A 57671-nucleotide genomic window follows, 5' to 3' on the forward strand; every position below is an offset into this window, starting at 1 on the left:
GAAAAATGAATAGACTTAAAATTGAATTAATTTAATAATGCACTACGAGTTATATTTTCTTAGAAGACCTTGTCATTAATTTAAATTTTTAGCAGGGTCTTTTTTCTAAAAAATAAGATTCTTGTCAATCTTAAAACCAATAAAAATTAAAAATGAAAGACAGAATTCCTAACGATATTTTCTCCGATTCTTTTCTGTTAAAAAATTTAAAAGCGGAGAATCTCTACTTTGGTTTTGTGAAAGATCTTCCGATTATAGATTATCATAATCATTTGGAACCGGATGTAATTTCAAACAACCATAATTTCCATTCTCCAACAGCAATTTGGTTGGATGGTGATCATTATAAATGGCGTGCAATGCGAAATTTTGGGATTGATGAAAAATTCATTTCAGGTAATACTTCGGATGAAGAAAAATTCCGAAAATGGGCAGAAACAGTTCCTTATACTTTGCGGAATCCATTATTCCATTGGACGCATCTTGAACTTAAAAATCCTTTCGGAATTAAAGAATATCTAACACCAAACAATGCCAATTCTGTTTATTCTAAAATGAATGATTGTCTGCAAAGCTCCGACTTTTTACCACAATCTATTATTGAAAAATTCAAAGTGGAAACGCTTTGCACAACAGATGACCCAGCGGACGACCTTGGTTTTCATAAAGCTTTGAAAGGAAGTTTATTCAAAACCAATGTTTTGCCTGCTTTTCGTCCGGATGTTTACATTAATATTATCAATCCGCAAGAATATCTCAACAAAATAAAAACGCTTGAAAGTGTCGTAGGATTTTCAATTCATTCGACTTTTGATTTACTGAATGCACTTCAATCCAGAATCAATTATTTTGATGAGGTTGGCTCCAAAATTTCAGATCACGGCTTCGAATATTTTCCTGATACAACGAAATGGAATTCAGATTTAGAAAAAGAATTCACTGAGTTTTTGAAAGGAAATAAAACTTCATTTTCCAATCCAGAAGCTTTGTGTGGTTATCTCTTGAAAGAGCTTTGTAAGATGTATGCTGAGAAAAATTGGGTTCAGCAATTCCACGTTGGTGCGACTCGAAATAATAATTCTCTGATGTTGAAAAATGTTGGAATTAATGCGGGTTATGATGCAATTTCTGAACAATATTTTGCACAAAGAATGAGCGTGATGCTTGACGAACTCAATTCTGAAGGACAATTAGCCAAAACAATTATTTATAATCTGAATCCAATTTACAACGAAGTTTTAGCAACACTTGCTGGCAATTTCAACGAATCTGGAATCAAATCAAAAATACAATTCGGCGCAGCTTGGTGGTTTCTAGACCAACTCGACGGAATGCAAAAACAATTGAACACACTTTCCAACATCGGATTGATAAGCACTTTTGTAGGAATGTTAACAGATTCTAGAAGTCTGCTGTCGTTCTCAAGACACGATTATTTCAGAAGATTGCTTTGTAATATGTTCGGAACCGAGATGGAAAACGGAATGCTTCCTAACGATGAAGAATGGGTCGGGAAAATCGTGCAGGATATCTGTTTTAATAATACTAAAAACTACTTTGGATTCTAATGACAGATTCAAATTCAAATAAAATCTTGTGTTTTGGAGAATTGCTTTTGCATTTCGCACCAGATTCTGACGGCGATTGGGTGAACAATCAATCGATGAAAATTTATGTTGGCGGAGCAGAGTATAATGTCGCTTCAGCACTTTCGAAATGGGGAAATTCTGTGAAATTTTATACTGCATTGCCAGAAAATTATCTCGGAAATCAGTTAGAATCAAAATTGAAAAATGAAAATGTCGAAGTTTTTGCTGAAAAAAACTCAGGAAGAATGGGAACGTTTTATCTGGCTTCTGATGGCGATATGCAAAACGCAAAAGTCATTTATGACCGTTTTCCGTCAGTTTTCACAGATTCTGATTTTTCAAAATTAAATTTAGAGGAAATTTTTTCTAATGTCAAATGGCTTCACATCAGTACGATTACACCAGCTTTGAGCGAGAATGCTTTTAGAAAATGTTTGGAATTGATGAAGGAAGCTAACGCTCGAAATATCAAAATTTCTTTAGATCTCAATTATCGTGCATCGCTTTGGCAGAATCAAAATCCTTATGAGAAAATTTCTCAATTGATGCCGTTTGTTAATGTTCTAATGGGAAATATCTGGTCGATTCAGGAATTTTTGAATATTCCAATCGAATATGAATTGAATGGGACTTTCGATGATGAAAATCTATTGAAACAAGCTGAAAAATCGGCGTCTGAAATTCAAAAACAATATCCAGATGTAGAATTGATTGCCAACACTTTTCGCTTTACAAAAGGTGATGAAGTTAATTATTCTGCGACTATTTATGCTGATAACCAACTTTATATTTCTCAAAAATATTATTCGGATAAAATTGAAGAAAGAGTAGGAAGCGGTGATTCTTTTATGGCGTCGCTGATTCACGGAAAAATTAATGAAAATCCGATTCAGAAAATATTAGAAGATGCAGCCAAAGTGGCTTTCAAAAAGCTTTTTGTGAAAGGCGATACGATTAATGAAACCATTAATATTAACGAATTATGAGTTTATCAATTATAGAAAAAATCAAATCTCAGAAAATCATTCCATTGTTTTACAATGAGTCTTTTGAGGTTTCAAAAAATATCATCAAAGCGCTTTATGATGCAGGAATCCGAGTGATTGAATATACGAATCGTGGACATCAGGCTTTTGAAAATTTTAAAAAATTGAAAGAGATTACCGAATCAGAATTTCCGGAACTTTTATTAGGAATTGGAACGGTGAAAAATGTAGATGAGTTGGATGATTTCTACAATATTGCAAAAGCAGATTTCATCATCACGCCAATAATTAATGTAGAATTAATCAAACATTCTGTTCAAAACAATATTCCTCTGATTCCGGGTTGTTTTACGCCTTCGGATGTCAATATTGCTTATCAAAATGGATTAAGATTAGTCAAAATATTCCCTGCAGATGCGCTTGGGAAAAATTATATCAAATCCATCCAAGCCGTTTTCCCAGAAATGAATTTTATGCCAACTGGCGGAATCGATGCGGAAATTAATGACATCAATGATTGGCTGAAAGGTGGTGCAATTGCTGTAGGATTGGGAAGTTCTTTAATTAAAAAAGATGTTTCTGCAGAAGAATTGAAAACCAACGTTGAGAATCTTTTAACCCAATTAAATCAATAAAATGCAAGCACCACAAAAAAAGAATCTGAGATGGTTTATGTTGTTTTTGGTTTTCTTGGCAACAACAATCAATTACCTCGACCGACAAGTGATGGGACTTCTTAAACCCACTTTGGAAGCCGAATTTGGCTGGACAGAAAAGGATTACAGTTACATTGTGATGGCTTTCACAGCGTCTTATGCTCTGGGAAATCTTCTGATGGGAAGATTTGTAGATAGAGTAGGTTCCAAAATTGGATACGCGGTTTCTTTGGTCGTGTGGAGTTTGGCTTCTATTGGCCACGGTTTTGTGAAAAGTACAATGGGATTTTTGTTTGCAAGAACAGCTTTAGGTGTTTCAGAAGCGGGTAATTTTCCTGCAGCGATAAAGTCTGTGGCAGAATGGTTTCCGAAAAAAGAAAGAGCTTTAGCAACTGGAATTTTTAATTCTGGAGCGACAGTAGGAGCGATATTAGCGCCTATTTTGGTGCCTTTTATTTTGGGACATTACGGTTGGCAGGAAACATTTGTCTGGATTGGCGCAGCCGGATTGTTGTGGTTGATTCTTTGGTGGTGTTTTTATAATAAACCGGAAGAAAATAAAAATCTTTCTGCAGAAGAACTGGCTTACATCAAAAGTGACCAAGAGGAAAATCAAAATAATCTGCCAAGTGCACCTCTGAAAGATATTTTAAAATTAAAAGCAACTTGGTCTTTCGCCATTGGGAAAATGATGACCGACCCGATTTGGTATTTCTTTATGTTTTGGTTACCTGCATATTTTGCAGATGTTTTCAAAATGGATTTGACAAAACCTTCATTACCATTGATTTTAATCTACGGAGGAACAACCATTGGAAGTATTGGAGGCGGTTATTTGTCTTCAACATTAATCAAAAAAGGCTGGGAAATCAACAAAGCTCGAAATTTCACAATGTTACTTTTCGCTCTGTTTGTAGTTCCAGTGATGTTTTCAAAATATCTGGATAATATGTGGATGATAACGATTGTAATTGCTTTTGCAACCGCAGCACATCAAGGCTGGAGTGCTAATCTAATGACTTCAGTTGGTGATAGACTACCTAATAATTATGTAAGTTCTGTCATTGGTTTTGGTGGAATGATGGGATCTGTTGCCGGAATTATTTTTCCTCTTTTCATAGGAATTGTCTTAGACATTTTCAAAAATGCAGGGAATATAAATGGTGCTTACAATATCATTTTCTTCATTGCTGGAATTGCTTACGTCTCTGCTTGGCTGGTTATTAAATTAATTAACAGAAAAGAAAATATTCAAAATAATAAAATGTAACTATGAAAAATAATCTTAAAAAATATCTTTATACAGCTTCGGTTTTATTTTTATTTCAAAATAATTCGGCTCAGGTGTTTTCTGATTTTTCTTACAAAGGAAATGACAAAATTTACACAGAAAATCCTTTGAAAGAAGACGAGTTCTATTCTCCGATTCTTCAAGGTTGTTATCCGGATCCGAGTATCACGAGAAAAGGAAACGATTATTATTTGGTGAATTCTTCTTTTGCAATGTTTCCAGGCGTTCCTATTTTTCATTCTAATGATTTGGTGAATTGGAAACAAATTGGTCACGTTCTCGACAGACCTTCACAATTAAAAGTTGGCAAAGCCGGATTTTCAGAAGGAATTTACGCTCCTGATATTAAATATAATAAGTTCAACGACACTTTTTATATGATTACCACGCAGATTGCGAGCGGAATCGGAAATATGGTCGTGAAAACAAAAGACCCAAAACAAGGCTGGAGCGAAGTTCAAAAACTCAACTTCGACGGAATCGACCCTTCCATTTTCTTTGATGATGACGGAAAAGCCTACATTGTTCACAACGATGCACCACCAAAAGGGACGGAACAATACAGCGGACACAGAGTTATCAAAATCTGGGAATATGATTTGGAAAAAGACCAAGTTGTTGCCGGTTCAGATAAAATTATTGTGAATGGTGGCGTTGATATTTCGCAAAAACCGATTTGGATAGAAGGTCCACATTTGTACAAAAAAGACGGAAAATATTTCCTGATGTGTGCAGAAGGCGGAACTGGAGGCAATCACAGCGAAGTGATTTTTATGGCAGATTCACCGAAAGGTCCATTTGTTCCGGCCGGAAATAATCCGATTTTAACCCAAAGAAATTTCCCGAAAGACAGAAAAGACAAAGTGGATTGGGCTGGTCACGCCGATTTGGTGGAAACACCTGATGGGAAGTATTACGGCGTATTTTTAGCCATTCGTCCTAATGAGAAAAATAGAGTGACGACAGGTCGTGAAACTTTTATTTTGCCTGTAGATTGGAGCGGAACTTATCCTGTTTTTCAAAATGGTTTGGTGCCAATGAAACCCAAATTGAAAATGCCAAACGGTGTAAAAAATCAAACTAATAATAAAGAGTTTTTTCCGAATGGGAATTTCACTTTCAATGATGATTTGAAAAAATCTCGATTGGATTACCGATGGATTGCAATGCGTGGACCTCGTGAAAGTTTCATTTCATCAACAAAAAATGGAATTAAAATCAATCCTTTTTCAACGAATATCAAAGCAAAAGCGCCAGTTTCTGCATTGTTTCACAGACAACAGCACGCTACATCAGAAACTACGGTTTCTTTAGATTTTAAACCAAAATCTGAAAAAGACTTGGCTGGAATCACTTGTTATCAAAGTGAAAATTTCAATTATGTTTTTGGAATTACTAAGAAAGATAAAGATTTCTACATTGTTTTGGAACGTACAGAAAAAGGAAATTCAACTATAATTTCTAGTGAGAAGATTTCGCTTTCGAAAAATATACAGCTCCAGGTTTCTGTAGTGGCGGATGATTATCAGTTCAATTATTCTTTGGATGGAAAAAACTTTAAGAATCTTGGAGGAAAAGTGTCTGGCGATATTTTGTCAACAGATGTTGCAGGCGGATTTACAGGAAGTTTGATTGGATTGTATGCAACGTCTGATAATGACATCAAGTTGTAAAATTAATATTTAAAATTATTGATAATGAATCCATTTTTGAAATCAATTTTAATCATAATTTTTAGTTTCGGTTTTGGATTGAAGTTAAAATCGGCTCAACCTTTCATCACAACTGAAAAAAGTTCTGATGTTATTGTTCTAAATGAAAAATCAACAAATATTTCATTATTCGTAAACCAATCCATCGATAAAGGAATTCTGAGAGCAGTCAATAATCTTCAGACAGATTTTCAAAAAGTCACAGGTGAAACTCCGAATATCATTAATCAAATTTCAAATTCAAATTCGCCTTTAATCATCATCGGAACGATTGCAACGAATTCGATTATTGATGAATTAATCAAACAGAAAAAACTCAACGAAAAAGATTTAAAAGGAAAACGAGAAAAATATCTGATTCAAAATATTAAAGATTTTAATGGAATCTCAGATATCATTGTGATTGCAGGAAGTGACAAACGCGGAACCATCTATGGAATCTACGAATTTTCTAAGCAAATAGGTGTTTCACCGTGGAATTATTGGGCAGATGTTCCGGTCAAAAAATCGGAAAATCTATGTTTCAAAAAAGGAATCTATACAGACAACGAACCAGCCGTAGAATACCGTGGAATTTTCCTTAATGATGAAGAACCTTCGCTTGGAGGTTGGGCGAGAGCGACTTTTGGCGGTTTCAATTCCAAGTTTTATGAAAAAGTTTTTGAATTGGTTTTGAGACTCAAAGGCAATTACGTTTGGCCGGCAATGTGGGGAAGTGCTTTCTACGATGATGACCCACAAAACGGAGTTTTAGCCAACGAAATGGGAATCGTAATGGGAACATCGCATCACGAGCCAATGGCTTTGGCACAGCAGGATTGGAGACGATACATCAAGAAAAATAATCTTCCCAATGTTTGGGATTATTCTAAAAACCAAAAAGTTTTGGACGAGTTCTGGAAAACCGGAATCGAACGTTCCAAAAATTGGGAAAAGATTGTAACAGTTGGGATGCGTGGCGACGGCGACGAAGCGATGGGAGAGGGAACCAATATTTCACTTCTTGAAAATATCGTTAAAAATCAAAGACAAATTATAGAAAAAACGTCTGATAAAAAAGCGAGCCAAACACCGCAACTTTGGGCTTTGTACAAAGAAGTTCAGGATTATTATGACGCAGGAATGCGCGTTCCGGATGATGTGACTTTGCTGTTTTGTGATGACAATTGGGGCAATGTCCGCAAGCTCCCGGATTTGTCAAAACCTTTGCACAAAGGCGGTTACGGAATGTATTATCATTTTGATTATGTTGGCGGACCGAGAAATTCCAAATGGATTAACATCAGTCCAATCCAAAGAGTTTGGGAACAGATGAATCTGACTTATGAACATAAGGTTGATAAAATCTGGATTGTGAATGTCGGCGATTTGAAACCAATGGAATTCCCAATCAGTTTTTTCCTGGATATGGCTTGGAATCCAAAACAATTCAATGCTCAGAATCTTCTGGAATACACCGAGAAATGGGCTTCGGAACAGTTTGGAGAACGTTATTCAAAAGACATTGCAAAAATTCTGAATACTTATCCAAAATTCAACAGAAGAGTGACTGCTGAAATGCTGAACAGCAAAACTTACAGTCTCGAAAATTATAATGAATTTGAAACCGTAAAAAACGAATACAAAAATCTTTCTTTGGACGCTTACAGGATTTACAACCAACTTCCGAAAGCTTATCAAGATGCTTATTTTCAGTTAATTTTATATCCTGTAGATGCGATGAGCAATTTGTACGATATGTATTTTTCGGTCGCTAAAAATCAAGAATTATTTTCCAAAAAAGACATCAGAGCTAATGATTTTGCTGACCAAGTGAAAAAGGATTTTGAATATGACGCATTTCTTTCCAACCGATATAACAACGAAATTTCTGGCGGGAAATGGAAGCATATGATGGATCAAACGCATATTGGTTACACCTATTGGCAACAGCCGGACAAAAATGTGATGCCAATAGTAGATTATGTTTCGAAGGATGAAGTTTTAAAAAACAGAGTTTTCAAAGAGAAAGACGGTTATATTTCTATCGAAGCAGAACATTTCGCAAAAAAGAATAATTCGGATAAAATCGAGTGGCAAATCATTCCGGATTTTGGCAAAACCTTGTCTGGTGTTACCACTTTTCCACAAAATATTTCTCCCAAACAAAATGAAAATATTTCGTTGGAATATGAAGTCGATTTCACTTCAACTGGAGAATTTGAAGTTCAATTGTTATTAGCACCAACCCTTAATTTTAATTCAAACAAAGGTTTGCGTTATGAGATTTCTTTTGATAATGAAAAGCCACAGATTGTCAATTTCAATGGGCATTACAGAGGAGAATTAGAAGGTTGGCAAGCTGAACATATTATCAAATCCAAAACAAAACATAAGATTTCGAAAACAGGCAAACATACTTTACGTTTCCGAGTTTTAGATGCTGGAATTGTTTTAGAAAAAATACTGATTAATACAGGTGGTTTGAAAGATTCTTATCTCGGTGCTCCGGAAAGTGAATTTTAACCGATTATGAATCAAATATTAGATTAATTTCTTTAAAGATTTTAGAAATGATCTTTTGGAATGAGATTTTGGTAATTATTTGTCCTTCAAAAAACAGAATTTCACTAATATTTAGATTAATCAAAAGTGAATTTAATGTTAAAATTATGTTAAAATAATTAAGCAAAAATTCTGATTATAAAAAATATAAAACCTTATAGGATATTGTAAAAAATACGATAAGCAAATTGTCGCAAAATTCTGAATCAATTTAGGAAGCTTGTTATTGTATTAATTGATAAGTTGTTTGAGCCTATTATCTTGATTTAATAGTGTTTTAAATATCTTATTTTTTATGATAAGTTAACCTTGTTTTTAACAAAAAATTGAATTGTAAAATAAAGGTTTTTAGATTGGAAATATTTAGGTTGAGTAAAAATATTTGGTAGATAAATTCTTTCTTTTATTTTTATAAATGTTCAATTAACATTTGCAAATAGAGTGGAGGATAGTGTTAATAATTCTAAAACTCTAATTAAAATATATAATATAAAAAACTTTATTATGAATCTCAGAAAAAGCTTTATTCTTCTTGGAACTGCGGTGGCATTTTTTACTCAGGCGCAAGATATTCCTCATCTTCAGAAAAAGGGGACAGCCACACAATTAATGGTTGATAACAAACCGTTTTTGATTTTGGGAGGAGAATTAGGAAATTCTTCTGCATCCTCTTTTCAGGATATCGAAAGAGATTTTCCGAAGCTTCAAAATATGGGATTGAACACGGTTCTGGTTCCTGCTTATTGGGATTTGATAGAACAACAAGAAGGTAAATTTGATTTCAGTTTAATTGATAAAACCATTAATCAAGCTCGTACAAACAATTTGAAAGTTGTTTTCTTATGGTTTGGTTCTTGGAAAAATTCGATGAGTTGTTATGCGCCACTTTGGTTCAAACAAGATTATAAAAAATATCCAAGAGCTTATTCCAAAGCTGGAAAACCATTGGAAATTGCAAGTTCCTTTTCCAAGAATGTTTTAGAAGCTGATAAAAAAGCTTATCTGGAATTAATAAAACATATTTCTGACTTTGATAAGGATAAAGGAACTGTAGTAATGGTTCAGGTAGAAAATGAGATCGGAATGTTGGAAGGTGCGCGTGATTATTCTAAGGAAGCTAATGCCGCTTTCAATGCACAAGTTCCGGAACAACTGATTAACTTTTTGACTAAAAATAAAAAAGAGCTTCATCCATCTTTATCAGAAAAATGGGGAAAACAAGGTTTCAAAACCAAAGGGAATTGGCAAGAGATTTTCGGAGCTGATCTTTATACAGATGAGTTGTTCACAGCTTATTCTTATGCAAAATATGTAGAAGAATTAGCCAAAGAATCTAGAAAAATCTACAATCTTCCTTTGTACGTGAATGCGGCGATGAACAGTAGAAACCGCCAACCCGGGGAATATCCTGCAGGCGGACCATTGGCACATCTTGTGGACATTTGGCACGCTGGAGCGCCTAGTATAGACATTCTGGCTCCTGATTTTTACGATGGTGATTTTGCGGAATGGTCTTCAAAGTATAAACTTCACAACAATCCATTATTTGTTCCGGAAATCAAAATGACCCAGAATAATGGTGTCCAAGCTTTCTACGCTTTTGGTGAGCACGATGCGATTGGTTACAGTCCATTTTCTATCGAAAACAATTCTGAAACCGGAAGCAAAAGATTAGCAGAAGCTTATTCTAAATTAAAAGAATTAATGCCTTTACTGGCGAAATATCAAGGACAAGGTCAATCCAAAGGTTTGCTTTTTGACCAAAAAAACTCGGAGCGAATCATTAATTATGATGATCTCAAAATCACAGCAAGACATTATTTCTCTCTTCCTTGGGATCCACGTGCAAAAAATGGAAACGTTTGGCCAGAAGGCGGTGGATTAATTTTAAGATTAGCAAAAGACGAATACATCATTGCCGGAAGCGGAATCGTAGTTGAGTTCGAAAAAGAGAGTGAGAAAAAAGTGATTCAGGCAAAGGATTTGGGCGAAGATGGATTTGCTGCACAAGGTGGAAAATCTCAAACTCAAACCGTTTGGAATGGCGGGAAAAGAGCAGGAATTGGTTCTGTGGATGAAGTCAGTATTGATGAGAATGGAAAATTCAAATACATCAGACGACTGAATGGCGACCAAACGCATCAAGGGAGACACGTAAGAATCGGTGTAGATGATTTCCAGATTCTGCAAGTCAGATTATATGAATATCAATAAAACTTAACCATGAAATATCTATATCAATTTTTATCGCTCATTATCATTTCAAGATTTTCTCTTGTCAATGCAAAAATCAAGCTTCCTGCATTAGTTTCTGATGGAATGATTCTTCAGCGTAATACCAATATTAAAATTTGGGGACAAGCCGATTCTGAAGAAAAAGTGATTGTCAAATTTCAAAACAAAAGCTATTCTACAGTTGCAGACATCAATGGAAATTGGAAAATTACTCTTCCGAAACTTCCTGCTGGTGGTCCTTATACAATGATCATTAATGAAGTTACTCTTAATGATATTTTGCTAGGCGATGTTTGGTTAGCTTCCGGACAGTCTAATATGGAATTGCCAATGAGAAGATTGACTCCGCTTTATGGAGACGAAATCAAAAATGCGAATAATTCTAACATCAGATTTTTCACAGTTCCTCAAAAGTATAATTTCAAAACAGCAGAAACTGATTTTTCTGATGGAAAATGGGAATCAACCAATCCAGAGACGATTCTCAATTTTTCTGGTGTAGCCTATTTTTTTGCTAAAGAATTGAATGAAAAAAATAAAGTTCCGGTTGGGATCATCAATTCTAGTTTAGGAGGTTCGCCGGTTCAGGCTTGGATGGATGCAGGAGCGCTCAAGAATTATCCAGAATATATCACCGAAGCCGAAAAATGGAAAAATGATAATCTTATCAAATCCACAGAAGAAACCGAGCAAGCTCATAGCAAAGCTTGGTACGGAGAGCTTAATCTTCTGGATCTTGGTTTGCAAAAAGGGTGGGAGAAATTGGATTTCAATGATTCTGATTGGAAAACCATTACAATGCCCGGTTCTTGGGAAGATCAAGAAGGTGATTTTGAAGGTTCGGTTTGGCTCAGAAAAGAAATTAATCTAACCAAAACTCAAGCTGAGAAATCTGCTTTTTTAAATTTAGGAAGAATAAAAGATGCTGATGAAACTTACATTAATGGAAAAAAAGTAGGCAATGTAACTTACGAATACCCACCAAGATGGTACAATATCGAAGCCGGAGTTTTGAAAGAAGGTAAAAATATCATTGCGGTAAGAGTGACAAACGTAAGCGGAAAAGGACAATTCATAATGGATAAACCTTATTTTCTGGAAATCGATGGTCAAAAATTGGATTTGAAAGGAGAATGGAAATATAAAATAGGTGCTAAAATGGATCGTGTTGCGCCAGGACAAACTTTCATCCGATGGAAACCAACAGGACTTTACAATGCGATGATTAATCCAATCACAAATTACGCAATCAAAGGTTTTATCTGGTATCAAGGGGAAAGTAATGCTTCGAAACCGAAAGAATACAGAGATCTTTTGTCAACAATGATCGTGGATTGGAGAAACAAATGGGGAAATCCTACTTTGCCTTTTTACATTGTGCAGTTAGCTAACTTTATGGATCCTAAAAATGAACCTGTAGAAAGCAATTGGGCAGAGTTGAGAAATCAGCAACTTTTGGTTTCTCAAAAAGTTCCCAATTCTGGATTGGCTGTTACGATTGATATTGGAGAATGGAATGACATCCATCCGTTAAATAAAAAAACTGTGGGAGAAAGATTGGCACTTCAGGCTTTGAAGAAAACTTATCTTAAAAATGTTGTTGCAGACGGACCAATCTATCAATCAATGAAAATTGAAGGAAGAAAAATCATTCTGTCCTTCAAACCCAATACCAATCAATTGAAACCTGAAACAGAACTGAAAGGTTTTGCGATCAAGTCTAAAGAGGGAAATTATCAATGGGCAAAAGCAAAAATAGTGGGAAACAAAGTTGTTGTTTGGAATGATGATGTCAAAAAACCAGTTGCCGTAAGATACGATTGGGCAGATAATCCGAATGGAAATTTGAGCAACAAATCTGGACTTCCAGCTTCTCCATTCACTACAGAATCAAGCTTAAAATAAACTCAAATCACAATCAATCATAATGAATAATCAATCACAAAAAATATCAGTAATCGAAAAAGTAGGTTATAGTTTAGGAGATTTGGCAGCGAATCTCGTGTTCCAAACTTTGGTGACTTATTTAGCTTATTTTTATACAGATATCTATGGTTTAAAAGCAGAAGACGCATCTCTAATTACTTTGGTTGTTGGATTAATTGCCGGTTTTGGATTTAATCCAATGATTGGTGCGTTAGCTGACAGAACACGAACCAAATGGGGAAAATTCCGTCCTTGGATTCTGTTTACGGCTATTCCATTGGGTGTTGCAGCCTTGTTTGCATTCAGTACACCAGATTTTTCATACAAAGGTAAAATCATTTATGCGGCGATAACTTATACTTTACTGTTGCTTTTGTATGCAGGAAACAACTTGCCTTATGCTGCGCTTAGTGGCGTGATTACAGGCGATATGGGAGAAAGAAATAGCATTTCGTCTTATCGATTTGTTGCGGTAATGTTTTCCCAGTTTTTTGTGCAGGTTTTTATGTTACCAATTATTTTATCGGCTGGTAATGGCGATAAAGCTGTCGGAATCGAGATTGTGATGACTTGGTTGGCTATTATAGGATCAATTATGTTATTGATTACATTTTTTACCACCAAAGAAAGAGTTATTCCAAAACCAGAACAAGAATCCAGTTTAAAAGATGATCTTAAAGATCTTTTCAAAAACAAACCTTGGGTGATTATGTTGGTTGTGACAACAATGATCTTCATTACACTAGCTATGAAAGGCGGTTCTTATGTTTATTATTTTAATAATTATGTAGATGAAGCGTCGCTTAAAAATTTCATTTCTCCAATTACAGGATTCTTCAGTTCTATTGGGATGAATTTCTTTGGCGAAGATCCTAGATCTGCTGGTTTCGGATTATTCAATGCAGGTGGAATTATTATGATGATTATTGGTATTACATTTTCAAAAAAATTCGCAGACAAATATGGAAAGCGTGACGTCTTTATTGCGTCTTTATTTATCTCTACAATTTTTGTTTTTCTCTTTCTATTCTATCCATCAAAATCCGTTGGATTAATGTTTACATCTCAGATTTTGCACGGATTTTTCTACGGAATCAGTACACCGCTTTTGTGGGCGATGATTGCCGATGTAGCAGATTACTCGGAATGGAAAAACAACAGAAGAGCTACCGCTATTATTTTTTCTGCAATGATGGTTGGATTGAAAGTCGGTTTGAGTATCGGAAGTTCTTTAGTAGCATTAATAATAGGAAAATACGGATACATCTCTGCAGGAGAAACTCAAAATGTCATTCAGCCAGAAACTGTTGCTACAGGCGCAAAGATGTTGGTAAGTATATTCCCATCTATACCGTTTTTCTTAGCTTGTGGATTACTTTTCTTTTATAAAATTGATAAAAAAATGGAAGTCCAGTTGGAACAAGATTTAGCAGAAAGAAGAAAAAATAATTAATTATGAATAAGATACTATTTTCATTAAGTATTGTTGCTGCGATGATTCCAAGCGCAATATTTTCTCAGCAAGCCAATACTTTGAAAGAAGCTTACAAAGATGATTTTTTCATTGGAGCAGCATTAGATTTATCCCAAATTTATGAAGCCGATAAGCAAGCTGCAGATATTGTTAAAAATCAATTCAGTTCTATTGTTGCGGAAAACTGTATGAAATCTATGTTTTTGCAACCGAAAGAAGGTCAGTTTTTCTTTGATGATGCAGACAAATTTGTGGCACTAGGAGAAAAATATAATATGTTTACCATTGGTCATACACTCATTTGGCATTCTCAATTACCGGATTGGTTTTTTGTAGATAAAAATGGGAAAGATGTTTCTGCAGAAGTTCTTAAACAAAGAATGAAATCTCATATCAGTACCGTTGTCACAAGATACAAAGGCCGAGTGAAAGGTTGGGATGTTGTCAATGAGGTAATTATGGAAAACGGATCTTATCGTAAGAGTAAATTCTATGAAATCCTTGGCGAAGAATTCATTCCATTAGCTTTCAAATATGCTCAGGAAGCTGACCCAGATGCAGAACTTTATTACAACGATTATAATGAATGGCATCCGGGAAAAATAGAAACGGTTGTCAAAATGGTGAAAAATCTGAAATCCAGAGGAATCCGAATTGATGGTGTAGGAATGCAAGCGCATATCGATATGACAAGTCCAACTCTTGCAGAATATGAAAATGCAATTGTAAAATATACAGCTGCTGGCGTTAAAGTTAATATCACAGAGTTAGACCTGAGTGTTCTTCCGTCACCTTGGGGAACTTCGGCTAATATTTCTGATAAAGTAGAATACAACGAAAAAATGAATCCTTACAAAACAGGACTTCCAAAAGATGCCGAAGAAAAATGGGAAAACAGATATGCAGATTTTTTCCGATTGTTTCTGAAGCATAAAAGCAAAGTCAGAAGAGTCACTTTGTGGGGTGTAACCGATGCGCAATCTTGGAAAAATGATTTCCCAGTGAAAGGAAGAACAGATTATCCTTTGTTTTTCGATCGCAATTGCAACACAAAACCAATTGTTGAAAAAATTATCAAACTAGCAAAATAAAATCTATATATCTATTATCTATCAGTCTATTATCTAAATATCTAAAATATAATGAACAAATCAAAATACCTTTTCCCGAAAGATTATATGGCAGATCCATCTGTTCACGTTTTCGAAGGCAAACTTTACATCTATCCATCTCACGACCGCGAAAGTGGAATAGAGGAGAACGACAACGGTGACCATTTCGATATGAATGATTATCACGTTTTCTCTTTGGATGATGTTGAAAATGGCGAAGTGACAGATCACGGCGTTGTTCTTTCAGTAAAGGATATCAATTGGTCAGGAAGACAACTTTGGGATTGCGATGTGGCACACAAAAATGGTAAATATTATATGTATTTTCCTTTGAAAGATAAAAATGATATTTTCAGAATAGGAGTTGCTGTAAGCGACAAACCTTATGGATCTTTCATTCCGGAACCGCATCCGATGTTAGGAAGTTACAGCATCGATCCGTGTATTTTTGAAGAAAATGGAAAACATTATATGTATTTTGGAGGAATCTGGGGCGGACAATTACAGCGTTACAGAAACAACAAAGCTTTGGAATCTGCAATTTTACCAAATGACGATGAACCAGCAATTCCGTCAAAAGTGGCTCTTTTGAGTGATGATATGTTAGAGTTTGCTGAAGAACCAAAAGATTTATTGATTTTGGATAAAAACGGAGACGAATTACTTCACGGCAATCCTCACAGGTTCTTCGAAGCGTCTTGGATGCATAAGTATAATGATAATTATTACTTCTCTTATTCAACTGGAGATTCTCATCTTTTGTGTTATGCGATTGGCGATAATCCTTATGGTCCGTTCACTTTTCAAGGCGAGATTTTAACGCCTGTTGTTGGCTGGACAACACATCACAGTATTGTTGAATTTAAAGGAAAATGGTATCTCTTCTTCCACGATTCTGTTCCTAGTGAAGGCAAAACCTGGCTCAGAAGTATGAAAGTCGTAGAATTAGAATATGACGAAAACGGAAAAATCAAAACCATCGAAGGTTTAGATTAAATAAACCGTTTCCAAAGAACCGAATGGTTCAATCTGAATAGCCGTAGGTGCAACCTATGGGAGAATATACATCCCGATTTCTGAACCCGATAGGGTTCAATATTAACGGACAAAACCATTTCAAATGCAAAATTTCAAAGCTTATATTTTAATATTTTTATTAATTCCATTCTCGATTTTCGCCGAAGATGGAAGTCAATTATGGCTCAGATTTCCGAATGTCAAAAACGGAATTTCTGCTGACAAGATCATTTCAAAAGGAAACAATCCAACCATTGAATTGGCTAAAAATGAATTAACCAATTTCTGGCAAGGACAAACTGTGGAATTAAGAACAGATAAAGCTTTGAATAACCTGAAAGATGGTTATACAATCAAATCATCATCAGACAAAATCACCATTTCTTCCAGCAAAGAAATTGGTTTGTTGTATGGAGTTTATAATATTCTCAGACTTCAGCAAACGAAACAAAATCTGGACAATCTAAATATTACAGAAAAACCTTCTTATGATGTCAGAATCCTCAATCATTGGGATAATCTGGATGGAACTATTGAGCGTGGTTATGCAGGACATTCGCTTTGGAAATGGGAAGATTTACCAAACAAAATTTCGCCTCGTTACAAAGAATATGCAAGAGCTAATGCATCAATCGGAATTAATTCTGTAGTTCTCAATAACGTCAACGCTTCGCCAAATATCCTTAGAAAAGATTACCTCGAAAAAGTGAAAATCTTGGCTGATATTTTCAGACCTTATGGAATTAAGGTTTATTTATCCGTCAATTTCTCTTCGCCAAAAGTTTTGGATGGATTAGAAAATTCGGATCCATTGAATAAAAATGTTCAAAATTGGTGGAAAAGAAAAGCGTCTGAAATTTATAAATTGATTCCAGATTTTGGAGGTTTTTTGGTTAAAGCCAATTCCGAAGGTCAGCCAGGTCCACAAGATTATGGAAGAACCCACGCAGACGGCGCGAATATGATGGCGGATGCATTAAAACCTTTTGGCGGAATCATTATGTGGCGTGCTTTTGTTTATAGTCCGAGCAAGGAAGATAGAGCAAAACAAGCCTATTTGGAATTTGTTCCGTTGGATGGAAAGTTCAAGGATAATGTAATTATTCAAATCAAAAATGGACCGATAGATTTCCAACCGAGAGAAGCTTTCAATCCGTTATTTGGAGCTTTGAAGAAAACACCCGAAATGGTGGAATTTCAAATCACTCAGGAATATCTTGGGTTTTCAAATCACTTGGTTTATTTAGCGCCATTATTCAAGGAAAATTTGGACAGCGATACTTATTCTTTTGGCAAAGGTTCTACAATTGCAAAATTGACAGATGGAACTTTAATGAAAAATAAAATCACTGCGATTTCTGCTGTGGCTAATATTGGAGAAGACACAAATTGGACAGGTCATCACTTTGCGCAAGCCAATTGGTATGCTTTCGGACGTTTGGCTTGGAATCACGAGTTGTCTTCCGAACAGATTGTCAATGAATGGATTAAAATGACTTTCACAGATAATCAGGATTTTGTAAAACCTGTAAAGGAAATAATGCTTACGTCAAGAGAAACTGCTGTGGATTATATGATGCCTTTGGGACTTCATCATATTTTTGCTTCGGGACATCATTATGGACCAGAACCTTGGGGCGATTACAAAGGCGGAAGACCAGATTGGTCGCCGGTTTATTACCATAAAGCGGATGCAAATGGAGTAGGATTTGATAGGACAAAAACAGGAAGTAATGCAGTTTCATTATACTTTCCACCACTTAATGAAACTTATGAAAATATAAAAACTACGCCAGAAAATCTAATTCTTTGGTTTCATCACATTCCATGGAATTACAAAATGAAGGATGGGAAAACGCTTTGGGAAGAACTTTGTTTCAAATATGATACAGGTGTGAAAAATGTCCGTGATTATCAAAAAACTTGGGATAAGCTACAAACTTATGTCGATGAAGAGAGATTCAAATCTGTTCAATCAAGACTTAAAATTCAGGCAAAAGATGCGGTTTGGTGGAAGGATGCTTGTCTGCTTTATTTCCAGACTTTCTCAAAACAGCCAATTCCTTATGATATAGAACGCCCAGTTCACGAATTGGAAGACCTGAAGAAGATTAAACTTAATATGGGGCATCATAATTAGTATTAATAAAAATTTAATTCCGGACTTGGGTTCGGAATTTCTTTTTTCGGAATCTTTTACGGTTATTTGTACTGTAGATTTTGGAAATTGAATAAAAAATAATCCTTTATGAAAGAGATAAAATTAATAGTAACTGATATGGATGGGACTTTTCTTAATTCTAATTATGAAGTGAGTCCAGATTTTCCCAAAGTTTATCAGAAACTTAAAGACAGAGGGATTTTGTTTGTGCCAGCCAGCGGAAGACAAATGCCAGGAATTACAAAATATTTTGGAGATATAGAGAATGAGATAGGTTTCATTGCAGAAAACGGAGGTTATATTGTTTACAAAAATCAAGAACTATTTGCTGATGAAATGGATCACAATCTTGTGGTGAAAATTATCAAAGCTGTTCGTGAGATCCCTGGTGCAAGAGCTGTTCTTTCTGCAAAGAAACAAGCTTATTACGAAACGGAAGATCAGGGATTTATCGATTTTTTCACACAATATTATACCAAGAATCAGAAAGTTGAGGATTTGACAGAGGTGATTGATGACACTGCGTTTAAAATTGCTGTTTATCATCCAGATGGATCGGAGAAGAATTTGTATCCGATTTTGAAACAGTTTGAAGAATTTAATTTGAAAGCAGTAGTTTCTGGTAAATATTGGCTAGATGTCATGAATCAAAATATCAACAAAGGTATTGCTCTTGAAAAATTACAAAAATCTTTGAACATCTTACCAGAGGAAACAATGGCTTTTGGTGATTATATGAATGATATAGAAATGCTGAGTAAAGCGAGTTATTCTTATGCTATGGAAAATGCGCATCCGTTTGTAAAAGAGACGGCTAGTTTTGAGGCAGCTTCTAATGATAGTTTTGGAGTTCTTGAAATTGTAAAGGATTATCTTGGGAATAATTAAAAATGTCCTGCAGAACACCATAAAATTAATTTCATAATTCAATTGAAAAATGATATAAACTACTATATTTGCAACCCAGTTTAATACTTTATACTTTAAAAATTATGAAAGAACTTATTGAAAAAATCAATGCAGAATTCGAAGCGTTTTCTAACGAAGCAAACCAACAAGCTGAGAAAGGAAACAAAGCTGCTGGAACAAGAGCAAGAAAATCTGCTTTGGAGTTAAGCAAATTATTCAAAGATTTCAGAAAAGTTTCTGTTGAAGAATCTAAGAAATAAAAGCTTTTAAAAGTGAAAAACCCTGCATCTAACAGGGTTTTTTATTTGTGTAACTTTATTCCTTAATGAATTTTTCTACTATTTCCTGATCTCCAGTTTTTATTTTGATGAGGTAATTACCTTTGGCAAGTTGGGATACATTAATTTTGTTCGTGTTCTCGGTTTTAATTAATCTACCTAGGTAATCATAAATTTCAACTGAGGTTACCAGTTTTTCTGCCAAAATATTAATCATATCCTTTGCCGGATTAGGATAGATTTTAACATCTATTTTTTTTATATCGTTTGTAGCCAGTGTCTGATAATTTTTATAAAAATTAAGAATTCCGTATCCCATCTGGTCTGTATAGTTAGGATAAAGAGATGAACTTTGTCTTAGACTTTGCTTTATGATCTCTCTAGGTTTTGTGTTAGGGACAGATTGTAATAGACACGCAACGCCACCAGCAGCTAAAGGTGTAGCGAAAGAAGTTCCGTTCCCATAATCAGAAGAGTTGTTGTAAGCGTAATAGGTGGAAGTGCCTCTTGCACTTGCATCAGGTTTTATAACACCTGCAGAATTGGGACCAAAAGAAGAAAATCCGGATGAGCTTCCAGCAGAGTTAACTGCACCAATGGTAAAAATACTAGCATTGTCTGCAGGAGCAGAGATATAGTGCCATGCCTTTTGCCCCTCATTTCCAGCAGCAATTAATACAAGAATCCCTTTTTCGCTAGCAATCTGAGCTCCTCTGGAGATAAAAGTGGTTGTACCATTCATATCATCATATGTATAATCATAACGACTGTCATCAAACTCAGAATAACCTAAAGACGTAGAAATAACATCTACACCTTGTCTATCAGCTTCTTCTGCAGCCTCTATCCAGTAGAGTTGTTCTTCTGGGATTTCATTAGCAGCATCTTCACTTGCGTACAAATAGAAGTCTGCATCTGGTGCAGCTCCTACAAATGTCCCGTCTATATATCCACCAATAATACCCAGACACATAGCACCATGAGAATTGAGTGAGGTTGTATAGACAGAAGATGTTTTATTCACAAAGTTATAAGTTGCTTTGATGTGTCCGTTATCTCGCATTCTTTTAAAGGCACTGCCTGTATTGACATAAGGAAACCCTGTATCAATCACAGCAATAGAAACTCCCGTGCCGGTGTAGCCAGCAACATGCAATGGACGAAGGTTGATTTGATTGATCTGAGACAAGCTGTTCCCATAATTAAAAGTTGTCAAAGCATCTCTGTTTGTATTTTCAGAATCAAACGCATCGAATTTATTCATTTTTTCATTACGTTTTCCTCCGTTGGGATTTTTTACAAAACTTTCTACATGATCTACATAACTCTGCTGGGATAATGTCTGGATCTGTTCTGTAGTAGCATTGACTGCAACACCATTCAACCATTTTGAATAATCTGTTACTGTAAAACCTAAATCTTTAACATTCTGGATATAACTAGGTTCTATAGGTGCGTCCTGATCAACAAGAGGGATTCCGAGGTTGGTTCTCCTGTCCAGAGATTTTTGGGTTAATTCTGATAAAGGGTTTGCATAAAAAGATGCTTTGTTAGGTTTATCTTTGAAGAAAACAAAAACTAATTCGGTTTGAGCATTAATTACTACAGAAAAGCCAAATGATAAAATTGTAAAGATTTTTCTCACGTTTAGGAGGATTTGATTTTTTAAACAAATAAATAAATGTAAATTTACAAAATAATGTTTTTGCTCAAGAAAGCCTTTGAAAAAATAAAATGATAACTTCTTGAGCAACAAAATTTAAATATTAGATTATGAAGAAAATCCAAATGGTTGATTTACAAAGCCAGTATTATAAGATAAAAAGTGAAGTTGATAATGCCGTTCTTAATGTAATGGATTCGGCAGCTTTTATAAATGGTCCAGAAGTCAAATCCTTTCAATCAGACCTTGAAAATTATTTGGATGTAAAACACGTGATTCCATGTGCTAATGGGACAGATGCTCTTCAGATTGCCCTTATGGCTCTTGACTTGAAAGATGGTGACGAAGTGATAACAGCAGATTTTACATTTGCAGCAACTGTGGAAGTGATTCATTTATTAAAGCTAAAATCTGTTTTAGTAGATGTGGATTATGATACATTTACGATTGACACAGAAGCTATTAAAAAAGCAATTACTCCAAGAACAAAAGCAATTATTCCTGTTCATCTTTTCGGACAATGTGGAAATATGGAAGAAATCCTGAAAATTGCCAAGGAACATAACCTTTATGTGGTTGAAGATAATGCACAAGCCATTGGCGCAGATTTTATTTTCTCTGATGGAACTGAAAAAAAATCTGGAACAATGGGAACAATTGGAACCACATCTTTCTTTCCTTCCAAAAACTTAGGTTGTTATGGAGATGGAGGTGCAATTTTTACTAATGATGATGAATTGGCTCACAGACTAAGAGGAATCGTGAACCACGGGATGTATGAACGTTATTATCACGATGAGGTTGGTGTTAATTCCAGATTAGACAGTATTCAAGCTGCAATTTTGAGAAAAAAATTGCCACATCTAGATTCTTATAACGATGCTAGAAGAAAAGCAGCTGATTATTATGATGAAGTTTTTGCTGGAAATGAAAATATCTTAACGCCAAAAAGAGCAGAAAATTCAACGCACGTTTTTCATCAATACACTCTAAGAATACTAAACGGAAAGCGTAATGAATTGCAAAAATTCTTATCAGAGAAAGAAATCCCTGCGATGATCTATTATCCGGTTGCTCTTAGAAAGCAAAAAGCGTATTTTCAAGATAGTAATCCTGCAGATTTTGTGAATACGGATAAATTATTGGATCAAGTAATTTCTCTTCCAATGCATACAGAGTTGGATGAAGAACAATTAAAGTACATTACAGATTCCGTTTTAGAGTTTTTCAATAACTAATCTCCAACATTTATAAAAACTATGTCCATACTCGTAACAGGTGGTCTCGGCTACATTGGTTCACACACAGTTGTAGAGCTCATTAATCACAATTTTGATGTCATCATTGTTGATGATTTATCCAATTCGGAAAAATTCATTCTTGATAATATTGAGGTAATAACCGGAAAACGTCCAATTTTTTATCCTTTTGATCTTAGAAGAAAGGAGTTGCTGAAACAAGTTTTTGATGCACACGATATCGAAGGTTGTATCAATTTTGCGGCTTCAAAAGCAGTAGGAGAGAGTATGATAAAACCTTTGGATTATTATGAGAACAATCTGTTTTCATTGATTAATGTTCTTCAGGAATTTAAAGAAAGAAATATTTCCAACTTTATTTTCAGCTCGTCTTGTACGGTTTATGGTCAAGCGGACGAAATGCCAATTGATGAAAATACACCACTCAAAGAACCAGAATCCACTTATGGTAAAACCAAAAGTTTTGGTGAAGATATATTGAAAGATTTTTCCAAAGCTTACAATAAAAGAGTTTCTTTATTGAGATATTTCAATCCCATTGGAGCGCATCCTTCTGCCTTGTTAGGAGAATTACCAATAGGAATTCCTAATAATTTGGTTCCTTATGTAATGCAAACTGCGGCTGGAATCAGAGAAAAACTGAGTGTTTGGGGGGATGATTATCCTACGGAAGATGGGACAGCCGTTCGCGATTATATCTATGTTGTAGATTTGGCAAGAGCACACGTGGCTGCATTGCAAAAATTGATTCATTCAGATGAAGAAACAGTTCTGGATATTTATAATCTAGGAACAGGAAAAGGTTCTTCAGTTTTGGAAGTGGTGAAAGCTTTTGAATTGGCAAATGAAGTGGCAGTTCCTTACCAGATTTGCCCAAGAAGAGAAGGTGATATTACCATTGCTTATGCAAATCCAAGTAAAGCTGAAAAAGAACTCAACTGGAAATCTGAAACATCTCTGGAAGAAGCGCTCAAAACCACTTGGGAATGGCAAAAATATCTTAAAGACAGAAATAACTAAAACATAAAATCCAATCAACTCTGATTGGATTTTTTTATTGCGTTCTCTTCTCAGCAAAACTGAAAATACTATGGAGTTTAACTTCAGAAAAACTATTAGATTTTATCTTCGATGCGACAATCATTGCTTTTGCAAGAACTTCAGTTGGCAATGGTTGTTGATTTTTGAAAAGTCCTAGTTTATTGAGGAATTTAATCGTTTTCAAACCATAGACTTCACCACTTCTATCTGTGTTTTTTCGTTCTAGCATTCCTGGTTTGAAGATGGTTGTTTTGGGGAAATGCAAGTTTTTCACGGCTTCCTCCAATTCGCCTTTCATTCGGGAATAGAAGATTTTCGAATCAGGAGTTGCGCCATAAGAAGACACTAAAATATAATCATCCACTTCGTTTTCTCTCGCAGCTTTAGCAAACTGATATTGATAATCATAATCTATTTTCCACTGATTGTCTTTGCTTCCTGCCGATTTCAAAGTCGTTCCGAGGCAAGAGAAAACAACATCACCTTTCACAAGATGTTTCCATTCGTCAGGCTGGTCAAAATCTACGATGTGCGCTTTGACTTTTTCATTATGAAAATCAGACCGTCTTCTCACGAAAATATTAATCTCATCAAAATCCGAATCCTGACAAAGTTGACTTACAAGGTCATTTCCTGTAGCGCCAGTTGCACCAATTACCAAAGCTTTCATACACGTAAGATTTGATAATAAAGTTAAGGAATATTTCTTGGATTAATTCAACTGATTACGATATTCCGCCCAAATGATTTTAAACCATTCCGTAAAGTTGTCCGGATTTTCAGCAATTTCCTGTTGCAAATCAGTAATAGAAACATATCGGATTTCCGAAACTTCATCAGGATTCAAATCAAATTCCCCATCAAAGTTTCCTGTAAAAACATAATCCAATTCGTGTTCCCAAAGCCCGTCTCCAACATCCGCTTTGTAGATAAAATGGAATTTCTCTGTCAACTCACAATCGATTCCCAATTCCTCTTTGATACGTCTTTTTGCTGCATCCAGATAGGATTCCTCGATTCTTGGGTGCGAACAACACGCGTTCGTCCATTGGTTTGGCGAGTGGTATTTTTCATTGGCACGTTTTTGCAAAAGCATTTCTCCCTTTTCATTGAACAAAAAAACCGAAAATGCACGATGCAAAAGACCATTTTCGTGAGCCTGCATTTTTTCCATTTGTCCCAAAACTTCATCCTGAGGATTGACTAATACCACTTTTTCCATAGAACAAAAATAAGGATTTTAGAATTAATTTTTAGGAGCTTAATCCCGCTTTCCGTTGCAATCTTTTTCTTTTCCTTATATGAAAGAAAAGAAAAAGGATTTCCACTACAATCGGGGCTAGGGCTTTTGTCTTTTATTAGAACATTTGCTCAAAAATACACGGTTTGTCATTCCGTAGGAATCTCTAGAAGTAAGGTTAGATTTCTACGAAATGACAAAAATTACTGCTAAATCATTATAGAAATTAAAAATAAAATCAGCCAAATCACCTCAATCTGCGAGAAATTTAAAAGAAATAAAATTCAATTTTTCAAAAGTATAATCAAAACAGAGCCAATTATCATAATAACAGAACCGATTACCTTTTTCCGAATTCCTTTTTCTTGAAAGAACTTATATCCAAAAATAATACTCACAATCGTTGAAAGCTGAAATAATGATAACGCATAACCAACAGGCATATAATCAAAAATATAGTTGGTCGTAAACTGCATTATTCCGATACAGATAATCAGGGAAAAAAACTTGTTCAGATTCTCAATTTTTAATGTTTTGTTTAGTTCGTTTTTAATGGGGATTTTATAGAAAAATAAGAATATAAAAGAAAACAAAGCTCCGAAGAAACACCAACTCGTAAATGCTAAAACAGTTGAAGAAGCCAAGATAACTTTCTTAACAAAAATAGCTTCAATAGCTGTAAGAATCATTGCCCAAATCCTGAATTGTATTTCCTGTTTTTTCAGAAGTTTCCAAGAGAATTTTTCGTCAGGAGAATCCAAAACAAAATAACTTCCATAGATAATCAATCCAATTCCCAAGATTCCCCAAACATTCGGAATCTCCGAAAGTAGAAATATTCCGAATATAATTCCGACAACCGATTTGTAAGAATTAATTGGACCAAGAACGGACAAATCTCCTTTATCAAGAGCTTTCACAAGAAAACCATTTCCCAAAGCGCCCATAATTCCTCCAAGAATAGAGTAGAGCCAAAAGCTATTTCCAAGAGTGGGAATTTTAATAAAAATCAAAAGAACAAAACAGAAAACCGAAAGAAAAAAGTAAGTCAGAAAATTGACAATTAATGGATGATTTTTTCTAGCTGTCAATTGCTTTTGAAAGACATTAGCCAAAGGATTTGAAATCACTCTCAATATAACCGCAATCGTCACCAAAATTACATCAGCCATCTATTTGATTCTGTCTTTGTATAAATAAAAATTTGTTTTAATTTATAAATTTTCCTTCCACTCATTCGCAAAAGCAATAAAATCAGCAACAGACAATTCTTCTGCTCTGATATTAAGGAAAGGATGAGATTTCAGATTTTCAGGAATGCCAAGAACTTTCAAAGCATTACTCATCTTTTTACGTCTTTGTCCAAATCCTGCTTTTACAATCTGTTTGAAAAGAATCTCGTTTCCCGCTAATCCTTCTTTCTGATTTCTGGTCATTCGGATAACGCCGGATTTTACTTTTGGTGGCGGATTGAAGACGTTTTCGTGAACTGTGAAAAGATATTCAACATCATAATAAGCCTGAACTAGAACAGACAAAATTCCGTAATCTTTTGTTCTTGGTTTTGCGGCGGTTCTTTCGGCAACTTCTTTTTGGAACATTCCGCTCATTTCCGGAATCAAAGTGTAATTATCAATGATTTTAAACAAAATCTGAGACGAAATATTATAGGGGAAATTCCCAATCACAGCCAATTCTTCATTGAAAACCTCCGGAATATTGATTTTCAGAAAGTCACCAACAAAATGTTGCTCTTCAAGCTTCGGATAATGTTTTTTAAGATAGACGATAGATTCTTGGTCGATTTCAGCCACATAGATTTCAGCATCTTTTTGAAGAAGAAATTTCGTAAGAACGCCCATTCCCGGACCGACTTCCAAAACTTTTTTGTAACCTTCCAAAGAAAGTGAATCTACAATATTACGTGCGATATTTTGGTCTGTAAGAAAGTGTTGACCAAGATGTTTTTTTGCTCTAACGTCCATTTTGCAAAGATAGAATTATATTTAACGCAAAGTTGTAAGAATAGTTTAGAATCTAATTATAAAAAAGTCGCAGATGAAATTTGAATTAAAATAATTCCAAAATATAATCTCTATTATCTCTTTTTAAACTTAATTGATAGTCATTGTTTTGATTAATCAATTCGCTTACTCTATCATTCCCTAATTTTCTAATTAATCCAGTGTTTTCAAAGATAAATTCTTCTATGATTTTTCTACTTTGTTTTTGTCTGAAGAAGCTATCAAATAATTCTCCGAGAAAATAAAATGGAACTTTTAATATCCCACGAGTTGAAATCCATCCAAATGTTGCAGAAATAATATAATTTTTAGTTCTAGCTTTTTTACCACATTTTTCACATAAAATAAGATTTGATTTATTTGGATTGTGGGTTAATGAACAATGATGAATGTAAAATCCTTTAATATCATTTTTTAAGATTTTACAGTTTGAACATACAGAAGTGTTAATTTTTGATTTTAAAATCTCTAATTCTGTTCCTTTGAAAAAATTTCTTTCTAAATGAACCCAATCTAACAAATCTGTACCAAGGTTTCTCTTAGAAATTTCATCAATTAGAATTGGAATTGCTAAGTCGGTTAATTTTTTTGATTCAAAAGTTGCAAGTTTGATAATCTCAGAATTATCAAACTCAGTATAGATTTTTGTTAATTCTTGTTTGGTCAGCATAAGTTGATTTTTTTATTAAATCAATACATCTTAATTTTTACACAAGTCGGATGACTAATTTTTACAGGCTTTCCAACTTTTTTCAACATTCCTGTTTCCAGATTTCTTCTGAAAACTGTGGCATCCTGAGAATTAACATTCGTCACAATCATAAACTTTCCAGTTTCATCAATCGCAAAAGTCCTTGGATGTTTCCCGCCTGTTTTCTGATAACCAATAGATTCTAATTTTCCATCATTCAAAACTTTGAAAATTGCAATGTTGTTTTCCTTTCCTCTATTGGTTGCATATAAAAATTTTCCGTCCGGAGAAATGTGAACATCAGAACTTTCAAAACCATCTTTAATTTTATCTGGATGTGTTGCAATTCTCTGGATTTCTTTCAGTTTGTTTTCAGAAAAATCATAAACCGAAATCATTCCAGCCAATTCTTCAATCGAGTAAGCTATTTTCCCATCTTTACTGAAAGTAATGTGTCTTGGACCGCTTCCGGGTTTTGTATTGATGAAAGAACTTTTACTGTCAAGCAAAGGTTGTTTCTGATTGAGGTCAAAAGGATATTGCAGTATTTTATCAGCGCCTAAATCTGCAAACAAAACCGTCTTATAATCTGGCGTAAAAACTGCAGAATGTGTATGCGATTTTTCTTGTCTTGTTGGATTAACACCGCTTCCTTCTGTGAATTTAAAATGTTGTGCTATCGAATCTATTTTTCCATTTTCAAGAAGTGGAAAGACGGAAATAGTTGGTTGATTATAAGTTACATTAATGAGCCATTTTCCAGTTTTATCAACGTTTACGTAAACCGGATTTTCGCCTCCTGTTTTTTGTTGATTAAGGAAAGTCAAAGATTTTTTATCAGCATCAAAAGCGAAGGAGCTTACTGTTCCATAATTTGGAGTTTTGGCGTCGGATGAGGCATAAACGTATTTTCCGTCATTAGAAACTGTTATATATCCAGGATTGATAACATCAGAAGATGAAGCAACTTTAGTGAGTTTTCCAGTTTCTGTATCGAGTTCATAAACATACACCGCTTCTGCACCTTTTTTCCAATTGTAAGAACCAAAAAATACAAATTCTCTTTGAGAAAATAGTTGATTGAAAATCAAGAAACTTAATAAGAGAGCGATTTTTTGGGTTTTCATTGAGGTTTTAATTTTTTAAATTATTAGACGCAAAGAATTTTAAAAGTTTAAAGTTTCCAAAGTATCAATAAATTGATGTCTGAAGAAGCTTTGAATTTTTAAATAGCCTTAAAAATCAACTTCTTGATTTTCTTAGTTTTTTAATAAATTCTTTTTCCTTTGAAATTCTTTGTGTTTAATTCAATTTTTAGATTTAAGAAAGAACTGTCTTTCAACAAATTTCCTAAAAATTCATCTGGAAACCAAACTGAACGCCAAATTTTCTAACATTTTCATTAGCTGTTGTCTTATGATTGAGATAATTTCCCCTCCAGTTAAAGTCAATTCTTAGAAGTCTGAAATTTCCCCAACCGATATTTTCAATCCCGAAACCATATTCGTAATAAGGTTTATTAGGTGCAGTCAGGTTGATACTTCCAGCATTCATATTAATGGTTTCTTGTTTCAAGCTTCCGACTCCGGAACGGAAAAATGCTACTTCTCTTAATTTCAATTTTTTAATTAATGGAATCTGAGACAAAATCTTTCCGTTGAAATGGTGCTCTAAGAATAAAACGGCATAAGAATCAGCAACGAATTCATAATAATTCATCAGAGAAAAAACACCTCTCACCAAACCGTAAGATTGGTTGGCAGGCAAAACATTTTGCAAAGCGAGTGGGAGTGCATCAAAGTTTTTACCAACTTCCACATTCGCAAACAATCTTCCCCAATTTCCTAAAATCACAGGCTGATAATAGTAAAACTGAAGCTTATTATAATTAAAATCAGAATCAAAAACGCCTCCAACTCCTTTTGTGTATTTTAGAATCAAAGATGGATTGGTTGCCAGGGCTGTCATTTCATAACGATCAACTCCGTAAGTAGAAAATTTGATTCCTGGTCTAAAAATCAAAGTTGTTGTTAGTTTTGTATCATTCAAATCATTTCGAAGAACGCCTTGTCTGTAGTAATCAATGTTAAACAGGTTAGAATCGGCAGATCTGATGTTTTGTGTGGTTGCATCCAATTTGATTTGGAAGTTTTTCCAAGGTTCTATACTGGTGAAAAAATTATATTGTTTAACAGAACTCATAGACGTTGTTTCACCACTGTTAAGAACAGAAGAAGAAGCGAATGAACGTGTCATAATTCCTTCATCAGTCGTCAATTGAACTCCAAGTTGAAGAACATCCTGTCTATAACCTCCACCAATTTGGAAACGATTGGTTTTGTTGAACATATATTTTGCTTCACCTCCAAATTTCCATTTTTCATCACGGAAACCGTAAGCAGTATAAGCTTGGACTCTCCACATATCATTCTTTCCAAAGTAAGTTCTGGCGCCAGCTCTCAGTCTCAAACCTTCAATATCATTATATCCCCAAGTTTGAAAAATATTTCCAAAATCCAGCCATTTTCCGAAGTGGATATAACCGGTATTCCCAATCTGAACCAGTTTTACAATCCGTTTGTATTTTGGAACATTTTCCAGTTCGTCATACATTTTGTAGATATTCTGTTCGCCGTCGGTCAGTTTTTCGGTTCTGTTTTCTAACCAATAATTTTCGTCTTTCTCAACTAGGTAGTCCTCAGGAATATATGTTTTACTAAGGAAAGAATCTTCTATCCCTTTATCGAATTCGTATTCAGAATAATTGGCAACGCGTTTTGCAATCACACTTTTTGCACCATCTCTATCATTAAGGACAAGATTAAGCGTAGTCTCATTTCTAGTCGGGATGAAAGTAGAATCATCTGGATTATCAAATTCTAAATCCGTCGCAATATTTTTAACGAAATTGATATTAATTCTTTTATTGGTCTGCATCTCCACTTTCATCACATTATATTTGTCCATCGAAATATAAAGTCTGCCTTTCAAAGCTAATGCTTCAGGGTTTTTTGGAGTGAATCGGATTTCGTAGCTTCGGACTGTGTTTATCTCAATCGTGTCGGTGATATTATAATCAAAAACACCGAAACCATCTGTGGAAACAGGGCTTGTGAAACCAAGATTCAGATAATTAATGGTATTATCATAAATGTTGATATCCTTGTACATATTCTGAATCGTCTTTGCAACGATTTGATTATTCTTAAGTCCGGAATTTCTTATTGCCAGAAGATCTTTTCGTTCTTTTTTAGGGGCATTTTTTCCGTAAGTTTGAGAAATACTTTCTGTGATGAAAAGTGGCAAAACAGCTTTCCCAGCAATCTCGGAAGTGTCATTGTATTTGAAAATAATAGAATCCAGACCTCTGAAAACTTTCTTTTTTGTAAAAGAACTGTCGATATTGTCTAATCGAAAATCGATTTTCTCATAAGTTTTGTACTTGTAGTCTTTGTGTAGAAGAAGTCCGTTGGATTTTTTCTTTTTCCAAACTTGTTGCATAATTGCATAAGCAGGATTTTCCTTCTTATTCTTATACTTTTTTACAGATTTTATAACGACACTTTCAATTTCGTTCTCCTTTTCGATTTGCGAAAAAAGCAAACCGGAACACCAAATCAGAAAAAATGAAAGAATAAATTTTTTATCAAACATCGAGTCTTCGAACATTAAGCTATTAAAACTAATTTTTTATTAAAATATTATATTTAAAATGAATTATTCTCCTTTTTCATAGAAAATAACATTTACAGGCGCACAAACAGGGATAGATTTCTTTGTAGGAGTCAGTTCTCCCGACTTTAAATCTCTACTGAAAATATTGATTCTATTGGTGTCTTGATTGGCTATCAAAACCAGCTTGTTATTTGGGCTGATAATGAAATTTCGTGGATTTCTACCAGTCGTTTTGATTTGCTGAATTTTTTTCACTTTTCCGTCTTCAAGAATTTCGAAAGTAGTAATGTCGTCCGCATCGTCACGATTGGTCACATAAAGAAACTTTTCGTTGTTAGATAAATGGATGTCCGCAACTCTGAAATTGAATCTCACTTTTCTAGACAATAAAGTTTCTTCTTGGATTAATGTAATTTTTCCTTCGTTGAAACTTAAAATCGACAAATCACCACTCAGTTCTTGCACGAGATAAATCAATTTTCCACTTTTATTAAAAGCAAGATGTCTTGGCCCTGAACCTTTTTTTGCATCAAATTCTCCAACTTTTTCCAAAACCTGATTTTTTGTTTTGTTATATTTAAAAACATAGATTTTGTCCAATCCTAAATCAGTTGCCAAAACATATTGACCATCCGGAGAAAACTGAACCTGATGAATGTGCGACTTTTCCTGTCTTTTAGGATTCACGCCAACACCTTCGAATTTGATATTCTGAAAAACATCAGACAATTTTCCGTCAGCATATCTTTTGAAAACATTGATACTTCCGCCGGAATAATTGGCGACAATCACATTTTGGTCATCAGAAATAATAAAACAAGGGTCTTCGCCTTGCGTTTTTCTTTCATCTTTTTTGATTAAAGTTCCATTTGTTTCATCAATAGTGAATGATGTAATCGTACTTTTTTCTCCATTTTCGTTAACTGAGAACAAGAATTTTTTATCCGGACTCAAGCTTACGAAACTTGGATTAATGATATTTTCTGTGTGATATTTTAGGTTGTATTTGTACGTGTTTTCATCAAAATCAAATACATAAATTCCACCGCTGTTGCACTTCTCACTATTCGTGTAAGTTCCAACGATAATGGTGTTTTGCGCCGATAGATGATTAACCATAAAAATTGTTGAGAAAATAATACTATTCCAGATTTTCATTCTGATTTGAGCTGATTTTACAGATAAATGCTAAATTTTGCCCGAATTTATTACAATAAAAATTAAGCCAAAGACCTTTTAAGATAAATTAACTTTATTTTGGGGTAAAATTCAATAGCCTTCTTTATATTAATTTTATTAAAGAATTTAATAATATGAAAAGGCTTAATGATTTGCTTTAATCAATTTGTAAAATTAATTTTGTAAAAAATATCAGAAATGACTTGGAATGAAGTTTTGAAACCAATCAAAGAAAGTGAGTATTTTGAAAATCTTTGGAAGAAAGTAAAAGTTGAATTTAATTCGACGAAATGTTTTCCTCCCAAAAATGAGATTTTCCGTGCTTTGGAACTGACGGAATTTGATGAAGTAGAAGTTGTAATTATTGGTCAAGACCCTTATCATAATGACGGACAGGCTAATGGACTTTGTTTCTCGGTGTCGGAAAGTGTAACTGCGCCACCTTCACTTAAAAATATTTTCACGGAATTAAAAGATGATCTCGGAATCGAAAGAAATAACAAAGATTTACAAGATTGGGCAAAACAAGGCGTTCTCCTTTTGAATGCGACTTTAACAGTAAGAGCACACGAACCAAATTCTCATAAAAGTTTAGGCTGGGAAACGTTTACAGATTATGTGATTCAACAAATCTCTGATAGAAAGAAAAATGTGGTTTTTGTTCTTTGGGGCGCATTTGCTCAGAAAAAATCTGCATTGATAGATCAAAATAAACATTTCATCATTCAGTCTGCGCATCCTTCTCCGTTTTCTGTTTACAGAGGTTTTTATGGAAGCAAACCGTTTTCTAAAATCAATCAATATCTTAAAGATAAAGGGAAGGAGGAAATTGTTTGGGGATGATTTGGGTTTGAGAGTGGGAGTGTTTTAGAATTTTTCGATTCGGAAATTCTATCAACAAACAACCAAAAGCTATCAGCTAAATTATTCTTCTTTCTCATATTTAAGAGTAACAGATTCACTTTCTTCTTTTCCACCAGGATAAGGTTTCAAATCTGTTAATGTAAATCTGTATCCTGAGAAACTAAATGATTTTGTAGCGCTTTTCGGTTGGAAATCTCTTGTTGCAACTTGGAAATCTTCTGTTTCTTTTCCGGAGTCGGCTTTCACATCAACAATTGCAATGCCTTCCCAAACGCAAGTCACATCAACAGGACAACGGCTGTCTTCAACAATGTTTTTGAATTCCAAATTGATTTTGGAATTAGAAATTTTTGCTGTTTTGTTAATTCCGATTGTAATAGTTTTGTTTCCACTTTCGGAAGTCTGAGCCTGAGATTGTGTTGTGCAATTGCTTATCAATAATACAACTGGAGCGAATAAAAGTGTTTTGAAATTCATCATTTATAAATTTAAAAGAAAATATAATAACCGACAACCAAAAACATTGCCAGCCCAACCATTAAATTGAATCCTGTTCCATAAATAAAGCCAATAAGCGCGCCTTTTGTCGAGTTAAAAGCTTTCTTTTTATCACTGAAATCGTGCAACAATTCTCCAATAAAAACACCTAGCAACATTCCAATCAAGAATCCTAATGGAATCGGAATGAAAATCAAACCAAGAATAGTTCCGACAAAAGAACCGATACTTCCGTAGCGAGTTCCTCCGTATTTTTTGTTGGTTTTCGCAGGAATTACATAATTCAGAACTGTTGAAATGATGGTCAATAAAACAAAAATCCATACATAAATCATTGGCATCTCGTTTTCTGTCGCAAATTTGAAAATCAATAATCCGCAGATACTCAATAGTAATCCCGGCAAAACCGGTAAAAATGTTCCTAACATTCCTACAAAAAGTAGAACCAAAGCGATAATGTCGATAAAAACAGAATCCATTATTTTAAATTTATTTAAAAATACAACATTCAAACTAATGCCAAAAGATTTTTTTTATGCTTAAATTTGTGAAATAATTCTTCTCAATGAAAAATGAACTTAAAGATTATAAAGATTTTCTTCAACAAATCAGTGATGAAATTCATTTCTTCTGCAGAGATTTTTTTCCTGATGAGTTTGTTTTATCAATGCAGATTACGTTTAAGTTTTTTCTTCTCATATTTCTTATTTATTTGGTTTCTTTTCTTTTGAAAAACGGAATCAATTTAGTTTTCAGATTCTTTTTTGATAAGGAAAAATATCCTGTGATGAAGTCCATTTATAAAGCAAAAGTGACTAATTCTGTGGCTAATATTTTGGCTTTAGGATTTGGGAATTATGCTTTGTTTTCGATTTTTTACAGACATCCGAAAAGTTTTGTTTTTCTGGAAAGATTGATTGGGATTTTGATTGTATTTGTGATCGCCAATATGGCTTTCCGATTCATCAAAGTTTTGCAGAATTATTACCTGATACAGAAGGATTATTACAAGATAATCGCCATTAATTCTATCTCACAAACGGTTAGGATTTTTGGAGGATTTATTTTTGGAGTGATTGCAATTTGTGTATTATTCGGTATCAGCAGTACAACGGTTTTGGGAAGTTTGGGAGCAATAACCGCAGTTATGGTTTTGGTTTTTCGAGATACAATTCTGGGTTTTGTAACAGGAATTCACGTAGCTACTTCTAAAAATCTTAAAGTAGGAGATTGGGTGGCTATTCCAAAATATTCGATAGAAGGAAATATTGAAGATATCGATTTGCTGACGACAAAAATCAGAAACTTTGATAAAACGCTTTCCACAATCCCGACATATGATTTGCTGACAACGGAAATCAAGAATATGCAGGTGATGTCTGAAACCAATACGCGACGAATCAAAAAATCTATTGTTTTCAATATTAAGTCGTTTAAGTTTTTGGATGACAACCTTTTCAATGAATTACTTAAAATTAATTTGATTGAAGATTATCTTCTTGAAAAGAAAAGAGAAATTGATTTGGAGAAAAGTACCTTGAAAAACTCAGACGAAATCATCAATGGAAAGCAGTTGACAAACATCGGGACTTTCAGAATCTATGCTTACAATTACCTCAAAAATAATCCCAATATAGACCAAACCGGAACTGTAATGGTTCGCCAAATGGAAATCACGCCGCAAGGAATGCCTTTGGAAATCTATTGTTTTACCAATGATTCTAACTGGGAGAATTTTGAACAAATCCAAGCCGATATTTTTGACCATCTTTTGGTGGCTTCCAAAGAATTTGAGTTGGAAATTACTCAAATAAGTTTGAAGGTATAGAATGGATTTTATGATATTTCAGAATTTTATTAAATGAAATCTATCAAAATCTATATAACAATACTTTTGATTTTAAACTGTTTGATTTTAATTGGAGCAGGTCATGGATTTGGGCCACTAATTTTGATTGAATTTTTAGTTTTTTCTCCAAATTTTACTAACTCTTATGAAATTAATTTTCTTGGAAGTTATGACCAAAGAATTATACCTTTTTCAATATTATCAATAATACCTCAAATTTTATTATTAACATCTTTTTTCGTTAAAGCTCATTTTAAATTAAAGCTGATTATTTTTTCTGTGATTTTTATGATTATAAATTTGATTTATTTTACGTTTGATTTTATTGATTCTGGACTATCCAAATTTACTTTGATTAGTTCAATCCCTTTTCTAATATGTGCTACCTTTGTATTAATTAAAATTTTTTCAAATATAAAATTAAGAAATGACTAAACTAAGTGTCAATATCAATAAAATTGCAACATTAAGAAATGCCAGAGGAGGCGATGTTCCAAGTGTAACCGGAGTTGCTTTGGATTTGGAAAGATTCGGAGCGCAGGGAATTACCATTCATCCAAGACCGGACGAAAGACATATCACAAGAAAAGATGTTTACGATTTGAAACCTTTGGTAAAAACGGAGTTCAATATCGAAGGAAATCCTCACAGACCTTTTATTGATATGGTTTTGGAAGTGAAACCTGAGCAAGTAACTTTGGTTCCTGATGCTGATAATGCGATTACTTCGAACGCAGGCTGGGATTGCGAAAAGAATCTTGATTTCTTAAAATCTGTTATCGCTGAATTCAAAAATGCAGGAATCAGAACCTCAATTTTCCTTGACCCAAATCCCGAAATGGTGAAATTCGCAGCAGAAACAGGAACGGACAGAATCGAACTTTATACAGAAGCTTACGCAACCAATTATCCTAAAAATAAAGAATTAGCAATGGAATCTTATTTCAAAACTGCTGTCGTTGCGAGTGAATTTGGTTTAGGAATTAATGCCGGACACGATTTGTCTTTAGAAAATTTAAAATATTTCTCAGACAATATCCCAAATCTTTTGGAAGTTTCTATTGGTCACGCTTTGATTTCGGAAGCGCTTTATCTTGGTTTAGAAAATACGGTTCAGGCTTATCTTAAGAGATTGGCGAAATGGTAATTATATTTTATTATTAATGGAAATTTTACATTCAAAAATATACGGAGAGGAAAGAACAGAAACACCGCTTTTGGTTTTTCACGGATTGTTCGGGATGTTGGATAATTGGGGGAGTTTTGGGAAAGAATTTGGAGAATTGATGCCAACGCATTTGTTGGATTTGAGGAATCACGGTCGTAGTTTTCATTCAGATTCTATGTCGCACGACGATTTGGCGAATGATATTCTTAATTATCTTGATGCTCACAACATCCAAAAAGCTAATTTATTAGGACATTCGTTAGGTGGAAAAGCAGTGATGCAATTCGCCATTAATTTTCCTGAAAGAGTTGAAAAACTGATTGTTGCTGATATTTCTCCAAAAGCATATCCGCCACATCATCAAGGGATTATAAAAGCACTTCAAACGGTTGATTTCTCAACAGTTGAATCTCGTCAAGATGTAGAAAAAGTTCTTGGAGAATATATTCACGAGAAGTTTGTGATTCAGTTTTTGATGAAAAATCTGTATTGGACAGAGGATAAAAAACTGGCTTGGAGATTCAATCTTGAAACTTTGGCTGCAAAATATACTGAGTTTGTTTCTAATGCAATTAAATTCGGTGTTTTCAATGGTCCAACTTTATTCATAGCTGGAGCTAATTCCAATTATATTCTTCCACAAGACGAGTTTCTCATCAGACAACAATTTCCAAATTACAAACTCATCAAAATCAAAAATGCAGAACATTGGGTTCAGGCTAATAATCCTGTTGATTTCAATGCGGCTGTGAAAGAATTTTTACATAATTAAGAATATTAACCACATAGAAACATAGATTTAAATTCTAATTAAGCTGAAAAGAATCATCTCTATGTGTCTATGTGGTTTTAAATTATAAAAAACTTTGAAGTATCTTTGTAATTCCTAAATGAAAAAATACCAAGAAACCATTTATAAAATCATTTTGATTTTTTCTGTTGTCATCAATCTGTTTTTGATTGTTCTAATGTTTCTCGTGCTCAGAGATTCGTTTTCTGAAAATGGAGAATGGTTTTTGGAAGGTAGAAGTTTTTGGTTTTTCATTGGTGTAATTCTAGCTTATTCTGTTTTGAATTGTTTTCTTTTGCTTCAGATTTTCAAAAGAAAGAAACAGATTTAACTTGATCACTCAGCAAATTTTGTAAATTTTTCAATCAATTTATCCAAGATGAAAGATAAATTGATTGAAAATTATTTGTTAAATCCTATTGATATTTAGTTCTAATAGAATTATTATATGATTTAAGTTGTATTAATAAGTTTAGAAGAGGGCAATCTTATTTTTGTCCGCAAATAAATCTAAATGAAAAAGCTTATTACAACTGTACTTTTTTGTGCAACAGTTTTTGTGTTTGCGCAAAAAGGTAGTATCTCTGGGATTATTAATGATAATAACCAAATTCCTTTGCCTGGTGCAAAACTAACTTTAACACCTGGTAATTATTACACAATCTCTGATGCTACAGGCGATTATGTCTTCCTTAATGTTCCAGAAGGAACCTATACGCTAACAGTAGATTATATTGGTTATGGCAGTCAGCAATCAACAGTAGTTGTGAAATCCGAGAATAATACTAGCGTAGATGTTTTGTTTGATAAAAATAAATCAACTACAATAAAAGAAGTTCGGCTTCTTGGTATTAGCAGACAAAACCAAGCTAGAGCCCTAAACACGCAGAAAAATAATTCTAATATCACCAATATTGTTTCGTCTGATCAGGTAGGGAAATTTCCAGATTCTAATATCGGAGATGCTTTAAAACGAGTACCTGGGATTACGATGCAAAATGACCAAGGTGAAGCCAGAAATATTATTATTAGAGGTTTGGCTCCAGAACTTAACTCAGTTACTCTCAATGGAAACAGAATTCCGTCAGCAGAAGGTGATAATAGACGAGTTCAGATGGATCTAATTCCTTCCGATATGATTCAACTTATCGAAGTTAACAAAACCTTAACGCCAGATATGGATGCAGACGCCATTGGAGGCTCCGTAAATCTCATCACAAGAACTGCACCTAACAAAGAAAGAATGTCTCTTACCGCGGCTGGTGGTTATAATCCTATAAGAGATAAAGTATCTAGCAATACAGCTTTTATGTATGGTAACCGTTATTTTGGTAAAAAATTTGGATTTGTTTTCAACGGTTCTTATAATAATCAAGATTATGGGTCAGATAATGTAGAAGGTGTTTGGGCGCAAGATAATTTTGGTAATGCTTATATCAGAGAGATGGATATTCGCAAATATGATGTAAGAAGAGAGCGTAAAAGTTTAGGGGCTAATTTTGATTTTAAAATTAATGATAAAAATATCATCAAAGCTGGAGCTGTTTATAACTGGCGAGACGATTGGGAAAATAGATATAGACTGAGATTTAATAAAGTTACACCTATCTACGACAAAACAGATGAAAGTCTTATTACTGGTTACAAAGCCGATCTTAGAGCACAAACCAAAGGTGGTATAGATACTGATAAAAGTAAAGCGGCAAGGTTAGAACGCCAAATCATGCAAAACTATTTTATCAATGGTGAGCATTTGTTGGGTTCTCAGGTACAATTAAATTGGTCTGGAGGTTATTCACGAGCGTCCGAAGACCGTCCTAATGAACGTTATATAGATTATCAGTCAAAGGGAGTAGCACTTTCTGGTTATGATAGTGAGAAAGAACCATTACTAACGCCAACAACAGAACCTACACTCAAATCCTATAAATTCCGAACACTTACGGAGCAGTTTGGTCATACTTTTGAAGATGAGATTACGGGGAAAGTAGATCTTAGAATTCCGCTTAATATTATATCAGAGCAAAAAGGCAGATTGAGATTTGGAGCAAAAACAAGAATCAAACAAAAAGAAAGAGAGAACAGTTTTAATGACTATACTCCAACCGAAGCTAACACTAGCTTAGCCACTATGGATAAAATTAATCCAGTCTATTGGGATGGTAAAAATTGGTCTCCAAGTAGCAAGTATATCCCAGGATATTTTGCATCAAAACAATTATTAGGCAATTTGGATTTATACAATACAGGAATGTTTTCTTCAGAAAGTAATCCTGCAGAATATCTCGGGGTAAATTACAAAGCCAAAGAACAAATCTATGCTGGATATATCCGTTGGGACCAAAATATTACGGATAATTTTTCTTTCATAGCAGGTCTTCGTTTAGAAAATACCCACACAGAGTATACTGGTAATATCACCAAAACCGAAGATGATGATGTAATGTTAGAAGGTGAGAGAAAAATCAAAAACGACTACACCAATTATTTACCAAGCATTACCTTCAAGTATACGCCAACAGATGATATGGTTCTTAGGGCTGCTTATACAACTTCTTTGGCAAGACCAGGGTATTACAATTTGTCTCCATTTGTGAATATTACACCAGGAGAAGATGCACAAATAGATGCAGGTAATCCAGATTTGAAAGCTTCTTATGCTCATAATTTCGATGTAATGGGAGAGTACTATTTCAAATCAGTGGGATTAATATCAGTTGGTGGTTTTTACAAAAAGATTAATAAATTTATCTTTAATTACATCGATCAAAATTTTACAAGAGACAAGTTTACACAACAGTTTCCTGATCTTGCTAATGATTTGGGAGCAGATAACACCTACGTATTTTCACAAGCCAGAAACGGACAAAGTGTAGACGTTTATGGTTTTGAAGTTGCTTTGCAGAGACAACTAGATTTTCTACCTGGTTTTCTTAGTCATTTTGGGATTTATGCCAATTATACTTATACACATTCCAAAGCTAAAGGTATGGTAGGAGATGATGTACAAAGAGAAGGTCTTATGTTGCCAGGAACAGCACCACATATGTTTAACTCGTCCTTATCTTGGGAAAACAAAAGATTCTCTGCGCGTGTGTCGCTTAACTATACAGCTTCTTATTTAGATGAGATTGGAGGTGTTGCTTTTGATGATCGTTACTATGATAAACAAACCTTCTTAGACGCTAACGTATCTTATGCCATTACAGAAAAAATAAGATTCTTTGTTGAAGCTAATAATCTTACCAATCAACCATTAAGATATTACCAAGGCGAAAAGAACAGAACAATGCAAATGGAATATTATAAACCAAGATACAACGTAGGACTAAAATTCGATTTTTAATGAAAAAGATATTATGGATAGCTTCGGTTTCTTTTTTGATGGTACAATGTACATCTATGAAGGTTAAACCAGTTTATAAAACACAAAAAGTTCAATTTGATACAGATGATCCCGCATTTTGGATTAATCCACACGATGCCTCCAAAAGTTTAATTTTAGGTACAGACAAAGAAACCAATGGGGGGATTTATGTTTACGATTTAAAAGGTAAGATTGTAAATAAAGTCTTGGGAATACAACGTCCCAACAACATTGATGTAGAATATGGATTAGAAGTAGGTGGTAAAAAAATGGATATCGCTGTATTTACAGAGCGCGAAACTAACAAAATACGTGTTTTTTCGGTACCAGATCTAAAACCAATAGATAACGGAGGGATTTCTGTTTTCGAAGATAGCGATCAAAAAAGTCCAATGGGTATTGCATTATATAAAAACCTTGCAACACAACAAATTTATGCAGTTGTTGGGAGAAAAACAGGACCTTCTGGCTCATATTTGTATCAATATTTACTGAAAGATAATGGTAGTGGACAAGTAATTGGAGAGCTCGCTCGTAAGTTTGGCGAATACTCAGGTAAAAAAGAAATAGAATCTATTGCAGTAGATGATGCTTTGGGAGTAATATATTATTCTGATGAACAATACGGGATTCATAAATATAATGCAGATCCATCAGCTTCTAATGAACAATTAGCTTTATTTGGTACCAATGATTTCAAATCAGATATCGAAGGGATTTCTATTTATCCAACAGGTGAGAAAACAGGTTATATTTTGGTCTCAGATCAGCAAGCCAATACTTTTAATGTCTATAGACGAGAAGGAGATACTAATGAAAATACATACCAAAGGATTGCTATCATACCAGTTTCTACTAAAGAAAGTGACGGATCGGATGTTACTAATGTTAATTTTGGACCAGATTTTCCTAAAGGTATGTTTGTAGCAATGAGTAACGGAAAAGTTTTTCATATCTATGATTGGAGAGATATAGAAGCTCTTATTTTAGCACAACAAAATAAAAAATAAAAACAAGAGGATTATCTGAAATTCTTTTACAAAAGCTGCATTGGTAAATAATGCAGCATTTCTTATTTTATGTGATTAAAAATCATTTCATAAATCTACAATTTCGCTATATTTGCACATATGGTTTTAGTCACAGGTGCAACAGGAATTTTAGGCAGAGTTATCACTCTCGAATTGTTGAAAAAAGGCAAAACTGTTCGTGCGACTAAAAGAAAGTCCAGCAACTTAAAAGAAGTCAAAGATTCTTACCAATTTTATACAGACCAGCCCGATTTTTATTTCGATAAAATTCAATGGATTGACACCGATTTTGATTCCATCGAATCTTTAGAAAATGCTTTAGAAGGAATCGAAGAAGTTTATCATTGCGCCGCAGTTGTCAGTTTCAATCCAAAAGATGATAAAAACCTTTATAAAACCAATATAGAAGGAACCAAGAATCTTCTTTTTGCCGTAGAAAATTCATTAGTCAAAAAGTTTCTTTTCGTAAGTTCTATAGCTGTCTTAGATGGTTTCAACGAGAATGGAATGATGGATGAAAATTCTGATTTTAATGAAAAACTAGAACATTCTTCTTATGCCATTTCAAAACACCTTTCCGAAATGGAAGTTTGGCGCGCACATTACGAAGGTTTACCAAGCATTATCATCAATCCAGGTGTCATTATTGGAACTGGAAATTGGGGAAATAGCAGTGGTGATTTATTCAAAAAGTCGTCTCATTCCAGAACTTTTCCTGGTGGAACGGCTTATGTAGATGTAAGAGATGTTGCGAAAATCGCTGTCGAATTGATGGACAAAAATGCTTTTGGAGAACGTTTTATTATCATCTCTGAAAACGAAAAATTCCGTTTAGTTTCTGATAAAGTAAGAACTGCGCTTGGAAAACCAAAAGCTAAATTGGTTCCTGAATTTATTTATAAAGTTTTACCGATTATTTCTTTACTTTTCGGGTGGTTATTTCCGATTCTGAAATTATTGAGTAAAAATAACATCGAAACGGTAAGAACTGACTCCAAAGTTTCTAATCAAAAAATCACAGAATTCCTGAATTACCAGTTTATTCCGGTTTCTGAAAGCATAGATTTCCATCTCAAAAATTATATGGAATCTCTAAAAAAATAAATTATATGAAAATTAAAGATATAATATTCATCAATAAAACAGTATGATTGTAAGTCTATTATCTCATATGTATTATCTTTCATCTTTATTAATTATCATTAATGAGCAACGTTACTAGTTTTCTTCAAAAAAACGTTAACCTATATCCCACAAAACCAGCTTTAGGTTTCAAAAAAGACCACGAATGGAAAGAGCTTGGCTGGTATCAACTCAAAAGATTAGTCTTTAAAACTGCCAACGCACTTAGAGCAAGTGGCGTAAAAGAGAACGACAAAGTCTCTATTTACGCTGATAATTCTGCTGAGTGGATTATTTTTGATTTGGCAATTATGGCGATTGGTGCGGTTACAGTTCCTGTTTATTCGACTAATGGTGAAGACCAAGTTGAATATATTATCAAGGATTCTGGAGCAGAAATTATTTTTGCAGGAAATCAGGAACAATATAATGTCTGCCTAAATCTTTTGAACAAAGGTTTGCCTCTCAAACAGATTATCATTACTAAAAAATATATCAAGTTAAAAGAGAATTCGTCCTATTTAGAAACTTTTATCGAGTCTGCATCTGAAGATTTGGAAATTGTTGAAAGAGAAGATGATGATTTAGCAACATTGATTTACACATCAGGAACAACAGGCGTTCCGAAAGGTGTGATGATTACACATTCCAATTTCTTAAAAGCGTTTGATGCACATATGGAATTTTTCAAATTCAAACGTTTTGAAGATGAACATTCTTTGGCATTTTTACCTTTGACACACGTTTTCGAGAGAAGTTGGACATTACTTTGTTTACATTTTGGAGCAAAAGTCAGTTTCTTGGAAAATCCAAAACTGATTGCATCTGCATTGACCGAAGTGAAACCGACAATGATGTGTTCTGTTCCAAGATTCTATCAGAAAATCTATGCCGGACTGAACGAAATGGTAAACTCTGGTTCAGATTCTAAAAAGAAAATCTTCAGTTGGGCGATTGAAAACGGAAGTTTATTTTCTGAGAAAAAACGATTGAATCAAAGTATTCCTTTTGGACTTAGTCTTAAAAATAAATTGGCCAATGCTTTAGTCTTTAATAAAGTGAAGAAAAAACTAGGCGGTAAACTTTGGTTTATGCCTTGTGGAGGTGCTTCTATTTCTGCAGAAGTGACACAGTTTTTTGATGCAATGGGAATTCATATCACGGTTGGTTATGGGATGACGGAGACTACAGCTACAATCACCGCTTTTCCGTTTACAAAATATAAATACGGAACTGCAGGGAAATTATTAGGAGATTCTCAAATCAAAATTGGAGAGAATGACGAAATCCTAGTGAAAGGAAGTGGTCTAATGAAAGGCTATTATAACAAACCGGAAGAAACAGCGAAAGTTTTTGATGAAAATGGTTGGATGAAAACAGGCGATGCCGGTTTTATGGATGATGAAGGCAACCTTGTGATTACAGACAGAATCAAAGACCTGATGAAAACTTCCAACGGGAAATATATCGCACCACAACCAATTGAAAATATGTTTTCTAATAACAATTACATCAATCAGATAATGTTGGTGGCGGAAGATAAACCGTATGTGACCGCAGTTATTGTCCCGAATTTCGAATCGATGATGGAGAAAATAAAAAGCCTTGGCGTGACATTTACCAATTGGGTAGAAGTGGTGAAAAATGAAAAAGTGCTTTCTTTTTATCATCAATTAATCGATGACATTCAGAAGGATTTGCCAGGGTTTGAGAAAATCAAAAAGTTTGTTTTGATGCCTGCTGATTTCGAAATAGCAAGTGGAGAAGTCACACCGACTCTTAAAATCAAAAGAAACATTGTTATCCAAAAATACAAAAGTCTTATAGACTCAATGTATCATCACGAATAAGTTCAAATATAAAATCTCTGTGCAAAAGGGGATTTTTTATTTTTACAAAATTCACTAAATTTACAAACCAATTTTATTAAAATCTAATTTTCTAAAGTATATAATGAACACACAGCAATTTGTAAACCGTCACATCAGCCTCAATGAAGCTGATAAAGCGGAAATGCTAAACAAAATCGGGGTTAACAGTATCGATGAACTCATTTCTCAAACCATTCCGGACAGTATCAGACTAGAGAAAGATTTGGAGCTTTCTGAGCCACTTTCTGAGTACGAAATGTTGCTTCACTCCAAAGAATTGGCATCCAAAAATGTCGATTTTGATACCTACATCGGTTTCGGGTATAACAACACGATTTTGCCTTCACCAATCCAAAGAAATATTCTTGAAAACCCAAGCTGGTACACGGCTTATACACCTTATCAGGCAGAGATTGCACAAGGTAGATTAGAAGCACTTCTTAATTTCCAGACTGTGGTTTGCGACCTTACAGGTTTTACAATGGCTAATGCTTCACTTTTGGATGAATCTACGGCTGCTGCGGAAGCAATGCATATGTTCTTCAACAATAGAACAAAAGACCAAAAGAAAAACAACGCGATTAAGTTCTTTGTTTCTGACTTAGTTTTACCACAAACGATTTCTGTTCTTAAAACCAAAGCAGAAGGTCTTGGAATTGATATTATTGTAGGAAATCACGCAATACATCAGTTCAATGATTCTTATTATGGTGTATTGTTGCAATATCCTGGTAAAAACGGAATCGTTCTGGACTATACAGAATTCATTACTTCAGTAAAAGGATTCGATTTGCAGGTGGTTGTAGCTTGTGACCCGATGTCTTTGGTTAAACTGAAATCTCCTGCTTCAATGGGTGCAGATTGTGCTGTTGGAACGACTCAGAGATTCGGTATTCCGATTGGATATGGAGGTCCTCACGCTGCGTTTTTTGCTTGTAAAGACGATTATAAAAGAGATATTCCTGGTAGAATTATCGGTGTTTCTCAGGATATGTACGGGAAACGTGCATTGAGAATGGCACTTCAAACCAGAGAACAGCATATCAAAAGAGAAAGAGCAACTTCTAACATCTGTACAGCGCAGGTTCTTTTGGCTGTAATGGCTGGAATGTACGCTGTTTATCACGGTCCAAAAGGTCTTAATTTTATCGCTGACCAAATCCATTATAAAACTAATGCTTTAGCAGATGCTTTGAGGATTTTAGGTTATGATATTGTTGATGAGCCTGTTTTCGATACAGTGAAATTCAGACTTCACGAGGAAGAGAAGACTTCTTTGAGAATGAAGATGAGAGACCAGAAAATTAATCTTAATTATTTCTCTCAAGGGATTGTAAGTATATCAATTAATGAAACGACTACTGTTGAAAAACTAAATAGATTGGTTGAAGCTTTTGCTCAATTCAAAGCTAAACAAGGTTATAAACTGACACTTAAAGAAGAATATTCGATTCCTGCTGAATTGCTGAGAACAGATGAAATTCTTAAAGAAGAAGTTTTCAACAAATATCATACTGAGACTGAATTGATGCGTTATATCAAGCGTTTGGAAAGAAAAGATTTGTCTTTGACACACTCGATGATTTCTTTGGGTTCTTGTACAATGAAACTGAATGCTGCAACGCAGATGATTCCTTTGTCTTGGGCAGAATGGGGAAGTATCCATCCATTTATCCCAACAGAACAGGCAGGAGGTTATCAGGAAATGATAAAACAGCTTGAAAAAGATTTAGCTGAAATTACAGGATTTGCAGGAACATCACTACAGCCAAATTCAGGCGCGCAAGGTGAATATGCAGGACTAATGGTTATCCGCGAATATCATAAAAATAGAGGAGAAGGTCACAGAAATATCGTGTTGATTCCGCAGTCTGCGCACGGAACCAATCCTGCTTCTGCTGCAATGGCAGGAATGAAGATTGTAGTTGTGAAGAATCTTGAAAATGGAGAAATCGATTTTGAGGATTTGAAAGCGAAGACAGAACAGCATTCTGAAAATTTGTCTTGTGTGATGATTACTTATCCGTCGACTTACGGATTCTTCGATGCGAATATCAAAGAAATTACCAAACTAATCCACGAACACGGAGGACAAGTGTATATGGACGGTGCGAATATGAATGCTCAGGTTGGATTCACAAGTCCGGGTAATATCGGAGCAGACGTTTGTCACTTAAATCTTCACAAAACATTTGCAATTCCTCACGGTGGTGGTGGTCCTGGTGTGGGACCAATCTGTGTGGCTGAACATTTGGTTCCATTCCTTCCAACGAATGCCAATATTCCGGTAGGAACAAAAGATGCAATTGAAGGTATCTCTGCTGCGCCTTATGGTTCAGGTTTGATTCTTAATATCTCTTATGCTTATATCAAATTATTAGGAACTTCCGGTTTGAAAAAAGCTACTGAGTATGCGATTCTTAATGCTAATTATCTTAAAGAATTATTGGCAGAACATTTCCCAATTCTTTACGCCAATGCGAATGGCAGAGTAGCACACGAGTGTATCGTAGACTTCCGTCAGTTCAAGTCTTTGGGAATTGAGGTTGCTGATGTTGCGAAAAGATTAATGGATTATGGTTTCCATGCTCCAACAGTGAGTTTCCCTGTAGCCGGAACATTGATGATTGAACCAACTGAATCTGAAAGCAAAGAAGAAATCGAGCGTTTTGCAGAAGCATTAATCAGTATCAAAAATGAAATTGATGAAATTGCTAATGGAGAAGCAGATGCAACAAACAACGTTCTTAAAAACGCGCCTCACACAGAGCAACTGGTAATCTCTGACAATTGGGATAAACCTTACGGAAGAGAGAAAGCAGCTTATCCATTGGAATGGGTGAGAACGCACAAGTTCTTCGCGACTGTTGCAAGAGTAGATGAAGCTTATGGCGACAGAAACTTGGTTTGTACTTGTGAACCGATTGAAGCATATATGTAATTAGTTATTAATGATGAGTTATGAATTATAATTCATTGATTATATAAAAGAAAGAGGCTGTCCTTTTGAGATAGCCTCTTTTTTATTGTGTACGAATTTGGCTATAGTTTTTTTTAGCAATTATATTTTAAGTTGTCAATTAGTTTTTACTTTTCTAATTCTTTAAGAAAATTATAGTTTGCGATTTTGTATATGTAATTATCAGTTTTAGATTATTAATTGAAAGTCGTATTAATTAAAGATTTAAAGTTTATTTATGGATTAAAACTATGGAAAGAATTAAAACAATTGTATAGATAATTTTTTTCCTGCTTGGCATTTCCGTAAATTTATTCCTTGAATTTAATCTAATTTAAAAATGAAAAAATACAATTACGGGGTAATTGGCCTCGGAGTAATGGGAAGAAATCTTCTTTATAATATAGCAGACAACAACTTTTCAGTTACAGGATTTGACCTTGATGAAGAAAAAGTAAAAGAACTTCACAACGGTGCTACCGAAGGAACAACTGTTCTGGGAACAGCTTCTTTGGAAGAATTTGTATCTGTATTGGAAAGTCCGAGAAAAATAATTCTAATGGTTCCCGCAGGAAAACCTGTTGATGCGGTTTTAGGAAATATTACGCCACTTTTAGATAAAGGAGATATTGTAATTGATGCAGGTAATTCTTATTTCGCTGATACCAATAGACGTGTTGCCGATTTAGCATCGAAAAATCTACATTTTATGGGAATGGGAGTTTCCGGTGGTGAGCAAGGTGCTAGAAGAGGTCCTAGTATAATGCCTGGAGGAGATTTGGAAGCTTTCAATCTGCTTCAACCAATGTTGGAAGCGATTTCTGCAAAAGTTGATGGCGAAGCTTGTACCGCTTATATGGGAAAAGGTTCTGCCGGAAACTACGTAAAAATGGTTCACAACGGCATCGAATATGCGATTATGCAACTCATAACTGAAGCTTATGACTTGTTGAGAAAAGGAGCAAATCTTAATAATGATCAGTTATACGAAGTTTTCAAAACGTGGAATGAAGGCGAGATGAACTCATTCTTAATTGAAATCACTAGAGATATTTTCAAACAAAAAGATGATTTGACAGACGGTTATCTTGTTGATAAAATCCTAGATAAAGCCGGAGCTAAAGGAACCGGAAAATGGACTTCCGAACAAGCTATGGAAATCGGAGTTTCTATTCCAACAATTGATATTGCGGTGACTTCAAGAATTTTATCATCTTATAAAGAAGAGAGAATTAAAGCTTCTCAATTATATTCTAAAGAAGAAATATCAAAGCAGGAAAATACAGAATTATTCATCAAAGAAGTTGGTGATGCACTTTATTTATCTACTTTAATCAGCTATGCTCAAGGTTTGGCGTTATTGGTAAAAGCTTCTGAAGAATATCAGTTTGAAATTCCTTTGAAAGATGTTGTGAAAATCTGGAGAGGTGGATGTATTATTCGTTCTGTTTTGTTGGAGAAATTCTATCAGGCTTATTCTCAGGAAGAAAATTTGTCTAATATTTTATTAAATGAAGGAATTTCTGAAATCGTTAAAGACAAAATTTCTTCATTAAGAAAAACGTCTTCTTATGCTGTTTTGAATGGAATTCCGAGTTTAGGTATTCAAACTGCTTTAGGCTATTTTGACGCTTACACTACAGAATCTTTACCGGTGAATCTCCTTCAGGCACAACGTGATTATTTTGGAGCACATACTTATCAAAGAGTTGATAGAGAAGGCGTTTTCCACACTTCTTGGAATAGTGAAAACAATTAAAATTCGGAAAAAATGAGCGAAAAAGAAACTTTGACCCCAACAACAATTGTGATTTTTGGGGCAACAGGAGATTTGGCAAAAAGAAAATTATTTCCGGCTTTTTATAATTTGTTTATTGATGGCAGAATGCCTAAAGATTTCAATATTATAGCTTTGGGTAGAGCGGAAAATGATGATGAAAATTTCAGAAATTACATCAAAGAAAATCTGGAAAACTTCTCTCGAAAAAAGGTAACTTCTGAAGAATGGGAAGCTTTCCAATCCCATATTATTTATTTCCGACATCAGTTAGATGAAGTAAATTCTTATAAAGCTTTGAATCAGAAATTAGAAGATTTTGATAAAGTTTATGAAACAAGAGCAAACAGACTTTTCTATTTGTCGATTGCACCTAATTTTGTCTCGGCTATTTCTGGTCATATGAAAAATGCTTCCATTGCTTCTGATCCAAAAAAAGACAGAATCATCATCGAGAAACCTTTTGGTCACGACAAAGCATCTGCGATTGAACTTAATAATCTGCTTTCTCAAACTTTTGAAGAAGAGCAAATCTATCGTATTGACCATTATCTAGGAAAAGAAACGGTTCAGAATATTCTGGCATTTAGATTTGGAAACTCGATTTTTGAACCTTTGTGGAATCATAGACATATAGAATCTATTCAAATCACTGTTGCAGAAGAAGTTGGAGTAGAGACTAGAGCGGCTTTCTATGAACAGACTGGAGCGCTTCGGGATATGATTCAGAATCATTTGTTGCAAATCCTTTGTATGGTTTCTATGGAAGCACCTGCCTCTTTGGAATCTAGCGAGATAAGAGACAAAAAAGTTGAGGTTCTAAAATCCATTCGAAGAATTACACCAGAAAAAGTTGACCATTATGCTGTGAGAGGACAATATGGAAAAGGGAAAATCAATGGAGTTGAAGCTAAAGCTTATCGAGAAGAAGAAGGTGTTGCAAGTGATTCTAATACAGAAACTTTCGCAGCAATAAAATTCTATCTAGACAATGAAAGATGGCAGAATACGCCTTTCTATGTTAGAACGGGTAAAAAAATGAAGGAAAAACATTCTTACATTACGATTCAGTTTAAAGAACTTCCGCATTCTACATTTTCTGATGGTCCGTCTCAATTATCTGCCAATAGATTGATTATCAATATTCAACCGTCCATGGATATCAGACTTCAGTTTATGTCAAAGAAGCCTGGACTTTCTTTGGAATTGAAACCTGTAGAAATGGTTTTTAATGATTTTGCTTGTCAGGAAAATAGTCCAGAAGCTTATGAAACATTACTATTGGAAGCACTTTTGGGAGATTTAACTTTATTTATGCGTTCGGATCAGGTAGAAGAAGCTTGGGATGTGATGAAAACCATCCAAGAAACTTGGCAAAGTCGCAAAGATGCTTCATTCCCAAATTATGAAGCAGGAAGTTGGGGGCCAGAAGAAAGTAATGCTTTGGTTGCAAGACAAGGTCACCAATGGGTTTAATTCAAAACTATAAAAATGAATATTACAGTATTTGATAATTTAGATACATTATATAAAAAAGCAGCAGATACGTTTGTTGAACTTTCTGAAAAATCTATTCAAAAGCACGATAAATTTGTAGTTGCTTTAAGCGGAGGTTCTTCTCCCAAAGCGATTTTCAATTTGTTGGCAACTCAGGAATATGCTGATAAAATAGAGTGGAGCAAGGTTTATTTTTTCTGGGTCGATGAAAGATGGGTTTCTTTGGCTGACGAGAAAAGTAATTTTAAAATGACTTTAGAAGCACTTTTGGATAAAGTTCCAGTAGATGAAAATCACGTTTTTCCAATGTATAAAGATGGAGTTGAACCTAAAGATTATGCTAAAGAATATGAAGCGCAAATCCGAAAAGTTCTTGGTAATGAAGGAGTTTTCGATTTTATCCTTTTAGGAATGGGAGATGATGGACATACAGCTTCGCTTTTTCCAGGTAAAAAAATTCTTCACGAGAAAGAAAAATGGGTAGATGCTTATTATCTGAAACCTCAGGAAATGTACAGAATCACTTTGACAGAGCCAATCATTAATAAAGCTGAAAATATCTTGGTTGTAGCTTTCGGAGAATCTAAAAAGCATGCTTTGAATGAGGTCTTGAACGGAGAATATAACCCCGAACTATATCCAATTCAACTGATTGAAAGAAAAGACAGTTTTCAGTTTTTTACGGATGAGAAAGCTCTAGGTTAAAAGTGAAATTTATATTGAAATTAAGCATTTATATTTTTGTAAATGCTTTTTGTTTTACATTCAGAAATTTAATTTTATTAATCTTGTTTTGGTAATTTTTAACTACCTTTAGAAGAATGAAAAATGATAAAGTTAACATTAATTGTGGCGCTTTATCATTAGTGTTTTTTGTAACTCGCCATAATTAAAACTGTTTTCTAGAAAATTTTAAAATTATGAAATTCCAGAAAATTCTACTTGCCTCACTTCTGATTTTTTCTTCCAAAATACATTGTCAGCAATATACATTCAAAGAATGTATAGAAAAAGGAAAACAAAATAATGTCGTTATAAAGCTGGCGGAACAATCTCTGGAAACCCGTGAAAAACTTCTGCAATCAAACAAAAACAATAATCTTCCAAAAGTTGATTTTCTTGGCGGTTATAATTACATCGGAGAACCTATCAAAATCAATCTTCAGCAGGTAAAAGACGGAATTGTAGAAGGTTCGGCCACTCAAAGTGCCGCTTCTGCCAATACTGTTTATCAACAGATTACTGGAAATCCGCTTCCGCAACAGGTTCAGAATGTGATTTATCAGACTTCCAAAGATATTATCAGCGCAGTTTATCCCAATTACAATCCTGCGATTGCAAAACAAAGTTACTTCTTGGCGGGAATTCTTGCTCGTCAACCGATTTATCTTGGAGGAAAACTGAATGCTGCAAAAGAGCTTTCAAAACAACAAGTAGAAAGTGGAAAAGCGAATCTGGAATCAGCTCAAAATCTTACTGCTTATAATATTTCATTGAATTATATTCAGGTGATGTATCTCAATTCGATGATTAAAAAACAGGAAAAAATTGTTGAATCTCTTGAGAATAATGAGAAATATGCACAAAGTCTTCTGAAAGCTGAAATCATTCCGCCTTACTTGAAAAACTGGTCAAATATTACGAAGCTTCAAGGTGAAACTAATCTCAAAAACCTTAAACTCGAAAAAGAAAATACGCTTTTAACTCTAAAAGATTTAATGGGAATTTCGCTTGACGAAACAATGGAAATCAATGAAGAACTGAATGAAAATATTGAAGTTCCTAATTTCTCATCATCAGAAAAAAACGCAGATTTAAAATTATTATTAAGCAAAAAGAAAGAAGCGGAAACGACTCATAATATTACCAAATCTCTTTCCAGACCTAACATTTTCGCCATTGGAAATTACCAGTTTTTCAGAAATGACCTTCCGCTCATCACGCCACCTTGGTTAGTCGGGATAGAAATGCAATGGACACTTTTTGACCCGGAAAGAAAATCCAAAAACCTTGCTTCACAATCTTTGATAAAAGAAGCCGACCTTTTGATTGACCAGAAACAAAAATCTGTGGATTTGGCTACCAAAATTTCTGAGAATAAATTAATCAGTTTCAAAGAACAGAGCGAGACATTTGATGCAGCGAGAAAACAAACTTATACGACCTCAGAAATGGTAAGGAAAAGAATGGAAAATAGCCTTTCTTCAGTCAAAGATGTGAACGATGCTTTACAACTTCAATACGAAGCCGAAAAATTATATTACACGTCTTTGGTTGCTTACCAAACTGTGATTGCAACTTATTTTTATATCACAGGAAACGTCGAAAATATCACCAATTACATTCCTTAAACTGATAACAAGATGAAAAACTTTATAAAAAATTACTGGGCAGTTTTTATTCCGATTATTGTGTTGGTTATTGCCTTGATTTATCTTTTTCAAAATAAATCTTCCGAAAGTAATAAAGAAACAGTCATTGGAATGGTAGATGCAGAATTTGTGGATGTTTCCGCTTCTTTGCCGGGAAGAGTTGTTGAATTATTGGTGAAAGAAGGCGATGAAGTAAAAGAGGGTCAGGTGGTTGCCCAAATGAAAACTTCTGAAATTGAAACGATTCAATCACAAATGTCGGAAGCTGTGATTGTTGCTCAGAATCAATTGGATAAAATCAATCGTGGCGTAGAACCAGAAGTTTTGAAATCGGCGGAAAATCTTCATCAAATTGCCAAACAGCAAATGGATTTGATGAATAAAACTTACACTCGTTTTCAAAATCTTTATTCGGAAGGTGTGATTTCGGGACAGGAGAGAGATGTGATTTATTTTAAATATAAAGCGGCTCAAAAAGAATTAGAAACCGCAAATTTGAACGTTCAACTTTTACAACGAGGAAATAATCAGGAACTTAAAAATTCGGCTCAGGCGATTCTGAATCAGGCAAAAGGTGCAGATGAATTAGCAAAAGAGATTAAAGATAATGCTTCTATAAAAGCGCCGGCTTCTGGGAAAATTTCAACAATGATTTCTGACAAAGGCGAAATGGTGAATGCGGGTTATCCGATGATGACGATTCAGAAAGACAATTCTTTTTTTGTAAAATTCAATATTCGTCAAAATCAAATGACCAAAATTGATAAAGGAAGTATTGTAAAAATGAAAATCCCTGGCTGTACACCGGAAGAAGTGAAAGGTGTGGTTTCCGAACTGGCTCCGGCTTTAGGTTATGCAGATTGGGTTCCTGAAAAACAGAATGGAGAATTTGAGCTGAGAACTTTCCAGATAAAAGTGAAACCTGAGAATGCTAATTCGATAAAAGGACTTCGTTCGGGAATGACGGCGCAGCTTATTTTTGATTAAGAAATTATTTAAATAAAATCAATAAAACCATTGAAAACTATCAGTCAAATTATGATTCGGGAATGGAAACGGATTTTTTCGATTCCGAATTTTTATGTGATTTTGCTGGTCATTCCACCAATTATTTTTCTTTTTTACGGTTTCATTTATCAGAAACAATTTGCGAAAGAACTTCCGATGGCGGTTTGGGACGAAGACCAATCGTCGGTTTCCCGAATGTTGACTGATATGATGGAGCATAACGAGTTGATTCAATTTACTCAAACGGTTCATAGCAACGCAGAAATTGAAAAATTGATGAAAGAAGGAAAAATATTCGGTGCAGTTCACTTTCCAAAAAATATGGAATCTGCTGCCAAGAAAAATCATCAGTCCAATATTACACTTTATACCAACGGAGCATATTTGGTTCCTGCAAAAATGATTTACAAAGGCGCTGCCGAAGTTATTATCAAAGGAGGTTTGGCGGTTGTTCTTCAAAAAGCGGAAAAGCAAGGAATGTCTGCTGAGAAAGCAAACACGCTGGTTCAGCCTATAAAACTGAATACAACAACATTGTACAACCCGGATTTTAATTATCAGATGTATCTCACGCCGGGATTGATTACGGTCGGGCTTCAAATGGCTTTGGTTGTGGCATCGGTTTTAATTTTAAATCTTGAATTTAGAAGAAATACAATCGACAAACTTTTACAGATTTCAACTTCATCTTCGCAGATTGTAGTCGGGAAAATGTTGGCTCATCTTTGCATTTCGTGGATACTTTTTGTGTTGGTGGCTTACGTTGTTTTTCCTGTTTATGAATTGGGAAAACCCAAAACCGATTTCAATTTTTTTCTGATTTACACGTTGATGTCGTTAGCTTGCATCGGGATTGGGATGATGCTTTCCGCGATTTCCAATAATCTTCTTTTTGTGACGGATGTTGCTCTGTTTTTCACTTCGCCGGCTTTTGTTTTCAGTGGGTTCACATTTCCGAGGTGGGCAATGCCTTGGTACGACCAGTTTTATGCAGACATAATGCCTTACACACATTTTCTGGACGGATTTATCAAGCTCTATTTTATGGAACTTCCGTTATCTTATGCAACTCCGGAAATTTTCAAATTACTGGTTTTTATTGGAATTACGTTTCCTTTGAGCATTGTTGTTTTTCAGAAAAAAGTTAATCAATATCTTAAAGAAAATCTGGAATGAAAGAGATTTTCGACATATTGAAAAGAGAACTTAGGAATGTTTCGAAAGATTCGAGTCTGTTTCTGATTTTGCTTTTGGCACCGATTCTTTACGCATTTATGTACGGAAGTATTTACCTGAACAAAGGCGAAAAGAAAGTGAAATTAGCTTTGATTGATAACGATGGAACTTCAATTTCCAGAACCTTGACGGAACAATTTGATTCGACGCCGATGATAGAAATTATTCCGAGTTCTAATATTAATGAAGCTCAGGAAAAGATGTATCAGGGAGAAGTTCAAGGCTATTTTTATATTCAGTCGGGCTTTGAAAAGGATATTTTATCTCAAAAACAAACGAATGTAAATCTGGTCCTGAATGCATCACGGTTTTTGCCTTCCAGTGATTTGCTCAGTACGGTTACCAAAGTTTGTCTGACAGTCGGAGCTGGCGTTAGAAAAACGTATTTCAACAAACAAGGAATGGGAGAGGACGAATCGATGAAAATGACCAATCCGATTAATATGGATTATCGTCCGCTTTACAATTCGGGGATGACATATGGTTCGTTTCTTTTGCCGGGATTATTGGCGATTATTTTACAGCAAACACTTTTAATAGGTGTTGCAGCGGCTTTTACTTCTGAAAGAGAGGAAAATAAATTATTGAATCTTTATCAAATTTCAAGGCAAAGTATTTCTAAAATGATTTTCGGGAAAAGTTTACTTTATTTCTTTGCATTTATGATATTCGGATTGTTTTTCTCGATTGTTAATTTTTCCGTTTTCGGAGTTGAGATTAGAGGAAATTATTTTGATTTGGCTGTTATTTCAGCTTTATTTATCGCAACAATTATTGTCTTCGGAATGTTGATTGGAAGCTTTTTCAAGACCAAACTTTTTGCTTTTCAGGTTTTGGTATTTTCGTCTTATCCGATTTTTTTAATCACAGGATATTCTATGCCTTATCAGGCTTTGCCGAATTTTGTTCAGATGCTGTCTGATGCTTTACCGACTTCTCCGTTTTTAAAAACATATATCTCAATTGTACAATCCGGAGGTTCACTCGCCGATAATCTGAATTCTGTTATTCATCTGGTGATTCTATGGATTATTTTTGAATTTCTATTAATCTTAAGGATAAAATATTTGATTAAAACTATAACTTAAATACTTAATGAATATGCAATTTTATAGTGAAATTTAAAATACGAGTTAGCGATAAAAAAATAACGCTATCGATTTTGATAGTGTTATTTATAAAGTTGATTTCTGATTTCTATTAGTGTATTCTCTACTTTTCTTTTATCAGGCAAATTTGGCAATAAAGAACTTTCAGCTAACAAATTTAATTTTTCAATTAATTGCTCGGCCAATAAAAGTAAATCATCATAATCCCAATTTCCAGCTTTGATATTCAAAAGTTCATCACGATTTTTAACTCGGATTTCAATCTTATTATTCTTGAAAATATTGACTGCCGATTGCAAAAGACGAATCGTGTGCATCATATTTTTAGAATCGTAATTTTTCCCGTGCTTCTGATTTGTGTTGTATCGGTCTTCATTTCTTTTTTCTACCCAATCCCAATATTCCTTATAACTTTTGCAGTAGGTAGAATAGGCATCTTGATTGAAAAACAGATAAGCTTTCGGCTTTTCATTTTTCGGAACAGAAGATAA

45 protein-coding genes and 1 pseudogene (1 of these 46 running past the window's edge) are annotated in these 57671 nt (G+C 34.4%); 34 read left to right on the forward strand and 12 right to left on the reverse strand.

The annotated features are described in order from the left end of the window. Window positions 1–152: 152 nt before the first annotated feature. The 14 genes from uxaC to RTY06_RS14200 all read left to right on the forward strand — a co-directional run bounded on the left by uxaC (window position 153) and on the right by RTY06_RS14200 (window position 19872). Window positions 153–1568, forward strand: a complete 1416-nt coding sequence (gene uxaC, locus RTY06_RS14135) for a glucuronate isomerase (protein ID WP_312825623.1) — start codon at window positions 153–155, stop codon at window positions 1566–1568. Next, the gene (locus tag RTY06_RS14140) at window positions 1568–2575 is read left to right on the forward strand and encodes a sugar kinase (protein ID WP_312825624.1); all 1008 of its coding nucleotides are present in this window, start codon (window positions 1568–1570) and stop codon (window positions 2573–2575) included. The genes uxaC and RTY06_RS14140 overlap by 1 nt, the downstream gene beginning before the upstream one ends. Further along, window positions 2572–3210: a bifunctional 4-hydroxy-2-oxoglutarate aldolase/2-dehydro-3-deoxy-phosphogluconate aldolase gene (locus RTY06_RS14145; RefSeq protein ID WP_312825625.1), complete on the forward strand. Its 639-nt coding sequence runs from the start codon at window positions 2572–2574 to the stop codon at window positions 3208–3210. The genes RTY06_RS14140 and RTY06_RS14145 overlap by 4 nt, the downstream gene beginning before the upstream one ends. Before the next feature lies 1 nt (window position 3211). Then, entirely contained in the window at window positions 3212–4501 is a 1290-nt protein-coding gene (locus RTY06_RS14150; RefSeq protein ID WP_312825626.1) for an MFS transporter, read from the forward strand. 2 nt (window positions 4502–4503) lie between these two features. Next, on the forward strand, window positions 4504–6195 hold the full coding sequence (locus tag RTY06_RS14155) for a glycoside hydrolase family 43 protein (protein WP_312825627.1): 1692 nt from the start codon (window positions 4504–4506) through the stop codon (window positions 6193–6195). A 24-nt stretch (window positions 6196–6219) separates the two neighbouring features. Beyond that, window positions 6220–8739: a glycosyl hydrolase 115 family protein gene (locus tag RTY06_RS14160; RefSeq protein ID WP_312825628.1), complete on the forward strand. Its 2520-nt coding sequence runs from the start codon at window positions 6220–6222 to the stop codon at window positions 8737–8739. 543 nt (window positions 8740–9282) lie between these two features. After that, a complete protein-coding gene (locus RTY06_RS14165; protein ID WP_312825629.1) occupies window positions 9283–10992 on the forward strand; it encodes a DUF5597 domain-containing protein in 1710 nt (569 codons plus the stop codon). Between the two features lie 9 nt (window positions 10993–11001). Further along, on the forward strand, window positions 11002–12918 hold the full coding sequence (locus RTY06_RS14170) for a sialate O-acetylesterase (protein WP_312825630.1): 1917 nt from the start codon (window positions 11002–11004) through the stop codon (window positions 12916–12918). Between the two features lie 22 nt (window positions 12919–12940). Continuing rightward, the gene (locus tag RTY06_RS14175) at window positions 12941–14392 is read left to right on the forward strand and encodes an MFS transporter (RefSeq protein WP_312825631.1); all 1452 of its coding nucleotides are present in this window, start codon (window positions 12941–12943) and stop codon (window positions 14390–14392) included. A gap of 2 nt (window positions 14393–14394) precedes the next feature. Further along, window positions 14395–15504, forward strand: a complete 1110-nt coding sequence (locus RTY06_RS14180) for an endo-1,4-beta-xylanase (RefSeq protein ID WP_312825632.1) — start codon at window positions 14395–14397, stop codon at window positions 15502–15504. 51 nt (window positions 15505–15555) lie between these two features. Then, complete coding sequence (locus RTY06_RS14185; protein ID WP_312825633.1) at window positions 15556–16521, forward strand: glycoside hydrolase family 43 protein; 966 nt, start codon at window positions 15556–15558, stop codon at window positions 16519–16521. A gap of 124 nt (window positions 16522–16645) precedes the next feature. After that, on the forward strand, window positions 16646–18682 hold the full coding sequence (locus RTY06_RS14190; RefSeq protein WP_312825634.1) for an alpha-glucuronidase: 2037 nt from the start codon (window positions 16646–16648) through the stop codon (window positions 18680–18682). A 108-nt stretch (window positions 18683–18790) separates the two neighbouring features. Beyond that, the gene (locus RTY06_RS14195; protein WP_312825635.1) at window positions 18791–19591 is read left to right on the forward strand and encodes a Cof-type HAD-IIB family hydrolase; all 801 of its coding nucleotides are present in this window, start codon (window positions 18791–18793) and stop codon (window positions 19589–19591) included. 104 nt (window positions 19592–19695) lie between these two features. Then, window positions 19696–19872 (forward strand): histone H1, encoded by a 177-nt coding sequence (locus tag RTY06_RS14200; protein WP_116037278.1) that lies wholly within the window; start codon window positions 19696–19698, stop codon window positions 19870–19872. 55 nt (window positions 19873–19927) lie between these two features. Here RTY06_RS14200 and RTY06_RS14205 read toward each other — a convergent pair whose 3' ends face one another. After that, window positions 19928–21535 carry a S8/S53 family peptidase gene (locus RTY06_RS14205; RefSeq protein ID WP_312825636.1) on the reverse strand — a complete coding sequence of 536 codons (1608 nt, stop codon included), beginning with the start codon at window positions 21533–21535 and terminating at the stop codon, window positions 19928–19930. 128 nt (window positions 21536–21663) lie between these two features. Here RTY06_RS14205 and RTY06_RS14210 point away from each other — a divergent pair, with 128 nt between their 5' ends. Together RTY06_RS14210 and galE are read left to right on the forward strand one after the other, a co-directional pair. Further along, window positions 21664–22791, forward strand: coding sequence for a DegT/DnrJ/EryC1/StrS family aminotransferase (locus RTY06_RS14210; RefSeq protein ID WP_312825637.1), 1128 nt, complete (start codon window positions 21664–21666; stop codon window positions 22789–22791). 21 nt (window positions 22792–22812) lie between these two features. Beyond that, the gene (gene galE / locus RTY06_RS14215) at window positions 22813–23832 is read left to right on the forward strand and encodes a UDP-glucose 4-epimerase GalE (RefSeq protein WP_312825638.1); all 1020 of its coding nucleotides are present in this window, start codon (window positions 22813–22815) and stop codon (window positions 23830–23832) included. A 34-nt stretch (window positions 23833–23866) separates the two neighbouring features. Here galE and RTY06_RS14220 read toward each other — a convergent pair whose 3' ends face one another. From RTY06_RS14220 to RTY06_RS14255, 8 genes are all read right to left on the reverse strand, one after another. Further along, the gene (locus tag RTY06_RS14220) at window positions 23867–24523 is read right to left on the reverse strand and encodes an NAD(P)H-binding protein (protein ID WP_312825639.1); all 657 of its coding nucleotides are present in this window, start codon (window positions 24521–24523) and stop codon (window positions 23867–23869) included. Window positions 24524–24565: 42 nt separating this feature from the next. After that, the gene (gene idi / locus RTY06_RS14225) at window positions 24566–25075 is read right to left on the reverse strand and encodes an isopentenyl-diphosphate Delta-isomerase (RefSeq protein ID WP_312825640.1); all 510 of its coding nucleotides are present in this window, start codon (window positions 25073–25075) and stop codon (window positions 24566–24568) included. A 302-nt stretch (window positions 25076–25377) separates the two neighbouring features. Continuing rightward, window positions 25378–26265, reverse strand: coding sequence for an EamA family transporter (locus RTY06_RS14230; RefSeq protein WP_312825641.1), 888 nt, complete (start codon window positions 26263–26265; stop codon window positions 25378–25380). 42 nt (window positions 26266–26307) lie between these two features. Next, window positions 26308–27078, reverse strand: coding sequence for a 16S rRNA (adenine(1518)-N(6)/adenine(1519)-N(6))-dimethyltransferase RsmA (rsmA, locus tag RTY06_RS14235; RefSeq protein WP_312825642.1), 771 nt, complete (start codon window positions 27076–27078; stop codon window positions 26308–26310). 85 nt (window positions 27079–27163) lie between these two features. Continuing rightward, on the reverse strand, window positions 27164–27787 hold the full coding sequence (locus RTY06_RS14240) for a hypothetical protein (protein WP_312825643.1): 624 nt from the start codon (window positions 27785–27787) through the stop codon (window positions 27164–27166). A gap of 20 nt (window positions 27788–27807) precedes the next feature. Then, window positions 27808–28935: a lactonase family protein gene (locus tag RTY06_RS14245; RefSeq protein ID WP_312825644.1), complete on the reverse strand. Its 1128-nt coding sequence runs from the start codon at window positions 28933–28935 to the stop codon at window positions 27808–27810. A 223-nt stretch (window positions 28936–29158) separates the two neighbouring features. Further along, window positions 29159–31477 carry a DUF5686 family protein gene (locus RTY06_RS14250; protein ID WP_312825645.1) on the reverse strand — a complete coding sequence of 773 codons (2319 nt, stop codon included), beginning with the start codon at window positions 31475–31477 and terminating at the stop codon, window positions 29159–29161. A gap of 48 nt (window positions 31478–31525) precedes the next feature. After that, window positions 31526–32641, reverse strand: a complete 1116-nt coding sequence (locus tag RTY06_RS14255; protein ID WP_312825646.1) for a lactonase family protein — start codon at window positions 32639–32641, stop codon at window positions 31526–31528. A 219-nt stretch (window positions 32642–32860) separates the two neighbouring features. On the opposite strand from RTY06_RS14255, the gene RTY06_RS14260 reads away from it, so the two are divergent. Then, window positions 32861–33505 (forward strand): uracil-DNA glycosylase, encoded by a 645-nt coding sequence (locus tag RTY06_RS14260; RefSeq protein ID WP_312825647.1) that lies wholly within the window; start codon window positions 32861–32863, stop codon window positions 33503–33505. Window positions 33506–33586: 81 nt separating this feature from the next. Here RTY06_RS14260 and RTY06_RS14265 read toward each other — a convergent pair whose 3' ends face one another. Both RTY06_RS14265 and RTY06_RS14270 read right to left on the reverse strand, forming a co-directional pair. After that, the gene (locus RTY06_RS14265; RefSeq protein ID WP_312825648.1) at window positions 33587–34006 is read right to left on the reverse strand and encodes a hypothetical protein; all 420 of its coding nucleotides are present in this window, start codon (window positions 34004–34006) and stop codon (window positions 33587–33589) included. Between the two features lie 8 nt (window positions 34007–34014). Next, complete coding sequence (locus RTY06_RS14270; RefSeq protein ID WP_312825649.1) at window positions 34015–34503, reverse strand: DUF456 domain-containing protein; 489 nt, start codon at window positions 34501–34503, stop codon at window positions 34015–34017. Window positions 34504–34589: 86 nt separating this feature from the next. Between RTY06_RS14270 and RTY06_RS14275 the strand changes: the two genes are divergently transcribed. The 17 genes from RTY06_RS14275 to RTY06_RS14355 all read left to right on the forward strand — a co-directional run bounded on the left by RTY06_RS14275 (window position 34590) and on the right by RTY06_RS14355 (window position 57159). After that, window positions 34590–35852, forward strand: a complete 1263-nt coding sequence (locus RTY06_RS14275; RefSeq protein WP_312825650.1) for a mechanosensitive ion channel domain-containing protein — start codon at window positions 34590–34592, stop codon at window positions 35850–35852. Between the two features lie 33 nt (window positions 35853–35885). Next, the gene (locus RTY06_RS14280; protein WP_312825651.1) at window positions 35886–36308 is read left to right on the forward strand and encodes a hypothetical protein; all 423 of its coding nucleotides are present in this window, start codon (window positions 35886–35888) and stop codon (window positions 36306–36308) included. Next, window positions 36301–37020 carry a pyridoxine 5'-phosphate synthase gene (locus RTY06_RS14285; protein ID WP_312825652.1) on the forward strand — a complete coding sequence of 240 codons (720 nt, stop codon included), beginning with the start codon at window positions 36301–36303 and terminating at the stop codon, window positions 37018–37020. The genes RTY06_RS14280 and RTY06_RS14285 overlap by 8 nt, the downstream gene beginning before the upstream one ends. 16 nt (window positions 37021–37036) lie before the next feature. Continuing rightward, a complete protein-coding gene (locus tag RTY06_RS14290) occupies window positions 37037–37813 on the forward strand; it encodes an alpha/beta fold hydrolase (RefSeq protein ID WP_312825653.1) in 777 nt (258 codons plus the stop codon). Window positions 37814–37931: 118 nt separating this feature from the next. After that, window positions 37932–38162, forward strand: coding sequence for a hypothetical protein (locus RTY06_RS14295; protein WP_312825654.1), 231 nt, complete (start codon window positions 37932–37934; stop codon window positions 38160–38162). A 183-nt stretch (window positions 38163–38345) separates the two neighbouring features. Then, window positions 38346–41177, forward strand: coding sequence for a TonB-dependent receptor (locus RTY06_RS14300; protein ID WP_312825655.1), 2832 nt, complete (start codon window positions 38346–38348; stop codon window positions 41175–41177). Then, entirely contained in the window at window positions 41177–42208 is a 1032-nt protein-coding gene (locus RTY06_RS14305) for a phytase (RefSeq protein WP_312825656.1), read from the forward strand. The genes RTY06_RS14300 and RTY06_RS14305 overlap by 1 nt, the downstream gene beginning before the upstream one ends. A 120-nt stretch (window positions 42209–42328) precedes the next feature. After that, window positions 42329–43333, forward strand: a complete 1005-nt coding sequence (locus RTY06_RS14310) for an NAD-dependent epimerase/dehydratase family protein (protein ID WP_312825657.1) — start codon at window positions 42329–42331, stop codon at window positions 43331–43333. Between the two features lie 101 nt (window positions 43334–43434). Beyond that, window positions 43435–45201: a long-chain fatty acid--CoA ligase gene (locus RTY06_RS14315; RefSeq protein ID WP_312825658.1), complete on the forward strand. Its 1767-nt coding sequence runs from the start codon at window positions 43435–43437 to the stop codon at window positions 45199–45201. Window positions 45202–45304: 103 nt separating this feature from the next. Further along, window positions 45305–48163: an aminomethyl-transferring glycine dehydrogenase gene (gcvP, locus tag RTY06_RS14320; protein WP_312825659.1), complete on the forward strand. Its 2859-nt coding sequence runs from the start codon at window positions 45305–45307 to the stop codon at window positions 48161–48163. 358 nt (window positions 48164–48521) lie between these two features. After that, window positions 48522–49940 (forward strand): NADP-dependent phosphogluconate dehydrogenase, encoded by a 1419-nt coding sequence (gene gndA / locus RTY06_RS14325; RefSeq protein WP_312825660.1) that lies wholly within the window; start codon window positions 48522–48524, stop codon window positions 49938–49940. A gap of 12 nt (window positions 49941–49952) precedes the next feature. Next, the gene (zwf, locus tag RTY06_RS14330) at window positions 49953–51434 is read left to right on the forward strand and encodes a glucose-6-phosphate dehydrogenase (protein WP_312825661.1); all 1482 of its coding nucleotides are present in this window, start codon (window positions 49953–49955) and stop codon (window positions 51432–51434) included. Window positions 51435–51449: 15 nt separating this feature from the next. Next, on the forward strand, window positions 51450–52160 hold the full coding sequence (gene pgl / locus RTY06_RS14335) for a 6-phosphogluconolactonase (RefSeq protein WP_312825662.1): 711 nt from the start codon (window positions 51450–51452) through the stop codon (window positions 52158–52160). A 215-nt stretch (window positions 52161–52375) separates the two neighbouring features. Further along, window positions 52376–53806 carry a TolC family protein gene (locus RTY06_RS14340; RefSeq protein ID WP_312825663.1) on the forward strand — a complete coding sequence of 477 codons (1431 nt, stop codon included), beginning with the start codon at window positions 52376–52378 and terminating at the stop codon, window positions 53804–53806. A 12-nt stretch (window positions 53807–53818) separates the two neighbouring features. Then, entirely contained in the window at window positions 53819–54814 is a 996-nt protein-coding gene (locus RTY06_RS14345) for an HlyD family secretion protein (RefSeq protein WP_312825664.1), read from the forward strand. Window positions 54815–54844: 30 nt separating this feature from the next. Continuing rightward, on the forward strand, window positions 54845–56011 hold the full coding sequence (locus RTY06_RS14350) for an ABC transporter permease (RefSeq protein WP_312825665.1): 1167 nt from the start codon (window positions 54845–54847) through the stop codon (window positions 56009–56011). After that, entirely contained in the window at window positions 56008–57159 is a 1152-nt protein-coding gene (locus tag RTY06_RS14355; protein ID WP_312825666.1) for an ABC transporter permease, read from the forward strand. The genes RTY06_RS14350 and RTY06_RS14355 overlap by 4 nt, the downstream gene beginning before the upstream one ends. An 83-nt stretch (window positions 57160–57242) precedes the next feature. Here the strand turns inward: RTY06_RS14355 and RTY06_RS14360 are convergent. Beyond that, window positions 57243–57671 (reverse strand): annotated as a pseudogene (locus tag RTY06_RS14360) (DNA polymerase beta superfamily protein); it runs 620 nt beyond the window's last position.

It is taken from the genome of Epilithonimonas sp., assembly GCF_032055105.1.
Classification (GTDB): domain Bacteria; phylum Bacteroidota; class Bacteroidia; order Flavobacteriales; family Weeksellaceae; genus Epilithonimonas.

Excerpts from the sequence above, each read along its gene's own strand:
- RTY06_RS14255 (WP_312825646.1), bottom strand. The coding sequence starts at position 32,641 with ATGAAAATCTGGAATAGTATTATTTTCTCAACAATTTTTATGGTTAAT.
- RTY06_RS14145 (WP_312825625.1), top strand. The coding sequence starts at position 2,572 with ATGAGTTTATCAATTATAGAAAAAATCAAATCTCAGAAAATCATTCCA.
- RTY06_RS14345 (WP_312825664.1), top strand. The coding sequence starts at position 53,819 with ATGAAAAACTTTATAAAAAATTACTGGGCAGTTTTTATTCCGATTATT.
- RTY06_RS14280 (WP_312825651.1), top strand. The coding sequence starts at position 35,886 with ATGAAATCTATCAAAATCTATATAACAATACTTTTGATTTTAAACTGT.
- RTY06_RS14195 (WP_312825635.1), top strand. The coding sequence starts at position 18,791 with ATGAAAGAGATAAAATTAATAGTAACTGATATGGATGGGACTTTTCTT.
- idi (WP_312825640.1), bottom strand. The coding sequence starts at position 25,075 with ATGGAAAAAGTGGTATTAGTCAATCCTCAGGATGAAGTTTTGGGACAA.
- RTY06_RS14355 (WP_312825666.1), top strand. The coding sequence starts at position 56,008 with ATGAAAGAGATTTTCGACATATTGAAAAGAGAACTTAGGAATGTTTCG.
- RTY06_RS14155 (WP_312825627.1), top strand. The coding sequence starts at position 4,504 with ATGAAAAATAATCTTAAAAAATATCTTTATACAGCTTCGGTTTTATTT.
- RTY06_RS14170 (WP_312825630.1), top strand. The coding sequence starts at position 11,002 with ATGAAATATCTATATCAATTTTTATCGCTCATTATCATTTCAAGATTT.
- RTY06_RS14185 (WP_312825633.1), top strand. The coding sequence starts at position 15,556 with ATGAACAAATCAAAATACCTTTTCCCGAAAGATTATATGGCAGATCCA.
- RTY06_RS14165 (WP_312825629.1), top strand. The coding sequence starts at position 9,283 with ATGAATCTCAGAAAAAGCTTTATTCTTCTTGGAACTGCGGTGGCATTT.
- RTY06_RS14200 (WP_116037278.1), top strand. The coding sequence starts at position 19,696 with ATGAAAGAACTTATTGAAAAAATCAATGCAGAATTCGAAGCGTTTTCT.
- RTY06_RS14245 (WP_312825644.1), bottom strand. The coding sequence starts at position 28,935 with ATGAAAACCCAAAAAATCGCTCTCTTATTAAGTTTCTTGATTTTCAAT.
- RTY06_RS14285 (WP_312825652.1), top strand. The coding sequence starts at position 36,301 with ATGACTAAACTAAGTGTCAATATCAATAAAATTGCAACATTAAGAAAT.
- pgl (WP_312825662.1), top strand. The coding sequence starts at position 51,450 with ATGAATATTACAGTATTTGATAATTTAGATACATTATATAAAAAAGCA.
- RTY06_RS14240 (WP_312825643.1), bottom strand. The coding sequence starts at position 27,787 with ATGCTGACCAAACAAGAATTAACAAAAATCTATACTGAGTTTGATAAT.
- RTY06_RS14230 (WP_312825641.1), bottom strand. The coding sequence starts at position 26,265 with ATGGCTGATGTAATTTTGGTGACGATTGCGGTTATATTGAGAGTGATT.
- uxaC (WP_312825623.1), top strand. The coding sequence starts at position 153 with ATGAAAGACAGAATTCCTAACGATATTTTCTCCGATTCTTTTCTGTTA.
- RTY06_RS14310 (WP_312825657.1), top strand. The coding sequence starts at position 42,329 with ATGGTTTTAGTCACAGGTGCAACAGGAATTTTAGGCAGAGTTATCACT.
- galE (WP_312825638.1), top strand. The coding sequence starts at position 22,813 with ATGTCCATACTCGTAACAGGTGGTCTCGGCTACATTGGTTCACACACA.
- gcvP (WP_312825659.1), top strand. The coding sequence starts at position 45,305 with ATGAACACACAGCAATTTGTAAACCGTCACATCAGCCTCAATGAAGCT.
- RTY06_RS14140 (WP_312825624.1), top strand. The coding sequence starts at position 1,568 with ATGACAGATTCAAATTCAAATAAAATCTTGTGTTTTGGAGAATTGCTT.
- RTY06_RS14250 (WP_312825645.1), bottom strand. The coding sequence starts at position 31,477 with ATGTTCGAAGACTCGATGTTTGATAAAAAATTTATTCTTTCATTTTTT.
- RTY06_RS14210 (WP_312825637.1), top strand. The coding sequence starts at position 21,664 with ATGAAGAAAATCCAAATGGTTGATTTACAAAGCCAGTATTATAAGATA.
- rsmA (WP_312825642.1), bottom strand. The coding sequence starts at position 27,078 with ATGGACGTTAGAGCAAAAAAACATCTTGGTCAACACTTTCTTACAGAC.
- RTY06_RS14260 (WP_312825647.1), top strand. The coding sequence starts at position 32,861 with ATGACTTGGAATGAAGTTTTGAAACCAATCAAAGAAAGTGAGTATTTT.
- RTY06_RS14305 (WP_312825656.1), top strand. The coding sequence starts at position 41,177 with ATGAAAAAGATATTATGGATAGCTTCGGTTTCTTTTTTGATGGTACAA.
- RTY06_RS14160 (WP_312825628.1), top strand. The coding sequence starts at position 6,220 with ATGAATCCATTTTTGAAATCAATTTTAATCATAATTTTTAGTTTCGGT.
- RTY06_RS14300 (WP_312825655.1), top strand. The coding sequence starts at position 38,346 with ATGAAAAAGCTTATTACAACTGTACTTTTTTGTGCAACAGTTTTTGTG.
- RTY06_RS14175 (WP_312825631.1), top strand. The coding sequence starts at position 12,941 with ATGAATAATCAATCACAAAAAATATCAGTAATCGAAAAAGTAGGTTAT.
- RTY06_RS14220 (WP_312825639.1), bottom strand. The coding sequence starts at position 24,523 with ATGAAAGCTTTGGTAATTGGTGCAACTGGCGCTACAGGAAATGACCTT.
- RTY06_RS14295 (WP_312825654.1), top strand. The coding sequence starts at position 37,932 with ATGAAAAAATACCAAGAAACCATTTATAAAATCATTTTGATTTTTTCT.
- RTY06_RS14190 (WP_312825634.1), top strand. The coding sequence starts at position 16,646 with ATGCAAAATTTCAAAGCTTATATTTTAATATTTTTATTAATTCCATTC.
- RTY06_RS14340 (WP_312825663.1), top strand. The coding sequence starts at position 52,376 with ATGAAATTCCAGAAAATTCTACTTGCCTCACTTCTGATTTTTTCTTCC.
- gndA (WP_312825660.1), top strand. The coding sequence starts at position 48,522 with ATGAAAAAATACAATTACGGGGTAATTGGCCTCGGAGTAATGGGAAGA.
- RTY06_RS14180 (WP_312825632.1), top strand. The coding sequence starts at position 14,395 with ATGAATAAGATACTATTTTCATTAAGTATTGTTGCTGCGATGATTCCA.
- RTY06_RS14275 (WP_312825650.1), top strand. The coding sequence starts at position 34,590 with ATGAAAAATGAACTTAAAGATTATAAAGATTTTCTTCAACAAATCAGT.
- RTY06_RS14290 (WP_312825653.1), top strand. The coding sequence starts at position 37,037 with ATGGAAATTTTACATTCAAAAATATACGGAGAGGAAAGAACAGAAACA.
- RTY06_RS14315 (WP_312825658.1), top strand. The coding sequence starts at position 43,435 with ATGAGCAACGTTACTAGTTTTCTTCAAAAAAACGTTAACCTATATCCC.
- RTY06_RS14150 (WP_312825626.1), top strand. The coding sequence starts at position 3,212 with ATGCAAGCACCACAAAAAAAGAATCTGAGATGGTTTATGTTGTTTTTG.
- zwf (WP_312825661.1), top strand. The coding sequence starts at position 49,953 with ATGAGCGAAAAAGAAACTTTGACCCCAACAACAATTGTGATTTTTGGG.
- RTY06_RS14270 (WP_312825649.1), bottom strand. The coding sequence starts at position 34,503 with ATGGATTCTGTTTTTATCGACATTATCGCTTTGGTTCTACTTTTTGTA.
- RTY06_RS14265 (WP_312825648.1), bottom strand. The coding sequence starts at position 34,006 with ATGATGAATTTCAAAACACTTTTATTCGCTCCAGTTGTATTATTGATA.